The organism is Gluconacetobacter sacchari (assembly GCF_014174255.1).
Taxonomy (GTDB): Bacteria; Pseudomonadota; Alphaproteobacteria; order Acetobacterales; family Acetobacteraceae; genus Gluconacetobacter; species Gluconacetobacter sacchari.
Window position 1 is genome coordinate 1 of sequence record NZ_JABEQJ010000037.1, and the last position, 45,686, is coordinate 45,686.

The 45,686-nt window shown below is 66.6% G+C and carries 38 protein-coding genes and 2 pseudogenes; 20 read left to right on the forward strand and 20 right to left on the reverse strand.

Annotated features, from left to right (window positions below; all coding sequences use genetic code 11):
- From HLH48_RS19780 to HLH48_RS19825, 10 genes and pseudogenes are all read left to right on the forward strand, one after another.
- Positions 1-505, forward strand: a pseudogene (locus HLH48_RS19780) (CheR family methyltransferase); the annotation flags it as partial.
- 59 nt (positions 506-564) lie between these two features.
- On the forward strand, positions 565-1,050 hold the full coding sequence (locus HLH48_RS19785; protein ID WP_182999202.1) for a chemotaxis protein CheW: 486 nt from the start codon (positions 565-567) through the stop codon (positions 1,048-1,050).
- 6 nt (positions 1,051-1,056) lie between these two features.
- Positions 1,057-2,739 carry a methyl-accepting chemotaxis protein gene (locus HLH48_RS19790; RefSeq protein ID WP_182999203.1) on the forward strand — a complete coding sequence of 561 codons (1,683 nt, stop codon included), beginning with the start codon at positions 1,057-1,059 and terminating at the stop codon, positions 2,737-2,739.
- A gap of 10 nt (positions 2,740-2,749) precedes the next feature.
- Positions 2,750-4,855 (forward strand): hybrid sensor histidine kinase/response regulator, encoded by a 2,106-nt coding sequence (locus HLH48_RS19795; protein WP_182999204.1) that lies wholly within the window; start codon positions 2,750-2,752, stop codon positions 4,853-4,855.
- A complete protein-coding gene (gene cheB / locus HLH48_RS19800; protein ID WP_182999205.1) occupies positions 4,852-5,940 on the forward strand; it encodes a chemotaxis-specific protein-glutamate methyltransferase CheB in 1,089 nt (362 codons plus the stop codon). The genes HLH48_RS19795 and cheB overlap by 4 nt, the downstream gene beginning before the upstream one ends.
- Positions 5,937-7,805 carry a response regulator gene (locus HLH48_RS19805; RefSeq protein ID WP_182999206.1) on the forward strand — a complete coding sequence of 623 codons (1,869 nt, stop codon included), beginning with the start codon at positions 5,937-5,939 and terminating at the stop codon, positions 7,803-7,805. Before cheB ends, HLH48_RS19805 begins: the two co-directional genes overlap by 4 nt.
- On the forward strand, positions 7,802-9,727 hold the full coding sequence (locus tag HLH48_RS19810) for a response regulator (RefSeq protein WP_182999207.1): 1,926 nt from the start codon (positions 7,802-7,804) through the stop codon (positions 9,725-9,727). The genes HLH48_RS19805 and HLH48_RS19810 overlap by 4 nt, the downstream gene beginning before the upstream one ends.
- A 59-nt stretch (positions 9,728-9,786) precedes the next feature.
- Complete coding sequence (hslV, locus tag HLH48_RS19815) at positions 9,787-10,377, forward strand: ATP-dependent protease subunit HslV (RefSeq protein WP_182999208.1); 591 nt, start codon at positions 9,787-9,789, stop codon at positions 10,375-10,377.
- A complete protein-coding gene (hslU, locus tag HLH48_RS19820) occupies positions 10,377-11,693 on the forward strand; it encodes an ATP-dependent protease ATPase subunit HslU (RefSeq protein ID WP_182999209.1) in 1,317 nt (438 codons plus the stop codon). Before hslV ends, hslU begins: the two co-directional genes overlap by 1 nt.
- A gap of 85 nt (positions 11,694-11,778) precedes the next feature.
- Positions 11,779-12,222 (forward strand): SufE family protein, encoded by a 444-nt coding sequence (locus HLH48_RS19825; RefSeq protein WP_182999210.1) that lies wholly within the window; start codon positions 11,779-11,781, stop codon positions 12,220-12,222.
- A 19-nt stretch (positions 12,223-12,241) separates the two neighbouring features.
- Here HLH48_RS19825 and HLH48_RS19830 read toward each other — a convergent pair whose 3' ends face one another.
- Complete coding sequence (locus HLH48_RS19830) at positions 12,242-13,159, reverse strand: DUF2272 domain-containing protein (RefSeq protein WP_182999211.1); 918 nt, start codon at positions 13,157-13,159, stop codon at positions 12,242-12,244.
- Positions 13,160-13,465: 306 nt separating this feature from the next.
- Here HLH48_RS19830 and HLH48_RS19835 point away from each other — a divergent pair, with 306 nt between their 5' ends.
- Entirely contained in the window at positions 13,466-14,449 is a 984-nt protein-coding gene (locus HLH48_RS19835) for an aldo/keto reductase (RefSeq protein WP_182999212.1), read from the forward strand.
- A gap of 52 nt (positions 14,450-14,501) precedes the next feature.
- On the opposite strand, the gene HLH48_RS19840 is transcribed toward HLH48_RS19835, so the two are convergent.
- The 3 genes from HLH48_RS19840 to HLH48_RS19850 are packed head-to-tail and all read right to left on the reverse strand — an operon-like array spanning position 14,502 to position 19,666.
- On the reverse strand, positions 14,502-14,993 hold the full coding sequence (locus HLH48_RS19840) for a hypothetical protein (protein ID WP_182999213.1): 492 nt from the start codon (positions 14,991-14,993) through the stop codon (positions 14,502-14,504).
- An 11-nt stretch (positions 14,994-15,004) separates the two neighbouring features.
- Complete coding sequence (locus tag HLH48_RS19845; protein ID WP_220795218.1) at positions 15,005-17,125, reverse strand: penicillin acylase family protein; 2,121 nt, start codon at positions 17,123-17,125, stop codon at positions 15,005-15,007.
- A gap of 60 nt (positions 17,126-17,185) precedes the next feature.
- Positions 17,186-19,666, reverse strand: coding sequence for a TonB-dependent receptor plug domain-containing protein (locus tag HLH48_RS19850; RefSeq protein WP_182999214.1), 2,481 nt, complete (start codon positions 19,664-19,666; stop codon positions 17,186-17,188).
- 406 nt (positions 19,667-20,072) lie between these two features.
- On the opposite strand from HLH48_RS19850, the gene HLH48_RS19855 reads away from it, so the two are divergent.
- The gene (locus tag HLH48_RS19855; protein WP_182999215.1) at positions 20,073-21,407 is read left to right on the forward strand and encodes an aminotransferase-like domain-containing protein; all 1,335 of its coding nucleotides are present in this window, start codon (positions 20,073-20,075) and stop codon (positions 21,405-21,407) included.
- Between the two features lie 21 nt (positions 21,408-21,428).
- Here HLH48_RS19855 and HLH48_RS19860 read toward each other — a convergent pair whose 3' ends face one another.
- From HLH48_RS19860 to HLH48_RS19880, 5 genes are all read right to left on the reverse strand, one after another.
- Complete coding sequence (locus HLH48_RS19860) at positions 21,429-22,826, reverse strand: MFS transporter (RefSeq protein ID WP_182999216.1); 1,398 nt, start codon at positions 22,824-22,826, stop codon at positions 21,429-21,431.
- Positions 22,827-22,940: 114 nt separating this feature from the next.
- The gene (locus tag HLH48_RS19865) at positions 22,941-23,621 is read right to left on the reverse strand and encodes a DUF2848 domain-containing protein (RefSeq protein ID WP_182999217.1); all 681 of its coding nucleotides are present in this window, start codon (positions 23,619-23,621) and stop codon (positions 22,941-22,943) included.
- Between the two features lie 32 nt (positions 23,622-23,653).
- On the reverse strand, positions 23,654-24,034 hold the full coding sequence (locus HLH48_RS19870; RefSeq protein WP_182999218.1) for a cupin domain-containing protein: 381 nt from the start codon (positions 24,032-24,034) through the stop codon (positions 23,654-23,656).
- 27 nt (positions 24,035-24,061) lie between these two features.
- Entirely contained in the window at positions 24,062-25,495 is a 1,434-nt protein-coding gene (locus HLH48_RS19875) for a 4-hydroxyphenylacetate 3-hydroxylase family protein (protein WP_220795219.1), read from the reverse strand.
- 99 nt (positions 25,496-25,594) lie between these two features.
- Entirely contained in the window at positions 25,595-26,047 is a 453-nt protein-coding gene (locus tag HLH48_RS19880; protein ID WP_182999219.1) for a flavin reductase family protein, read from the reverse strand.
- 80 nt (positions 26,048-26,127) lie between these two features.
- Here HLH48_RS19880 and HLH48_RS19885 point away from each other — a divergent pair, with 80 nt between their 5' ends.
- Both HLH48_RS19885 and HLH48_RS19890 read left to right on the forward strand, forming a co-directional pair.
- A complete protein-coding gene (locus HLH48_RS19885; protein WP_182999220.1) occupies positions 26,128-26,670 on the forward strand; it encodes a hypothetical protein in 543 nt (180 codons plus the stop codon).
- Between the two features lie 55 nt (positions 26,671-26,725).
- Positions 26,726-29,191, forward strand: a complete 2,466-nt coding sequence (locus tag HLH48_RS19890) for a TonB-dependent receptor (protein WP_182999221.1) — start codon at positions 26,726-26,728, stop codon at positions 29,189-29,191.
- Between the two features lie 164 nt (positions 29,192-29,355).
- Here HLH48_RS19890 and HLH48_RS23385 read toward each other — a convergent pair whose 3' ends face one another.
- Positions 29,356-29,529: a hypothetical protein gene (locus HLH48_RS23385; protein ID WP_246387586.1), complete on the reverse strand. Its 174-nt coding sequence runs from the start codon at positions 29,527-29,529 to the stop codon at positions 29,356-29,358.
- Between HLH48_RS23385 and HLH48_RS19895 the strand changes: the two genes are divergently transcribed.
- Positions 29,468-31,030 carry a tannase/feruloyl esterase family alpha/beta hydrolase gene (locus tag HLH48_RS19895; RefSeq protein ID WP_246387584.1) on the forward strand — a complete coding sequence of 521 codons (1,563 nt, stop codon included), beginning with the start codon at positions 29,468-29,470 and terminating at the stop codon, positions 31,028-31,030. The two genes, HLH48_RS23385 and HLH48_RS19895, sit on opposite strands and share 62 nt — an antisense overlap.
- A 165-nt stretch (positions 31,031-31,195) precedes the next feature.
- Complete coding sequence (locus HLH48_RS19900) at positions 31,196-32,551, forward strand: amidase (RefSeq protein ID WP_182999236.1); 1,356 nt, start codon at positions 31,196-31,198, stop codon at positions 32,549-32,551.
- A 63-nt stretch (positions 32,552-32,614) separates the two neighbouring features.
- Here the strand turns inward: HLH48_RS19900 and HLH48_RS19905 are convergent, their stop codons facing one another.
- The 6 genes and pseudogenes from HLH48_RS19905 to HLH48_RS19930 all read right to left on the reverse strand — a co-directional run bounded on the left by HLH48_RS19905 (position 32,615) and on the right by HLH48_RS19930 (position 38,140).
- A complete protein-coding gene (locus HLH48_RS19905; RefSeq protein ID WP_182999223.1) occupies positions 32,615-33,190 on the reverse strand; it encodes a MarR family winged helix-turn-helix transcriptional regulator in 576 nt (191 codons plus the stop codon).
- Positions 33,191-33,384: 194 nt separating this feature from the next.
- A pseudogene (locus HLH48_RS19910) lies at positions 33,385-33,648 on the reverse strand (DDE-type integrase/transposase/recombinase); the annotation flags it as partial.
- Between the two features lie 1,229 nt (positions 33,649-34,877).
- A complete protein-coding gene (locus tag HLH48_RS19915) occupies positions 34,878-35,498 on the reverse strand; it encodes a LutC/YkgG family protein (RefSeq protein ID WP_182999224.1) in 621 nt (206 codons plus the stop codon).
- A gap of 4 nt (positions 35,499-35,502) precedes the next feature.
- A complete protein-coding gene (locus HLH48_RS19920; protein ID WP_182999225.1) occupies positions 35,503-36,915 on the reverse strand; it encodes a lactate utilization protein B in 1,413 nt (470 codons plus the stop codon).
- Positions 36,912-37,655, reverse strand: a complete 744-nt coding sequence (locus HLH48_RS19925) for a (Fe-S)-binding protein (protein ID WP_182999237.1) — start codon at positions 37,653-37,655, stop codon at positions 36,912-36,914. Before HLH48_RS19925 ends, HLH48_RS19920 begins: the two co-directional genes overlap by 4 nt.
- 119 nt (positions 37,656-37,774) lie before the next feature.
- Complete coding sequence (locus tag HLH48_RS19930) at positions 37,775-38,140, reverse strand: hypothetical protein (protein ID WP_182999226.1); 366 nt, start codon at positions 38,138-38,140, stop codon at positions 37,775-37,777.
- Positions 38,141-38,307: 167 nt separating this feature from the next.
- On the opposite strand from HLH48_RS19930, the gene HLH48_RS19935 reads away from it, so the two are divergent.
- Together HLH48_RS19935 and HLH48_RS19940 are read left to right on the forward strand one after the other, a co-directional pair.
- Positions 38,308-39,225, forward strand: coding sequence for a DnaJ C-terminal domain-containing protein (locus HLH48_RS19935; protein WP_182999227.1), 918 nt, complete (start codon positions 38,308-38,310; stop codon positions 39,223-39,225).
- Positions 39,222-39,560 (forward strand): chaperone modulator CbpM, encoded by a 339-nt coding sequence (locus HLH48_RS19940; RefSeq protein ID WP_182999228.1) that lies wholly within the window; start codon positions 39,222-39,224, stop codon positions 39,558-39,560. The genes HLH48_RS19935 and HLH48_RS19940 overlap by 4 nt, the downstream gene beginning before the upstream one ends.
- Before the next feature lie 27 nt (positions 39,561-39,587).
- Here the strand turns inward: HLH48_RS19940 and HLH48_RS19945 are convergent, their stop codons facing one another.
- Genes HLH48_RS19945 through HLH48_RS19960 form a run of 4 tightly spaced genes read right to left on the reverse strand, consistent with a single transcriptional unit; the run spans position 39,588 to position 43,247 of the window.
- Positions 39,588-39,932 (reverse strand): hypothetical protein, encoded by a 345-nt coding sequence (locus HLH48_RS19945; RefSeq protein ID WP_182999229.1) that lies wholly within the window; start codon positions 39,930-39,932, stop codon positions 39,588-39,590.
- A 40-nt stretch (positions 39,933-39,972) separates the two neighbouring features.
- A complete protein-coding gene (locus HLH48_RS19950) occupies positions 39,973-40,977 on the reverse strand; it encodes an efflux RND transporter periplasmic adaptor subunit (RefSeq protein ID WP_182999230.1) in 1,005 nt (334 codons plus the stop codon).
- Positions 40,978-40,989: 12 nt separating this feature from the next.
- On the reverse strand, positions 40,990-41,184 hold the full coding sequence (locus HLH48_RS19955; protein ID WP_182999231.1) for a DUF1656 domain-containing protein: 195 nt from the start codon (positions 41,182-41,184) through the stop codon (positions 40,990-40,992).
- The gene (locus HLH48_RS19960; RefSeq protein ID WP_182999232.1) at positions 41,181-43,247 is read right to left on the reverse strand and encodes an FUSC family protein; all 2,067 of its coding nucleotides are present in this window, start codon (positions 43,245-43,247) and stop codon (positions 41,181-41,183) included. Before HLH48_RS19960 ends, HLH48_RS19955 begins: the two co-directional genes overlap by 4 nt.
- A 255-nt stretch (positions 43,248-43,502) precedes the next feature.
- On the opposite strand from HLH48_RS19960, the gene HLH48_RS19965 reads away from it, so the two are divergent.
- Entirely contained in the window at positions 43,503-44,639 is a 1,137-nt protein-coding gene (locus tag HLH48_RS19965) for a metallophosphoesterase family protein (protein ID WP_182999233.1), read from the forward strand.
- Positions 44,636-45,686 (forward strand): AAA family ATPase (locus HLH48_RS19970; protein ID WP_456305415.1); only part of this gene is annotated, 1,051 nt, incomplete at its 3' end. The genes HLH48_RS19965 and HLH48_RS19970, both read left to right, overlap by 4 nt.

The following is a 45,686-nucleotide window of genomic DNA, read 5'->3' on the forward strand; positions in this document are numbered from 1 at the left end:
CGTGCGGGCGCGGGCAGGGGCAGGGGCAGGGGCACGGGCACGGGCGCCGGATATCGTCGCCGGCGCGGATGCCGGGCTGGCGCGGGCCGAGGTGCGGGCGCTGGCCGATCGTGGCGCGCTGGCGGACGCGCGGGCCTGCTGCCGCGCGGCGCTGGCCGTGCATCCGCTGGATGCCGGGCTGCATTTCCTCTCGGCCGTGCTGGCGGAGGATATCGGCACCGCCGAGGATGAATTCCGGCGCACCCTCTATCTGGATCGCGACCATGTCATGGCGCATGTCCATCTGGCCCGGCTGCTGCGCGACGGCGGCGCGGCGGAGGATGCCGGGCGGATGCTGCGGCAGGCCCGCGCCCTGCTGTGCCGCCTGCCGCCGGACGCGCCGGTGGCCGACGGGAACGGGCTGACCGTCGCCGGGCTGTCGCGGCTGGTCGGCGGGGACGGGGTGGCGGAGGATGGCGGCGTGCCGGGCGACCGGCTGCCGACGCTGGCGCGGGGCGTGTCCTGAGCGGCCGGGAGGGCGGGCCGGACCCGGAGGGGCGCGCCGCGCTCTATGCCCGGCGGGTGATGGCGGAGCGCGCGCGGCTGCTGGCCGGGCGGGGGCGGGCGCCCGCCCCCGAGGCCGGACGGCGGGCGGCGGTGATCCTGGAGGTCGGCGGGCAGGTCCATGCCATCGACCTGCATCACGTGCTGCGCATGGCCGAGCCGGCCTGGAGCGCCATGCCGCGGCGGCCCGACTGCCCGGCGTCGGTGCGGGGGGTCTATGGCTATGTCGGCCTTCTCTATACAGTGATCGACCTGTCGGTTCTGCTGGGCGGGGCGCCGATGGAGCATGCCGGGGCCATGGCGCTGATGCGCCCGGTGGCCGGCCTGCCGGTGGCGCGGATCGCGCTGCTGGCCGGGCGGACGCTGGGGGTGGAGGATGTCGTGGATGCGCCGGCCGCCGCGCCCGCCCACCCGGTGGCGACCCACCCGGTGGCCGCCCTGGGGGACGGGCGGCTGGTCACGGTGCTGGATCCCGCCCGCCTGTTCGCGCGTCCTTTCGGAGTCTGACCTGTCGTGACAATTGCCAATCGTCTTCTGTTCGGGTTCGGGGTCGGCGTTCTGCTGATGGTCTCGATCGGGGTCTACGCGCTGGGGCAGATCCGCAATGTCCGCGACGAGATGACGGTGATCGTGACCCGCGACCTGCTGGTCTATCGCCATCTGAACCATCTGCGGGTGCTGGAGAACGACCAGGTGGCGCGGCGGCTGTCGATGCTGTCGCACTATTATGCGCGCGACTACCAGAAGGACCCGGCGATGCTGGATGCCGCGATCGCCGACTGGACCGGAATCGACCGGCAGGCGGAGGATACGCTGGTGCAGGCGATGGCCGCCGCCGGCCAGGCCGACGACGAGGCGCGGATCGACGCGCGGCGCGCCATGTTCGCCACCATCTCGGCCCGGCTGCATGAGGCGCTGGACCAGGCGCGGCGGAACGCCGAGGCGTCGGCGGACCTGTTCGCGGCGTTTCGCCAGAACGACGACGCGGCGGTGCGCCAGCAATCGGCGCGGCTGGATACGCGCGACCAGGCGATCGACCGGCTGATCTCGGATGCCGGGACCACGCTGGATGGCGGGGTGCAGGCCGGGGAGACCCAGAGCAGCGCGCTGTACGAATTCAGCCGCCGGTCGCTGATCCTGGGGCTGGGGGTGGCGGTGATCGTCGCGCTGATCGTCACCTTCTGGACCCGGCGATCGATCCTGGCGCCGCTGGCCGCGCTGATGCGGGTGATGGAGCTGGTGGGGCAGGGCGACCTGTCGACCCGCGTGAGCGTCGGCGGGTCGCGCGGCGGACGCGACGAGTTCGAGCGCCTGGCCGCCGGGCTGAACCGGATGATGGACGGGTTGCGCGAGATCGCGCAGCAGAGCCGCGAGGCCACGCGCAACCTGGATGCGGCGGTGGCCGATATCCGGGCCTCCGCCCAGCAGCAGGCGGCGAGCGTGGAGGAGCAGTTCGCCGCCGTGCAGGAGACGGCGGCGACGGTGGACCAGATCACCCATTCCGGCGCCCAGATCAGCAAGCGCGCGCGGGAGGTGATCTCCTCGGCCGAGACCATCGTGCATAGTTCGGCCAGCGGGCTGGAGGCGGTGGAGGAGACCGCGCGGGCCATGGAGCGCACCCAGGAGGGCGCCGAGGCCGTGGCCTCGAACATCGTGGCGCTTTCGGAACGCACGGATGCGATCAGCGAGATCATCACCGCCGTCAACGACCTGTCGGAGCGCTCGCACCTGCTGGCGCTGAATGCCGCCATCGAGGCCGCCGCCGCCGGCGAGCACGGGCGGTCGTTCGCCGTGGTCGCGGCCGAGATGAAGATCCTGGCCGACCAGTCGCGCGACGCCACCCAGCATGTGCGCGCGATCCTGGGCGACATCCAGCGCGGCATCAACACCTCGGTCATGCTGACCGAGGAGGCGGTCAAGCGGGTGTCGGCCGGCAAGGAACGGACCGATATCGCCTATCGCACCATCGAGCGCATGACCGGCGGGATCGAGGAGGGGGTGCATGCCTTCCAGCAGATCGTCGCCTCGACCAACCAGCAGCAGATCGGCATCGAGCAGGTGATGACCGCGTTGCAGAGCATCCGCCAGGCCAGCCAGCAGACGGCGGCGGGGACGCGCAACCTGGAGGCGTCCGCCAGCAACCTGGGCAGCCTGTCGCACCAGCTCCTGGCCATTTCCGCGCGCTACCGGACCTGACGGCCAGCCCGTGGAGGCCCTGCGACAGGAACTTCTGGCGGTCTTCGATGCCGAATATCGCGACCATCTGCGGGTCGTGCGCGATATCCTGGCCGGCGGGGCGGTCGAGGGGCGTGCGGTCAGCGAGATCTTCCGGCGGGTCCATTCGCTGAAGGGGGCCGCGCGCGTGGTCGAGCGCGCCGATATCGAGACCATCGCCCACGCGCTGGAGGGGCGGCTGTTCCGCCTGCTGGAGGAGCACCGGCCGGCGGGGGCGGACGATCTTGCGGCGATCGGCGCCGCGATGGACCAGATCGACGCCCGGATGCAGGACGCGCCGGAGGCGGCGGAGCCCGGCGGGGCCGCGCGCGACGAGGGGGGCGCGGGAGCCGTGGCCGATGGCTCCGGGGCCGACAGCTACGTGCAGGTGCCGGCGTCGCGGCTGGATGCGCTGGTCGGCGTGGTGCAGGACATGATGGGCATCGCCGAGCGGCAGGACCGGCTGTGGGCGGACCTGGAGGACCTGGCCGCCGCTGCCCGGCGGACCGGGCCGGCCGGCGACCCGGCGGCGGAGCTGGCGCGGCTGACCCGCGCGCTGTCGGCCCTGTCGCACGAGCGGGGGCGGATCGCGGGGCAGGCCGACCGCGCCATGATGCGCCTGGACGAGGAGGTGCGGGCGGTGACGCTGGTGCCCGCCGGTACCGTCTTCGGCTCGCTGTCCGGCATGGTCCGGCAGATCGCGCGCGAGCATGGCGGCGGCGAGGTGACGGTGCGGCTGCTGGGCATGGATGTGCGGGCCGACCGGCGGGTGATGCAGGCGCTGCGCGACCCGGTGATCCATCTGCTGCGCAATGCCATCGTGCATGGGCTGGAAAGTGCCGATCGGCGCGAAGCGGAGGGCAAGCCGGCGCGGCCGGTCCTGACCCTGTCGGTGCGGATGCTGGGCGTGCGGCTGCTGGTGTCGGTCTGCGACGACGGGCGGGGGCCGGACCTGGAGGCGATCGCCGCGCGCGCCATCCGGCAGGGGCTGATGCAGCCGGACGATCCGCGCCTGCCCGAGACGCTGCTGGCCCTGGTGTTCGCGCCCGGTTTTTCCACCCGGGCGGCGGCGGACCGGCTGGCCGGGCGGGGCATGGGGCTGTCGGTGGTGGCCGAGGCGGCGCGGGCGCTGCACGGGACGGCGCGCATGGAGGCCGGCCAGCCCTGGGGGACGGTGGTGACGATGGCCGTCCCGGTCTCGCGCCGGCAGCGCACGACGCTGGTGGTCGAGGCCGGCGGCATGACCATCGGGCTGCCGGGGCGGGTGATCGAGCGGCTGGCGCGGGTGCGGCAGGCCGATATCCGCATGGCCGACGGCCGCGCCTATTTCACCCTCGACCGGCGGCGCGCCCCGGCGGGGGAGGCCGGGGGCGACGCGGCGCTGGTGCCGGTGGTACCGCTGGCGGCCTTTCTGGGCCGGCCGGAGGCGGCGCTGCCGGTGCATGGCGGGGCGCTGTCGGTCGTGGTGCTGGGCATGGCGGATGGCGGGTGCTGCGCGTTCGCCGTCGACCGGATGCTCGAGGTGCGGATCCTGCATGTGTCCGACGCCGGGGCGGTGGGGCTGGACAGCGCGCTGATCCCCGGGGTCGGCTGGCCGCGCGGCGACCGGCCGGTCTTCGTCCTCAACCCCGACACGCTGCTGGAGCGGTGGCGGAAGGCGGGGGCCACCGGCGGGCATTTCGACGGTGCGGCGGACGCGGCGCGGGAGGCGCGCGCGCCGGCCCGGCGGGTGGCCACCGTCCTGGTCGTTGACGATTCGATTACCACACGGACTCTCCAGAAGACGATCCTGCAGACCCACGGTTATGATGTCCTGCTGGCGACGGACGGGGTGGAAGCCCTGTCGCTGCTGCATCGGTCGCCGCGCCGGATCGATGTGATCGTGACGGATGTGGAGATGCCGCGCATGGATGGGTTCGCATTGCTCGACGCGGTCAGGTCGGACCCCGGACTGTCGCGGATTCCGGTGGTGCTGATGACCTCGCGCAACGAGGAGGCCGATATCCGGCGCGGGCTCGATGGCGGGGCGCGGGCCTACGTCACCAAGCAGGGATTCGAGCAGGGCGAATTGCTGGACATCATCCGGGGCGTGCTGTGACCGGCCGGGCCGGGCCGGGGGTGCGGGTGCTGGTGGTCGAGGATTCGGCGGTGGTCCGGCATGTGCTGGCCCGGCTGATCCGCGACGATCCGCGGCTGGAGCTGGTGGAGGCGGTGGAAACCGCCGAGGAGGCGCTGCGCCTGGTGCCGCTGCTGCGGCCCGACGTGATCTCGATGGATGTGCGGCTGCCGGGCATGGACGGGCTGGAAGCCACGCGGCGGATCATGGCCGAGTGCCCGACGCCGATCGTGATCGTCAGCGATTCCTCGACCGATCCGGCGCTGCGGATCTCGATGAACGCGCTGCGGTCCGGCGCGCTGTCGGTGGTGCAGAAGCCGGCCGGGTGGCCGGTGGATGCCGCCGGGGGGCGCGCGATCGCGACCCAGCTTTACATCATGAGCCAGGTGCCGGTGATCCGCCATCGGCTGCACTATGGCGCGGTGGGGCCGGCGGTCGAGGCGCCGCCGCCGCCGCGCCTGCGTCCGCGCCTGATCGGCATGGCGGCGTCGACCGGCGGGCCGCAGGCTTTCTCGCACGTCATGGGGGCGCTGCCGGCCGGCTTTCCGTGGCCGATCCTGCTGGTGCAGCATATGGGCGCCGGCTTCATGGAAGGATTCGCCGCCTGGCTGGACACCCAGACCCGGCTGTCGGTCGGGCTGGCCCGGCAGGGGGATGTCATGCGGCCGGGCCATGTCTATGTCGCGCCGGCCGAGGCGCATCTGACGCTGGGGGCGGGCGACGAGATCCGGCTGAACCATGCCCCGCCCGTGGGGGGGCAGCGGCCGTCGGCCAATGCGCTGTTCGCGTCGATGGCGCGGGTGGGGGCGGGGGCGATCGGCGTGCTGCTGACCGGCATGGGCGAGGACGGGGCCGTGGGGCTGCGCGACATGCGCCGGGCGGGCGGATATACGATCGCCGAGGACCGGAGCACCGCCATCGTGCATGGGATGCCCGGCGCCGCCGAGCGGATCGGCGCCGTGTCGATCAGCCTGCCGCTGGAGCAGATCGCGCCGCATCTGGTGGCCATCGCCTCGGCCGTGCCGCGGCTGCCGCTGGCCGCGGGGATGGAGGGGAGGCGGCCGTGACCCATGCGCTGTCCGACGCGGCGCCGCCGACGCTGCTGCTGGTCGAGGATTCCGATACCCAGGCCTTGCGGATCCGCCGGATGCTGGAGGGCCATGGTTTCGCGGTGACGCGGGTGGCCAGCGGCGAGGCCGCGCTGGATACGCTGGATGCGCGCATCCCCGACCTGGTGGTCGCCGACTACCATCTGCCGGGGATGAATGGCGGGCAGATGGCCCGCCAGCTCCGCATGAGCGCCGCCACCCGCATGATCCCGGTGCTGATGCTGACCGAGGGGGGGGAGCCGGGCCTGGAGCGCGAGGGGCTGGAAAGCGGCGCCGACGCCTATGTGCCCAAATCCGCCGAGCCGGACCTGATCGTCTTTCGCATCCGCGCGCTGCTGCGCGAGGGCGCGGGAACGGGGGGCGGGCAACGGGATGCCAGCCCGCTGTTTCGCCGCGCGCGGATTCTGATCGTCGGCGGGGAGGGCGCGCGCGAGCGCACGGTGGCGGGCCTGGCCGCCCTGATGCGCAGCGACGGCCACGAGGTCACGGTGATCGGCCATCCGGGCGCGATGGAGCGGGGCGACTGGTTCGACGCGGCGCGCGCGCCCGACTGCGTGGTGGTGGACCTGGTTTCCGACCGGTTCGACGGCATCGCCTTCTGCCAGGAACTGGACGACCTGCGGCAGGATGTGGTGGTGGCCGGCGGCGGGGCGCCGCGGATCCTGGGGCTGAGCGGCGCGCGCGCGGCGCGGGGCGTCTTTCCCGCCCGGGCGTTCGAGGCCGGGGTGGACGACATGGTGTCGGACGAGATCGAGCCCGACGTGCTGGCGCTGCGCATCCGCGCCCTGGTGCGGCGCAAGCTGCTCCAGGACGATGCGCGGCGCATCGACCTGGACCGCCAGGCGCGCGAGATCGCGGTCGAGGCGGCGCGGGCCGAGGCGGCGGCGATCGCGTCCAAGGCCTCGCTGGCCGAGGCGCTGGAGCAGGCGAACGCCGAACTGGCCGATGCCAACCGGCGGCTGATCGAGACCCAGGGCAAGCTGGTCCAGACCGCCAAGATGGCGTCGCTGGGCGAGCTGGTGGCCGGCATCGCCCACGAGATCAACAACCCGCTCGCCTTTATCCTGGCCCACAAGGAGACGGTGGCCCGCCTGCTGGCGCAGGTGATCGCCGGGGAGGACCCGCATGACGGCGGGCCGCGGCATGCCGCGCTGATGAAATGCCGCGATCGGGTCGAATCGATGAGCCTGGGGCTGCGGCGGATCCAGAACCTGGTGCTGAACCTGCGGAAATTCTCGCGCCTGGACGAGGGGCTGTTCCAGTTGATCGACGTGCCCGAGGCGCTGGAGACGGTGCTGGCGCTGCTGACGCAGAAATTCGGCAACCTGATCGTGGTGGAGCGGGATTATCGCGCGCCCGAGCGGCTGTACTGCCAGTCCGCCCTGCTGAACCAGGTGATGATGAACATCATCAGCAATGCCGCCGATGCCATCCAGTCCATGCTGGAGGAGGCGGGGCACGAGGACGGGCCGGCGGGCCCGGCGCGCGGGCTGATCCGGATCGGCACCGCGCTGAGGGTCACCCCGGCGACGGGCGAGCAATGCTATGTCTTTACCGTGACGGATAACGGGCCGGGGATTCCGCCGGAGGTGAAGGAGCGGATCTTCGAGCCGTTCTTTACCACCAAGCCGGTCGGGGCGGGGACCGGGCTGGGGCTGGCGATCGCCTATAGTGTCGTGCAGGCGCATCATGGCACCATCACGATCGCCGACCCGGTGCCGGGCGGCGAGGGAGGACGGGGAAGCGTGTTTACCGTTTCGGTGCCCTGGCAGCCGCATCTCGAAGCGATGGCCGAGCCCGCGAGCCTGGAGGCGCGGGCATGAGCGGCCGGCCCGTCGTGCTGCTGGTCGATGACGAGCCCGAGATCCTGGTCGCGCTGAGCGACCTGCTGGAGGACGGCTTTACCATCCTGTCCACCACCTCGCCGGTCGAGGCGCTGGAGATCCTGGCGCGGCGCCGCGATGTCGACGTCATCGTCTCGGACCAGCGCATGCCCGAGATGGGCGGCGACGTGATGCTGGCCCGCGCGCGGGGCATGAGCGACGCGCAGGCGATCCTGCTGACCGGCTATGCCGATATCGGCGCGGTGGCGGCGGCGCTGAACCAGGGGCGGATCTCGTTCTATTCGCACAAGCCATGGGATGGCGATGCGCTGCGCGCGATGGTGCTTCAGGCGGCGCATCGGCACATGCTGGAAGGCGAATTGCAGACCGAGCGGATGCTGCTGCGCGGGTTGCTGGCGAATCTGCGTGCCGGGCTGGCCTTCAAGGACCCGGAGGGGCGGTTCATCCGGATCAACGGCAATGCCGCCGCCTTCTATGGCCGCGACGAGGCCGATTGCCTGGGCCGGCGGGAGGAGGATCTGTGCGACCCCGCCCTGTTGCCGGCGCTGCGCGCGGCCGAGGGCCGGCTGGATGCCGAGGGCCGGGACGAGGAGGTGATCCCCGTGCCCGGCCCCGGCGGCAGCGTGGCGTGGCGGGAGTTCACCCGCGTGCGCCTGGGCCTGAATGCGCGGGGCGAGGCCTATTCGGTGCTGATCAATCGCGACATCACCCGCCAGCGCGAGATGGAGGCCCGCCTGCGCCAGGCGGAAAAGATGCAGGCGCTGGGCACCATGGCCGGCGGGATCGCGCATGATTTCAACAATCTGCTGACGGCGGTGATGGGGTCTCTGGAACTGGCCGTCGATATGGGCGACGGGCTGGACGAGCGCACCACGCATCTGCTGGGCAATGCGATGGGGGCCGCGCGACGGGGGGCCGACCTGACGCGCCGGTTGCTGAATTTCAGCCGGCCACGGGACCTGAGCCTGAATCCGGTCGATGTGAATGCCCTGTTGCTTGGCATGCGCGACCTGCTGGTCCAGGGCGTGACCGCGCGGCGGCGCGAGGGTGGGGCGTCGCGGCCGCCGGTCGAGATCGTGATCGCGGAGGTGGACCCCGCCGGCGAGGTGCCGATGGTGCGGACCGATGCCGGGCAACTGGAACTGGCGCTGCTGAATCTGTGCCTGAATGCCAGCGACGCCATGCCGGATGGCGGCATGATCGGGCTGTCGACGCGTGTGGCGCGGCTGGAGGCGCCGGCGGCCGAGGACGGGGACCTGCCGCAGGGCGAGTATGTGGTGGTGTCGGTGGCCGACCAGGGCACCGGCATGGCGCCGGAGACGCTGGCGCGGATCTTCGAGCCGTTCTTCACCACCAAGGATGTGGGGCGGGGGACGGGGCTGGGCCTGTCGATGATCTATGGTTTCGTGCGGCATGCGGGCGGGGACGTGCGGGTGGCCAGCGCGCCGGGGGAGGGAACGCGGGTGGATCTGTACCTGCCGGTGCATCGCTGCCCGGCGGCCGACTTCGATCGGCCCGAGGCGGCGGGGCCGCCGCCCGTCCGCCGGGGGCTGCGCGTCATGGTGGTGGATGACGAGGACACGGTCAGGACCGTGACGGCCGGTTTCCTGCGCGGCATGGGGCACGAGACGATCGAGGCGGACGGCGGCGAGGAGGCCCTGGCGCGGATCGCCGCGCTGGCGCCCGGCCAGCCCGACCTGGTGGTGCTGGACGTCATGATGCCGAAAATGGGCGGCGAGGAGGTGGCGCGACGGATCGGCGCGCTGCGCCCGGGCACCCGGATCCTGTTCCTGACCGGCTATGCCGACAATGCCGTGCTGCCCGAGGATGCGCTGGTGCTGCGCAAGCCGTTCACCCAGGCCGAATTGTCGGGGCATGTCGCCCGCGCCATGGGGGCGTGAAGGGCGGGGCTGCCGCCCGGGCCTTGTCCTGCGGCGCGAACGGCCTATTTCTGTCAGCTATGCAGAACGTACACACAACCCCCCATGATCCCGTCGGCTGGCACGGAACGACGATCCTGTGCGTGCGCCGTGGCGCGCAGGTGGCGATGGCCGGCGACGGACAGGTGACGCTGGGCGCCACCGTCATCAAGGGCAATGCCCGCAAGGTGCGGCGGATCGGCCCGGCCGGGACCATCCTGGCCGGTTTCGCCGGTGCCACGGCCGACGCCTTTACCCTGCTGGAACGGCTGGAGGCCAAGCTGGAACGCTTTCCCGACCAGCTCGAGCGCGCCTGCGTCGAACTGGCCAAGGACTGGCGCACCGACCGCTACCTGCGCCGGCTGGAGGCGATGATGGCGGTGGCCGACCTGGACCGCTCCTTCACCCTGACCGGCAACGGCGACGTGCTGGAGCCGGAGGATGGCATCATCGCCATCGGCTCGGGCGGCAATTATGCCCTGTCGGCCGCCCGCGCGCTGGCGGAGGTCGACGGGCTGTCGGCCGCCGAGATCGCGCGGCGGGCGATGCGGATCGCCGGCGAGATCTGCGTCTATACCAACCATTCGGTGATCCTCGAGACGCTGGGCGAGCGGGGCGGGGAGGAATCGTGATGGATATTCCCAACCATTCCCCGCGCGAGATCGTCTCGGAACTCGATCGCTTCATCATCGGCCAGGGCGACGCGAAGCGGGCGGTGGCCATCGCGCTGCGCAATCGCTGGCGGCGGGCGCAACTGGCCGAGGGCATGCGCGACGAGGTGGTGCCCAAGAACATCCTGATGATCGGGCCGACCGGCTGCGGCAAGACCGAGATCGCCCGCCGGCTGGCGCGGCTGGCGCAGGCGCCGTTCCTGAAGGTCGAGGCCACGAAATTCACCGAGGTCGGCTATGTGGGCCGCGATGTCGAGAGCATCGTGCGCGATCTGGTCGAGGTGTCGCTGAACATGCTGCGCGACCTGCGCCGCCGCGACGTGCAGGCGCGCGCCGAGCAGGAAGCCGAGAACCGGCTGGTCGACGCGCTGGTGGGCGAGGGGGCCTCGGCCGATACCAAGGGCAAGTTCCGCCGCATGCTGCGGGCCGGCGAACTGGAGCAGAAGGAGGTCGAGATTTCGGTCGCCGATGCCCAGGGCGCCCCGGGCATGGGCGAGATGCCCAACATGCAGCCCGGCACCGTCATCAATTTCACCGACATGATGAAGGGGCTGATGAACCGCGTGCCCCAGCGCCGTCGCATGACCGTGGCGGCGGCGCGCGAGGCGCTGACCCGCGAGGAAGCGGACAAGATGCTGGACAACGACGCCCTGGTCGGCGAGGCCGTGGCGCATGCCCAGGATCATGGCATCGTGTTCCTCGACGAGATCGACAAGGTCTGCGCGCGGTCGTCGGAAAGCGGGTTCCGGGGCGGCGACGTGTCGCGCGAGGGCGTGCAGCGCGACCTGCTGCCGCTGATCGAGGGGACCACGGTTTCGACCAAATATGGGCCGGTGAAGACGGACCATATCCTGTTCATCGCCTCGGGCGCGTTCCATATCGCCAAGCCGTCGGACCTGCTGCCGGAATTGCAGGGGCGGCTGCCGATCCGCGTGGAACTGTCGCCGCTGACGCGCGAGGACCTGCGCCGCATCCTGACCGAGCCGGAACATTCGCTGCTGAAGCAATATACCGCGTTGCTGGGGACCGAGGGGCTGGACCTGGGATTCTCGGACGACGCGGTGGATGCGCTGGCGGAACTGGCGGCCGACATCAACGAACGGGTCGAGAATATCGGCGCCCGGCGGCTGGCGACGGTGCTGGAGAAGCTGCTGGAGGACGTGTCCTTCACCGCGGCGGACCGTTCGGGCCAGGAGGTGCGGATCACCGCCGCCGACGTGCGCGAGCGGGTGGCGCCGCTGGCCAGGAAGGGCGACCTGAGCCGCTTCATCCTCTGAAAATGCGCGGCCGGGTGGGCTTCAAGCCGGCGGGGATGTGGCTTAGTCTCCGCCGGATGTTTGTCTGTTGCGTCAGGTAGCCTTGATGACCGATCCCTTCGTCACGCCCCGGGACGATACCGCCGCCGCCGCCATCGCCGCCATCGGCGAGGAGCTGGACCTGTTCGATGACTGGATGCAGCGCTACCAGTACATCATCGAGATGGGCCGCGCGATGCCGCCCTTTCCCGACGCATGGCGGGACGACGGCCATCGCGTGCCCGGCTGCCAGAGCCAGGTGTGGCTGGAGATGACCGAGCGGGACGGCGTGCTGTTCTTTGCCGGCGCGTCGGACGCCGCCATCGTGTCGGGCCTGGTGGCGCTGCTGCTGCGGGTCTATTCGGGGCGGCCGGCCGAGGAGATCCTGGCGACCGATCCGGGATTCCTGCGCGAGCTGGGGCTGGTGCAGGCCCTGTCGACCAATCGCGGCAACGGGGTGGAGGCGATGGCGCGCGCCATCCGGCACGCCGCCGCGCAGGTCGGGGCGTAGGCGCGCGCCGGCTTCCGCCTTATTGGTCGGTCGCGGGTTCGGCGTCGGCGTCGTACAGCACCTGCAGGACCACGCACCAGGGATAGCGCGGATCGTAGCTGTGGCCGGCGGCATCGGCCAGCCGGCCGTCCGGCCCGACCGGCACGTGGGTCAGCGCCACCGCGTCGTCGACATTGCCGCCGATGATGCTGATCTGGCGGCCGAAGGGCTGGCCGTTCTGGCCGGTGGCGACCACGATGCCGCAATGGGCCGGAAAGCCGTAGCGGGTCGGCAGGTCGGCGAAGCGGACCGATTTGCTGGCGGCGCGCCCGACGCAGATCAGGTCGCCCAGCGCCGGGGCGTAGGTGGCCGGGTCGTGGGCGCGGACGCCGCTTTCGGTGCCGGAGGCGGCGGCGTTGATATAGGTCGAATGGTTGGGTGAGTAGGCGAACCGATCGTTCGCGCCGGCCACCCGCATGACGTAGGAAATGAAGGCCGCCGACCAGGCGAAGGTCGCGTCATGGACGTAGTCGGTGACCGCGCCGGTGGTGTCGTGCTTGCCTGTCCAGGCGACCTCGCTCTCGCCCGGGTCCTGGCCGATCCACCAATATTCGCCGATCCGCTGCCACAGGCCGGGCATGCGTTCCGGCTTGACGGATGCGCTCTGGGCCTCGGGGCGCAGTTCGGGGTCGTCGTCATCGACCGGCTGGCCGAACAGCCGCCATTCCCGCATCGCGATCGCCGCCGCGTCCTGGCGGTTGAAGGGCTCGAAATTGCGGCTGGCGAAGTCGGGAACATGCTCGTCCACCACCAGGCCGCCCTGGCCGGCCGCGTATTGCGCCGACGGCGTGCGGGCCGCGTGGGGGGACGGATAGCGGGGGGCGCAGGCGACGAGGAACGCCAGGGGCGCCATCATGGTCAGGGTGCGTGAGGCCGTCAGGGCAACCTTGCGCGACATTGCTTCGCTTCTCCATCCAGCGCTGGCCGGCGGGTGTCACGCGCGTGGCGCCGGCTGTCCCATCCATAGGACGCGACGGGCGGCGGGAAAAGAGCCGCCGGTGGAGGGCGGGGCCGCGCGGGAGCCCTCGCTCACGGGAACGGCACCAAATATGAAATGCTTTTTCATTGTCGCGCGGTGGGTTCGGGCGCCCCATGTCGCATGACGGCTCGTCCGTCGCTTGCATACGAGGGAAAACTTGGCCGGGGCGGCTTGCCGCTCCGGTCCTTTTTTGCGTCTTGTCCCGATCGCAGGAAGGAGCATGTCATGCCGATGGAAACCATTGCCGTTGCGGGTATTCCTTTTCCAGTCTCGCGCATTGCGCTGGGCACATGGGCGATCGGCGGCTGGATGTGGGGCGGTGCCGACGACCGCCAGGCCATCGCCACGATCCACGAGGCGCTGGAACTGGGCATCAGCCTGATCGATACCGCGCCGGTCTATGGCTTCGGCCATTCCGAGGAGGTGGTGGGCCAGGCGCTGGCGGGGCGGCGCGACAAGGTGGCCATCGCCACCAAGGTCGGGCTGGACTGGAAGGACGGCAAGCCGTTCCGCAACAGTTCCGCCGCGCGCATCCGCCGGGAAATCGAGGATTCGCTGCGCCGGCTGCGCACCGACCGGATCGACCTCTACCAGGTTCACTGGCCCGACCCGGCCGTGCCGCTGGACGAGACGGCGCGGGTGCTGGAGGACCTGCACCGCGAGGGCAAGGTGCTGGCGCTGGGGGTGAGCAATTTCTCCGTCGCGCAGATGGAGCAGTTCGGTGCCGTGGCGCCGCTGGCCGCCGTGCAGCCGCCCTATAACCTGTTCGAGCGCGCGATCGAGGCCGATATCCTGCCCTGGTCGGCCGCGCATGGCCTGGCCGTGCTGGCCTACGGGCCGCTGTGCCGGGGGCTGCTGTCGGGCAGGATGAACGCCGCCAGCCAGTTCGGGCGGGACGACCTGCGGAGTGCCGACCCGAAATTCCAGCCGCCGCGCTTTGCCCAGTATCTGGCGGCGGTGGCGGCGCTGGAGGCCTTCGCGACGGAACGGTTCGGGCGGTCGGTGCTGGCGCTGGCGATCCGCTGGGTGCTGGACCAGGGGCCGACCGTCGCGCTGTGGGGCGCGCGCAAGCCAGAGCAGATCGCGGGGATCGACCAGGCATGCGGCTGGACGCTGTCGAAGGCGGACAAGGCGGAGATCGACCGCATCCTGGCGGCCCATGTCACCGACCCGGTGGGGCCGGAATTCATGGCACCGCCGGGCGGCTGAGGGGCCTTGCGGGCGGCAGACGTTCAGGCGGTTCCGCCTGACCGGGTGCCGCCTAGCCCCGCGAGAAAAACTCCTGATAGGATTTGGACTTTCCTTCGGGCGACTTGCCGATGCCCCAGCGCATCAGCGTCTTGCCGTTATCCTTCAACTGCCAGATCGCGCCGACGATGACGTCGCCGCCCTTCAGTTCCAGCAGTTCGATCTGGTCGTCGCCCAGCCGCCGGACCCGCACCGTGTCGTAGCGCGCGCTGCCCGTCAGCGGATACGGCTTGCCATCCATCACGGCATCGAAATCGATGACCATCGGTGGCTTGCCCTTCGCCGTGTCGTTCACCGAATGATAGATCATGTGATCCTGACTGAACGTTACCTGAATGCGCAGGCTCATCTTCCCCGTGGGGAAATTGCCGTCGCTCCATGACGAGCGGATATTGTCGTTCACCCAGCTACCCGCGAAGCCGCCGGGAGGTGCCGCAAGCGCATGCGACGCCATGCCGAGCAAGCCGATGGCGCATAATGTCCTGATGGCCTTCATTGTCGTCATCTTTCCGTGCATCAATGGAGTTGGTCGATATATTCGACGTGCTTTTCCACCTCGTGGCGCGTCAGCCACAAATCGCGCAGGGTCTTGCTGCTGAGGTAGGAAAGCTGGTCGCTGCGGTGGGGCGATCCCGGCTGGCTGGAATTGCCGTAGCTCAACAGGCCCTTTGCCTTCATAGGGGTCGAGAAGCTGACCAGCGAAACCCAGGTTTCGCCATGGAACGGTGTCCGCTCGCCGTCTTTCATCGGCCCCCAGGTGATGGTCCGGAAAATGCCGGTATTGCCGAAGCCGCCATTGCCGGGCAGGTTCACGTCGTTCAGGTGAAAGCGTGACACCTCGCCGAAGGGCCGATCGATCGCGCCATAGAGCCGCCTGGTCTCCACGGCGGCCCGTGCCAGCAGGTCGACCGCCTGTGCCGGCGACTTCAGGCCCGCCGGGGTATGAATCGGGTCGTCGAGAGACCAGGGCGTGGCGAAATTGCCGAAATCGGCGAATTTCGGCCCCATGAACAGCCGGGCCCAGGTCTCGAACAGCAGGGCGCCCCGGCTGTCGGCGTTGTCCGCCCCGTCCCACGCACGCAGTACCCGCACCGCGTCCTTCACGTCGCGGCGCTGGTCGGACGCGGCGGCGGCCAGCAGATCGGGCAGCACGCGCTGCGCCAGCAGGGCATGCGTATTGAGCTTCCTGGACACGATCTCGTCGAACGACATCCTGTCCGTGCCCGCCAGCATCGTCGTCGACATCTGGGCGCGGAACGACATCGGCCCGGTCACGGCGACATAGGCCGGATATGCCTCGGGGTACAGGACGCGCGGATAGGTCGACACCCATGGCGGGTCGTTGGCGTTCTGCACGAAACCGCTGGGCGGATCGATGACCTTCGGAAGGTCCTCGTAGGCGACGATGTTCCGGGGGATGGTGCTGGATCGGTCTCCGGGAACGAAGCCGTTCCAGTAAGTGAAGTCGCCTTCGTCATGTTTCGGCAGGATGCCGTTGTCGAGATACATGATGTGGCCGTCATGGTCGGCATAGACGATGTTGAACATCGGAATCTGCAGCCTTTTCAGCGCCGCCTGGAACTGGTCGAAATTATGCGCCAGCGCCATGTCCCAATATTGCCGGATCATGCCCGGGCGATCCAGCCCCGCGACATACAGGGCGAACGGACGCCCGTCGGCCTGCCTGAAGACCGGCCCCTGGACGGCATATTCCTGCACGAAGCTCTTCGTCGCCATCGTGCCGTCCGGCTGCCGGACCTTGTAGGACAGGGTCTTCGTCGTGAAGGCGTGTTTCCGGCCGTCGAGCCGGTAGCCGTCGCCGTCGGGCGTCAGCGTATAGCGGACCGCGCCCAGGATCGTGTTGACGGTGTTGGTAAAGGCGACATCCCTGGTGAAGGCGAAGCGCAGGACGGGCAGCCCGACCTGCGTCGCGCCGTAAATGCTGAATCCCGGCCCGTTGAGCTGGGCTTCGTAATAGGTGAAGAAGGCCGTGCCCCACGGCAGGTGCGGGTTGGCCAGCAGGACGGCGTGGCCGTCGGTCGTCCGCGAGGGGGCGATCGCCCAGGCATTCGACCCGCCGGCCTTGCGCGCGGGCGGGTCGCCCAGCATCTTCTGCTCGGCGGCGATATAGACATAGTTCATCAGCCGCAGGGCATGCGCGATGACATCGACGCCGCTGACCGGCAGAACGGGCTTGACGTCGCTGGCGATCTCGTCCGGATGGCGCGCGGCGTAATCGTTGATTCCCCGCGCGAATTCATCCATGTCCTTGCGGAAATCGGGCGTCTGCCACGCATACCATTGCCTGGCGCGGTCATAGACGCCGTTGGCCAGAAGCCAGCGGTCGGAATCTTCCTCCTTCGCGCCCCAATATTCCGCCGCGCGTCCCCGGGCGGTTCCATACAGGCGCAGCACGATGTTGGCGTGGCTATGTGCCTGCGCCCATCCGAAACCATAGAACGCGCCGGCTTCGGTCCTGGCATAGACATGCGGCACGCCGAACGTGTCCCACAGGATCTCGCCCTGGTCCGCCCTTTCGGTCGCCGGGGCGGCCCATCCCTGGCTGCCGACAGCCAGGGAGGACAGGGCGGCGCCCAGATAGAGGGCGATTTTCAGTCTTCTGGGAAAGCAACGCACGCATATTCTCCTGAACGCTCACTCTGCTCATTCTGTTCACGGTGCCCCGTGCCTGGCACGTCAGAAATTCACGCCGACGCGGCCGTAGTAATATCCGCCGGTAAAGCCGAAGGGCGATGTGCCGGGATACTGACCCTGGCCCAGCGACGCATTGTAGAGTCCGTTGGCGGTCGGATACTGGTTGAACAGGTTGTTCGCGCCGAACCCGACATTGACGAATCTGTTGATGTTCCAGGTAATGTCCATGTCCACGATCAGCCGCGGCCCGAAACGGCGGTCCTGCGACGCGCTGTTCTGCAAGATCGTATAGCCGCCATAGCGCGTCACCCGCGTGTTGAGCACCACGGGCCCCCACGTCCACACATTCATCAGCGACAGTTTCGTCCGGGGGATGGCCTTGGTCAGGTAGCCCTGCGACAGGCGGTCGAACAGCACGTAGCCCGAACCGAGGGAGGCAAGCTGCGCGGGATTGGCCTTGATGTTGGAAATGACCGTCTGGTTGTAGTTCCAGCCCAGATTCCACTGCATCTGGCCGGCCGGCCCCACATCGTGGTGATAGGTCGCGACGACATCGATGCCGCGTGTGCGGGTATTGATCGCGTTGGTGTAATATTGCGCGCTGATATCCGAAGCCAGGCCGTTCGCCACCAGGATCCGCGAGACCGCCGGCCCGGTCAGCGTGCTGGTCAGGGCGATGCGGTTGTTGACCTCGATCTGGTAGGCATCGAGGGTGATCGCCAGCGGGCGGAAGGGCTGGAGCACGAAGCCGGCGCTCATGTTCTTCGAGGTTTCGGGGTGCAGGGGCGTGGCGCCCAGCGCCCGGGCGGCGGGCGAATTCACGGGGAGCGTCTTGATCTGCAACAGGGTCAGGTCTTCATTGACCAGACGGAACTGGCCCGTCGTCGAGGCATAGAGCTGCTGCGCCAGCGACGGGGCGCGAAAACCGTTGCTGAGCGTCCCGCGGATCGCGAGCCATTTGGTGACGGCGTAGCGCATGGTGGCCTTGCCGATTCCCGAATTGCCGCTGGCATCGTCATAATGTTCGAACCGCCCGGCCAGGCCGATCGTCAGGGATTTCACCGGGTCCCACGCCAGGTCGGTATAGGCGGCCATGTTGTTGCGCTGCATGAAGCCCGCGTCGGACGGCGTGAAGCCGGGGGCGCCGTTCGCGCCGGGGGCGACCAGCGCGCCGTGATTGCGATACGTACCGGCGGCATAGCTGGCCGGATCGCCCGCCTCCACCCGGTAGGTTTCCAGACGGTGCATGATGCCGAGCGAGGTTTGCAGGTTGCCCAGGATCTTCCACCCCCGCGTCACGTCGAACGTATTGACCCATTCGGTGGATTGCAGCGTGCCGACATAGAAGGACAGGGGCGATGCCGGGCCCAGGCTGGCATTCAGGGTCTGGTCGGCCGTCTGCCGGGCGCGGTCTTCGCCGAAGCTGGAACTGAGGTCCCAGTTCCAGCCCAGTTGCCTGCCCCTGAGCCCGGCCGCGAACTGGTAATCCTGTTCATGGACGACGACGCGGGGACGGAAGCCGTCGGGGAAGAATTGCGGCAGGGAATTGACGTTGTTGGGCGCGCGATAGCTGTAATTCAGGTCGGAATCGCGCAGCCCGTAGCTGCCGAACGTATAGAACGTCACCGGGCCGAAATCATATTCGCTGTTATAGCCGACCAGCACGCCGCGCTGCGGCATCAGGCCGTAATTGGTGGTCACCAGGCGGTCGGCCGTTGCCTCGCGCGGGTCGGGCTGGCCGTTGATCTTGTTGTAGAGCTGGACGGATTTCGCGATCGGGTTCGCCCGGTTCGACGCGAGCTGCTTCTTGAGATCGATGGAAACGTTGAGAAAGCCCTGCGAACCCAGCTTGATCCCGCCATTGGTCAGCCATTGATATTGCTGCCCGTCTCCACGGTCCATATTGGCGCCGGTGGTGAAGCTCGACGAGCCGCCATTGGCCTTCTTCTTCAGGATGATGTTGATGACGCCCGCAATGGCGTCCGACCCGTACTGCGCGGCCGCGCCGTCGCGCAGAACCTCGATATGGTCGATTTCCGACGGCGGAATCATGTCGAGGTCGGTGGGCACCGAACCGTTATAGAGCGATGAGACCGCGTTGATCAGCGACGTCTTGTGCCGGCGCTTGCCGTTGACCAGAACCAGCATCTGGTCGGGGTTGAGCCCGCGCAGGCCGCCGGTCGCGATGATGGTCGACGTGCCGCCACCGGCGCGATTGGGCGAATTGAACGACGGGACCAGCGTGTTGAGCTGGGAAATGACGCTGGCCTTGCCGGTTTCCAGAAGCTCCTTGCTCCGGATCACGTCGATCGGGGTCGAAGAGTGCAGGGCCGTTCGCTGCACGCCACGATTGCCGGTTACGACGACGGCTTCTCCGCCATCGGCGGGGGCGGACGGCCCGGGGCGGGCTTTCGCCGAACGGATTGCCGCCGTGGCGCCGCTTTTTTTGTCCATCGTGAGCGTGGGGGAGGGCACGGACTGGCCGTATGCCGCACCATCGAGCCCCATGAGAGCCACTGCCATCGTGAGTCCCAGAGACAGGGGCGCGCGCAAGGTGGGTTCGGTATTCGACACGATGATTATCTTTCCCATTTTGTTATGCAAACGCGGAGTGATCTATTTTTTATAAGAAGATATTATTTCTTTATTTCCGGGACGTTTTCAATTTCTCGTATCATGTTCCTGGTTATTGTTTCCATTATTCTGAAGGAACAGCCAGCAGCATGTATCGGCTGTCACATATTATTATAATATCGAAACAAGTTGGCGGGCGTCAGTGCGGGCATGGATCGGAATCCTGGCGGGATGGCGACTGGGACGGGGGACGGGGGCGGTGATCGTGTGGTGTGTAACAGGATTAAGGCAATGCTCGACGCCGATGACAAATGATATTACGTTATTGTACATTAATTATGGAGTTTAACGAATCTTGGAGTGGAATACGGAGTGGTTCGTGCAGCGGCTGCACGACCGGTCGGTTCGCGGGCTGGTACGGCAGCTCGCCGCGCTCGTTCAGTCGGGCGCGCTGCCGGTCGGCACGCGGCTGCCCGCGATCCGCGATCTGGCCTATGCGCTGGAGATCAGTCCGGCGACGGTGTCCATCGCGTGGGGGCAGTTGCGCCGGCGCAGCATGATCGACGGGCGCGGCCGCTCGGGCATGTTCGTGATCGGGACCTCCATCGCGCCCCGGCCGGTCCGGCGTACGGCGAGTGTCGGGCTGGCGCACATGCCGTTCGACCTGACCTCGTACACGCCCGACGTAACGCTGCTGCCGTCCCTTGCATCGGCTTTCGCCGCGCCCGACCGCACCCCCAACCTGAACGTCAACGACGACGAGGCCATCGTGGAGAGCCTGCGCGCCGTCTCCGCGGACTCCTGGCCGTATGACGCCGAGGATTTCATGGGGTGCGACGGTGGATATAGCGGCCTGTACGACACGCTGCATGCGCTGGTGCCGCCGGGATCCATTGTGGCCGTCGAAGACCCCACGCCGATGCGCGTTCTCGATATCCTCGACCATCTCGGCGCCTCCATTCTGCCGGTGCGCAGTGACCTCCATGGTCCCATGCCCGACTCCCTGGAGCGCGTGGTGGCGCGGGGGGCCGTGGCGGTCTATCTGCATCCCGGACTGAACGCGGTGACGGGCCGGACCGTGCCGCGATCGCGGCTGGAAAGCCTGGCCGCGATCATGACCGCCGCGCCGTCGGCCTGGATCATCGAGGACGATCCGCTGTCGCGCTTCAATCCCTTTCCGTCGGGCAGCCTCGGGGCGTGGTGCCCCGATCGCGTCGTGCATATCCGATCGCTGTCGGCCTTTTTCGGGCCGGACCTGCGTGTCGGGATCATTTCGGCGACGGCCCGGATCATTCGCGAGATCTGCGCGTTCCGCAGTTTCGGCCCCGGTTGCCCCAGCCGCCTGTTGCAGTCCGCCGCTGCCTGGATGGCCGGCGATGCGGAAACCACCCGTATCGTCGCGCATGCGCGGCAGGTCTATGCCCAACGCCGCGCCTGTCTGGCCGAGGCGCTGGCGCGACTGGGCCATGATGCTGGTCCCGGCTGCGGTTTCAGCCTGTGGCTGCCGGTCCGCGAGCAGAAGGCGGCGCTCGCCTGCCTGGCCCATAACGGCATCCGGGTGACGGAAGGCAGCAAATGCTCGCCCTCCGGCCAGCCGCATATCCGCCTGTCCTTTTCGCATCTGGTTTCGGACCAGGAGTGGCTGGCCGGCCATCTGGTCGCCGCCGGCCTGCTGACGAAGGAAGCGTGAGGCGGGGGTGGCGGCTTTCGCCTACAGGTCGTCCAGCAACGGCTTCTGTCCTTCCCGGCCCGCAATCAGGCAGAACCCCGCGCCCAGAAGCCCGAGCGCGCAGGGCACGGCAAGGGCCGCGCCCCAGCTCGCGCCATGGCCGAGCATGCGCGAAATGAGGATCGGCATGCTGCCGGCCGCGACATTGCCCCAGAACCCGGTCCAGCCCACGACGACGCCGCTGAAACGGCGCGTCAGTCCCTGGGCGAGCGACCAGATCGCGACCTGGCACATGCCCAGGGCCGCAAGCGCCACGCACAGCAGGGTGATGGCGGCCAGGTTGCTGTCGCAATAGGCGGCGGCCTCCAGCGACAGGGCGCTGAGCGCCGCCCCCGCCGCCCCGAAGACGGCGCGTGCCTTGAAGGGCGAGCCGCTGCGGCGCAGGATCGCATCGCTGGCGAAGCCGCTGGCCACGACCGACAGGTAGAGACAGAGCCATGGCAACGCGAAGACCCATCCCATGGCGTTGTAGGAAAGATGGCGCGCCGACATCAGATAATGCGGCAGGTTGACATGGTAGAAGGACTGCATGGACAGCGCGCAGAAATAGAAGGCGCCGATCGCCCACAGGCGCGGCGAGCACAGGAGCGTGGCGAACGCGCGGCGTGACAGGCGTGGCGGATCGTCGCGCGGGCCGCGATAGGGGCCGTCGCGATAGACCAGCAGCCAGAGCGTGCTCAAGACAAGGCCGACCACGCCGAACATGTGCAGGCAATGCCGCCAGCCGATCAGCGTGACGGCCTGGGTTGTCAGCGGGCCGGAGAGCGTGGAGCCGAAATACAGACAGCCCAGCAGCACGGCGTTGCCGCGCGAGCGTTTCGCCGGGGCGAACCAGTCATGCACCGCCGTGACGCTGGCGCTCCAGTCCGCGGCCTGGAACGTGCCCATGGCGATGCGAAAGACGAGAAAGCTGACGAAGCCGGAGGCCCACGGCATGCCGATCGTGACCGCCGACCACGCCATGCAGGCCCACCCCAGGGTCCGGTGCGGCCCCAGGTGGCTGACCAGCCAGCCACTGGGCAACTGCATGATCGCGTAGCTCCAGGTCAGCGCGGCGATCACGGTCGAAACCTGGACGTAGTCCAGCTTCAGGGCATTGCCGATCATGGGCGCGGCCAGCGCGAAGCTGTTCTTGTCGAGCGCCATCATGATGTTGATGGGAACGACCAGTCCCGCCATCACCAGCCACGGGCGCGTGGCGGCGCCGGCCGGATCGCCCCCCGCCATCCTGCCGCGCGCGGCGGCGCCGGGGTCCGCGGGGCAGTCCTCGGCCATCGTCATCGCATCGATATCCCTCTTCAGCCGGCCCCGTTGCAGCCCCGTTCCATTCTTGCCGGTCGAGAGCGGTTTGAAAATGGGCTTCGGTGCTGTCGGCTGCATTCCGCTCACCGCGCGCAGGCGCCGAGGCGGCCGGCCGGTTCCGGCATGGAGGGCTCTGCCGGGCGATATGCGGCGCGCGCCTGATATCGACGCGCGGGCGGGTCAGGCCACGTGTCAGGCCACGACGGGAAGCGCGCGGACGGTATAGGAATGGGAGATCGTGCGGCCCAGGACCGGGTCGTGCAGTTCCATCGCGAAATATCCCGACGGCCGGATGCCGCCGCGGACGGGGACCGTGCCGCAGAGCATGGCGGAGCCCGGAGCGAAATCCAGCGTCGCGGGCAGGCCGGACAGGAGGTCCGTCGGCCGCTTCAGCAGGGCGACGCTGCCTTCCTGATACAGGACGCGCTGCCCACCCTCGTCAATCCACGCGCGCAGTACGAGCTTGTCCCAATGGTCTCGCACATCCTCCCAATGCCACAAGCACGTGGCCAACGGCTTGGCGCAAAGCTGCTTCGACAGCGCGATGCCCACGGTTTCGGCCTTTCGGTCGGTATGGTCGGATGCCAGGCCAATCCATAACCCGTCCGCCATCGCCACCAGAAGCGGTTCCACTTCGCCCGACGTGTCCGGCCCGAGGACGTCGACATGGTCGTCCTGACTCAGCAATGCGTTCGCCACCCGATAATAGACGGGCACCGACGACGGGCGCGGAACGCCGATCGCCTCGAGCTCCTGGATATGGTGCTCGATGGCGGCGGCGTCGCGCCCCGCCCAGCCGGCGACCACAAGGCGTTCGATATCCATCCCGACCACGTCCGATCGGCCGTTCCGCGCGCGCGTGAATTTCAACATGCCATATTCCTGATTACTGTATGGAAATATTTCTATGCCGGGTCGTAATAGTGAATTTCCAGAAGAAGGCACCCTCGTTCCGACTTGAAGGGACCATGGACGGCGCCGGGCGGGCGGCAGGCATATGTGTTTGGCGGGAAAGGTTCGCCCCCGTGCCCGTTTTCGTCGTTGCCGACCGTCAGGTCCCCGGAGATCAGATAGACTTCCTCCCAATAATCATGCACGAACGGCCGCTTGGTATAGACGCCCGGGGCGAAACGCAGCAGCCTTGTCCGGCTGCCCGTCCTGGCGACTTCGTCCAAGCTGCCGGACAGGATCTTTTCCTGTACATCTTCCTTGTACGCCGCCGGCTGTACCCAGCCTGCGTCCATATCCAGCGTATGGAATTCCTTGTGTTCCTTGGTGACGGCCATAGCGTATCGTCCTTTCTTGATAGGGGGTCAGTAGGAGGCCAGCATGCGATCGACGACGCCGGTCGCCCGATCCCAGTCGAACGTCCTGAACGAGTGGTTTTTGGGAACGAAGCTGGCGCCGGCGTAGAACATCTCGTACTGGGTGTGGCGCGACGCGAATTCCGATCCGATGCAGTCCCATGCCAGTTTGAAGAATTTGACGCGATCGGCGGCGTCCATGACGGGCGATGCCTGACTTCTGGAAATCCATTTCATTATTTCAGGATTTTCCATATCCTCCACCGACGACGGCAGCATGATGACGCCGCCGCCGGACAGCGTGCGCAACTGTTCGATGAAGCGCGGGTACAGCGTCTGCGTAATGGCCTGCGCGGCGTAGAGGCTGTGTCGATCCGGGATGAAATAGGGCCCGTAATGGCTGCCCTTCACCTCCATTCCCGCGACCATGGCATCCAACATGCCGACATCAGCCGCGAGCTGACCGAGAATTTCCCGGACCTGCGGGAAGCGCTCGGTCCCGTTAACCTGCGCGATCTTGCGTCCGAGGCCGACGAGGAAGGTCAGCTTCGTCTTGAGGCGGATCATCGCCTGATAATTCTGATAAACATGGGCCGGCGTCGCAAAGAACTGCTTCGCACAGAGCGCCCTGTCATTGTGAACGAATACGCGCTCCCACGGCACGGTCACGTTTTCAAAAACCAGGACGGCGTCGTTCTCGTCGAACCGGCTGGCCATCGGGCTGTCGAACACGCAACCGGCATGCTCCTCGTAGGACTTCCGCGACAGGATACGCAATCCGGTCGCGTTCATCGGCAGAACCGCGGAGAACGCCAGCGCTTCCTCGCCCGGTGCCAGCGGCTGGATACAGGTCACCAGGACCTCGTTGGCCATGACGCCTCCGCTGGCCAGCATCTTCGCGCCGTCGATGACGATGCCGGACGGACCCTGATCGACCACCGACGCCGCGATCCGCCGGGGCGACGGGCTGTCCGGATCGGCCAGCTCGCCCTGCGGATTGATGATGACATAGGTCAGGAACAGATCCGCCTCGCTGGCGTGGCGATAGTAATCGGCCAACGCCCCGGCGCGGGCCGTATCGGCCTCGGCGAAGACATCCAGCCCCATATACATGCCGGCAATGCACGACGCCACATGATCCGGCGAGCGGCCGAAAAAGCCGGCATGCTGCATACCCCAGAATTCGAGCGCCTTGCGTCGCTCGACCAGGTCCGCATGGCTGCGCGGCAACTGCCAGATGCGATTGATCGGTACGCCGCCCTCGTTCAGGCATGTCATCAGGTCGCGGTTCCGCTCGTCCCACGCGGTATCGTACAGGGTACAAACCGTATCGATCGAGCGGCGGAACGCCTGATGTTCCGTCACGTCGGAGACGAGGCCACCGTTGATATAGACCGAACGCCCATCGCGGAGGCTCTCCCTATGTTGCCGGCCAGTCTTCATGATTTCCCTCTCCCCTGGTACAGACCGCGACCGGGCGGAGCCCGATCGGCTATGCATAACGTGCTGAAAAACAGATTGCAGTGAAACGCGGGCAGGATTCTATTCGAGAAGTTTCCTGTATTCGCTTGAAAAAAATAGAAGAGGCTTTCGTCCCTCATTGAAGGCCGCATCGGTGACGCGCACGACGAACAGGGCATGGTCACCCACTTCCTGCGTCATGAAGGGTTCGCAATGCAGAGCGGCCAGCGCGCCGGCCAGGCGCGCGACGCCGCTCTCCATCATGGAGTCCAGGGCGGCCTGCCGCACCGAGGCGTCGGACGGACGCCCGAACAGGTCGGACAGTTCCCGATGATCCTCGGCCAGGACGTTGATCACGAACACGCGGCATTCACGAAATTTGACTCCTGCATAACCATTTTTTTTCACGCTGAAGACAACGAGGGGTGGATCGAGCGACACGGTGTTGAACGATGTGGCCGTGAGCGCGGTCCGCTCTCCCTGATCGTCGGTCCCGACAATGACGGTGACTCCCGTCGCGAACTGCCCGAACACCTTCCTGAAATGCTTCGAATCCATGGCCGTGTCGCGTGTCCATTATGTTGATAGCTTTCTTTAAAAGCTAAATTGGCGACGTGTCAACGAAAATGTGGCGGTACTGGAACGAATGGACTGAAGCCGGTTTCCTTGAATCATATTGTACAAAAACATTATTTTTTTCATTCCTTATCCGTATTATTTCAGTTGACAAACGCACGGCGCTGCGCCTCATAATGCCGACCATGGTAGCTTTCTTTGAAAGGTATTTTATGGGCGCCCAGGGCTTGTCCATCAGCCGTCTTGCAGGGCGGAGGCTCGTGCTTTCCACGGCTTTCGTCATCGATGGCGGTCGCCCGGCCCGCATTCGTATCGATGTCGCGACCGCGCGGGCATGGACGTCCGTCAGAGGCGGTATCTTGAACGATTGCCGCCACCGCCAAGCCGAATACGCTTCGATCAAGGCCCCGCGAGCAATTCGAAACCTCTCCATGCGCCATCGGCGCGCGGGAGGGAGATTCCGGCCCTTCGGAAAAACGATGCGGACAGAAAAATTATTACAAACAAAAGAGAAAACTACGTCACGTAATCATACGAATAAAACGACCAAATATGTAATATATGAAAAATCGAACGAGTGATTCGGCCGAGAATATCATCGACCATTTAGAATGATCCGAGTTGATTCAATAATGAATGCCAGGCGCGATCCTCTCGACACCGGAAGGGCCCACAATAATGTCCTACTACTCTCGACGTATCAGCAAGCTGTGTCTTCTCTCGACGTCGGCACTTTTCCTGCTGAATCCTTATGCGGGGAATGCGCGTCCCGTCGACAAGGCCGTGGCGTCCGGTCACAAGGTCGGACAGAAGACCGTACCGTCATCCACGCGCAGGAACCCGGTGCCGGACGCGGAGGAAGTGACCGTCTCCGGATTTTCCCGCACCGTCAAGGGCGGGGGTGGTGTGCTCATTACGAATGCGCCCAAGAATATCGAGGGCGTATCCCGGGACTATATTTCCCGACAAAGCGGGGCGTCCACCGCGGTTGATCTGATCAAGTACCAGCCCAGCCTCAACAGTTCGACGACCGATTCATCGGGCATGATTGGCGGGCAGTTGATCAGCCGGGGGCTTTCGGACGCCGACATGGCCATCACGGTCGATGGGGTCGCACCCAATTCCGGGGCCGGGCATGCCACGCAGAATTTCGAAACCGAGGATACACAGAGCGTTCAATACACGCCCGGTCCCGTCGACCTGGCCCTGCCGATTACCAGCGCGGCGATCGGCGGCCTGGAGCAGTCGCCGATCATGCCGGCGTCGAAAGCCGGCGGTTTTACGGACTTTTCATATGGGACGAACAATTTGAGCCGCGAGTATATCCGGCTCGAATCCGGGGAGATCGGCAACTCCGGCATCAAGGCCTTCTATTCCATGTCGCATTCCCACGCGCGCAACTGGCAGGGCGCCGGCACGGGGAATCGCATCCATATGGATTTCGGCGCCTATATCCCCGTTGGGCGTTCTTCATTCCTGCGTCCCCTGGTGTCATGGAACTACCAGAGCCCGGTGGCCGTTCCAAAGCAGCCCACCGCAACCCAGTTCCATGACGACAAGAACGGCAGGGCGGGCGGCGACAGCTACCATCTTACGTCGTTCTACGATCCGTCCAACCCGGGCCTGTATTATGCCACCAATCAATATCGGTATAATCAGATCCAGGCCGATATGCCCGTTCATCTGAACATCACGTCGCTGCTTGATATCGATATCAAACCCTATCTGGCGTATCAGAGCGGGCATTGGAACATGGGCGGGGGGGCGTTCATCGGACCGACCGGCACGGTCGGCGGCCAGTCCGTTCCGCTGAGTGTCGGACCGGCCGGGCCGATCCTGACCTCGCCCGTTCCTGGAAGCAGTACCTGGAATAACAGCGGCCCCAAGGGCGGCGTCGTTGCCGAGACGACCTGGCATGTCGCGCGCAATGCACATGTCAATGTCGGGTACTGGTATGAGCAGTACCACGATAATCAGCGCTGGGTGGATTCCGTGCTCAACGCGGACGGCTCGGTCCCCAATCCCGACAATCTGGCGCGGGCCCTGTTTGTACGGACCGGCGACGTATCCTATAAATATACATTCAATATCACGCATGCGGCGAGCGTCATCAATGCGTTCTTCGTGCAGGGCCGATGGTCCGGCCTGGAAAACAGGCTGAACATCGAAGGCGGCGTGAAGGTCGTCCATGAAACACTCGGCAACGACCAGGTTTCGAACGGAACGTCCACGACGCAAAGCATCACGTCGCCGATCCCGCAGATTCTCATGTCCTACAAGATCGATCGGAACGATCAGGTCTATGTGAATGGTTCTGGAAACTTTCGACTTCCGGACCCCGGCAGCCTGGCGAAATTCTATGACGCCAGTACGGGCACCTATGTCGGGACGCAGTCCAATCTGAAACCGGAATATGTTATCTCCGAGGCGGTCGGATTCAGGCATAACGGGAAATATATCTATGCGAACGTTGAATTTTTCAATTACTCCATAACGAATCGTTTGATTTCCACCAATGTGAGCATTGGCGGGACGGCTGTGCCCGCGACCATCAACGGCGGCAACCAGACATCTCGCGGCGTGGATGTGACCCTGTCCGGGCGACGGGTATATGGCTTTACGCCCTATGTGAGTTTCGAATATCTGCATGCTACGGAGGATTCAAACATCCAGACGACCGCCATTGACGGTTCCCCGGACTATCTGCGGACCAAGGGCAAGCGTGCTGTTCAGGCGCCGCGTTATACGGCCAATTTCGGCTTGAACTATGACGATGGCGTCTTCTTTGGCGATCTCGGGCTTCATTATAACAGCTCCCAGTATGCCTCGTTCATGAATGACGAGAAAATGCCGGGTTACTTTACCGACTCGCTGGGAATTGGCGTCAGGTTCAAGAATTTTCAATATTTCAAGGCGCCCGTGTTTAAGTTGAACCTGAATAATATCACCGGATCTTTTCTGAGGACCGGCGTTGCCAGTGTCATTAACAATGCCCGCCAGACGGTGGGGGTGAATGGAAATTTGATAGCGTCGTCCGGTGCCGCGACTTACTATCTTTACCCGAGATTCAATATTACGGGCACCATCTCGACCGCTTTCTGAAAAACTTCTGGAGAGGCATCGATAATGCTGAGGTATTTTTTCATACTGTCTCTGACCGTTTCGGTATCGGGGTATGCGTTCGCGGGTGAGACCGCAGGAAAAACCCCGTCGTTCCAAGGCAGGTGCTCGGCATTCGTTGGCCGGCATGCGGCGGGTGGTTTCGATTACACCGTCACAAAGGCGTATTTCGGCGGCAGGAACGCGGCAATCAATGTGCGTCCCGCCACGGATGTCGGCGCGACCGGAACGGCCGCGGCGATTCCGGTCACGCGCGATATGTGCCTGCTTAAAATAACGATCGGTCCCGGCGCGAACAATGGTCCGAACGAGCCGTCCACCTCTCGGGGAATCGGCCTGGAGGTGTGGGTGCCGTCGCCGGCCGACTGGAACCAGCGTTACCTTGGGGTGGGGGAAGGTGGCTATGCCGGCCTGCCGGACGTTCAGGATACGAACGCTCTGAGTGTCATCGGTCAATCGGCGCTGCGCGCCGGCGAAGACGGCTTCCTGACCGTCAACTCGGATGACGGGCACTCGGCCGGCGGTGGCAGTGACGGGAGTTTCGCGTTTCGCCCGAACGGAAAGCTGAACTGGCCGCTTCTCGAGGACTGGGCGTATCGCAGCCTCCATATGATGGTGCTGGCCGCGCACGATATCGCGCGGAACTTTTACGGACGTGAACCGAAATTTTCCTACTGGAGCGGAGGGTCGACCGGTGGCCGCGAGGGCCTTATGCTCGCGCAACGTTATCCCCATGACTATAACGGTATCATTAGCGCCTATCCGGCGATAAACTGGCCCAGCTTCGTGCCGTCCATTATGTGGCCACAGGTGGTCATGAACCGTGATCTCGGGCATCCGATATCGCCGGGGAAGCTCGAACTGGTAACACAGCGCGCGATTGCGGCGTGCGATACCTTCATTGCCGGCAGGCATGATGGTTACATCAGTGATTTGGCGTCCTGCCACTATGATCCGGTAGGCGACACCGGACTTCTCTGCCCGGAATCGAAGGGTGGCAGCGATTCATGTCTGACGAAGGGCGAGGCCGTCGCCGTCGACAAGATCTGGTATGGACCGACGATCGACGGGAAGGCGATTTCTCCCGGGTCGGATAACGGGTTCGAGCCTTCGCTCAGTCTCGGTCATCTATGGTACGGATATAACCGGGGCGTGGTCCTGTATAATTCGCCGCTGACCTATGGAGTCGGACCCGCCGGCGTCACGCCCTTCACCATCGGCGCGCATTGGCTGGCGATTGCCGCCGGCGATCCGGCATTGGCCGACAGATCGCTGAAAAGCGGCTCCGTCCTGGCGCGCGATGGCTGGAAGACTCTGGGCTATTCGGGCGATAAATCGTTTTCGAGCGTCTTTATCCGGTCGTTGCAGCAATTCGGGTCGATGAACGGAACGGATAGCGTCGACCTGAGGGAGTTCTACAAGGCGGGTGGCAAGATCATTCATTGGCACGGCCTGGCCGACAATCAGATTCCGGTGGGCGGATCGGTTAATTATTACGAGCGTGTCGCGGACGCCTTTGGCGGATTCGACAATATCCAAGGCTGGTATCGCTTTTTCCTGGCGCCGGGCCTGGGGCATGGGCGCACCGGGGCTGCCGGGCTGCATCCTCCGGTGCCGGGCGGGAATGCGAATGACGGGTTTGGCATCAACTATGCCATTCTTCCGGCTCTTGAGCGGTGGACCGAGGCTGGTGTCGCGCCTGCCGTGATCCATGTCTCGAGAAAAGACGATGCCGAAGGGGAACGTTTCTGGTGTCCTTACCCCGCGCAACTGACGGTTGGCGGCGCGAAAACGGCCTTCACCTGCTCAGTCGGCCGGTGAGACACCATATCGTCTGCCATGACGGCAATCATGACGGCGATCGTTGCCCCGCCGCGGCGCGGCGGGCAGGGGAGATCGGATGAAATCGTGCCTGGGGCAGCCCTGGGGCGCTCCTGGCGCATCCGAAGCGGAAACAGGATGGAGGACAATCGAGCCGTGACGCAAATGCCCCCGCAGACGATTCATTCCGCTGCCCAGGCGCTGGCGGAAGGGCGGACGACCAGCCGCGCACTGGTCGAGGACGCGCTGGCCCGTATTGCCGATCCGGACGGCGAAGGCGCGCGAACGTTCATGGGCGTGCATGCGCGCACCGCGCGCGCCCGGGCCGATCATATGGATGCCTTGCGGAAAAACGGCCATGCGCCGTCCGCGTTCGCCGGGCTGCCGATGTCGGTCAAGGACCTGTTCGACGAGGCTGGAGCCGTCACGCGCGCGGGTTCGCGCGTGCTGGATGGCGCGGCGCCCGCCGTCAGCGACGCACCCGCTCTCGCGCGGCTGAATGCGGCGGGCATGATCTCCATCGGCCGGACCACGATGACGGAGTTCGCGTTTTCCGGCGTGGGGATCAACCCCCATTATGGGACCCCCGCCAATCCTTGGCGACGGTCCGAGAGGCGCGTGCCCGGTGGTTCCTCATCCGGGGCGGCCATATCGGTCACCGATGGAATGGCCTTCGTCGGTATCGGCACCGATACGGGAGGATCGTGTCGTATTCCCGCCGCCCTGACCGGGCTGGTCGGCTTCAAGCCGACCGCATCGCGTATTCCCCGCACCGGCATGGTCCCGCTGTCGTCAACGCTCGATTCGGTCGGCAGCATAGCGCGCAGCGTCGCCTGTTGCTGGACGGTCGACAGCCTGATGGCCGGTGGCGGCGCGCGTCTCCAGGATGCGCCGAGTGGTATGCTCGGGGCGTCGCCGAGGCTGGGTGTGCTGAGTACGTACGTTCTGGATGGGATGGACGAGACGGTCGGGCGTACATGGGAGGCATGTCTGAGCCGTCTCGCGGCTGGAGGGGTGTCTCTTGCCGATGTCGCCTGCCCTGCGTTGAACGATCTCGCGGAGGCCAACAGCAAGGGCGGCTTTCCTGCGCCCGAGGCGCTGGCCTGGCATTCGCCACTCTTACGGACCCGTCACGCTGAATACGATCCGTTCGTCCTGCGTCGAATATTGCGCGGCCAGGAACAGAGTGCCGTCGACTACATCACTCTCATGGAGACGCGGGCGCGTATCATGCGGCGGGCCGGGGACTGCCTGGATCAGTATGATGCAGTCATCATGCCGACGGTTCCGATCGTGGCGCCTCGCCAGGACGCATTGACCGATGACGGTGTCTATGCGGCGACCAATTTGAAGTTGCTGCGCAATTCGACGGTTGTCAATTTCCTCGACCGCTGCGCCATCACGATTCCGTGTCATAGCCCGGGCGAAGCGCCCGTCGGCCTCATGCTGATGGGGCGCCATCATGAAGACGCGGCCCTTCTGCAGATCGCAGCGCAAGTCGAACGTGCCCTTGCATCCTGAACCTTGTCGCGGCGGGGGCAGCGCCCGCCGTCTTATGACGGGCTGGTGCCCGCGCCATGCCCTTTATTCGCTCAAAAAATCCATGAGCGTCAGTGATGCCTGTGCCCCCGATATCAACTGCGACATGGTACGGGCCAGTTCGATCATCTGGTCGCGGGAGATATCGCGGAATATCGTATCGTTTACCGGCACCTGTACCTCCGCCAGGCGGGCGAGCAATTCCCTGGCCTTGGGAGTCACCGACAGGATCACGCGCCGACGGTCCTTTGCGTTGGGGACCTTCATGACCAGACCCGATGCGGTCAACTTGTTGACCGCGATCGTTACAAACGCGCCGCTGAGGTTGAGATGCTCGGCGAGTTGCGCGATGCCGATGCCATCACTTTCCATGTGAGCGATCGAGATCAGTGCCGTGTATTGCGTGCCGCTCAGGCCGATATGACGGCCCAGTCGCTCCCGGTTCGCCTGAATCAGGGTTGAAAATGCCAGCAATCGATGCAGCATCTCACGAAAAAGGCGATCGGAGCCGTTCACCGTGAGTTCAGAACGCGACACCGTCAGCGGCGATGTGGGACGATCGGACTTCATCTCGATAATATCGCTGACAGCATTCAGTGTTTGATTTCTGATTTTCTTCATCGCCCTGCTTCAAAACTCATGGTCTACACCGCGCACAATTCGGAATAAATTTCTTGACGCCCTTATGGATTACGCTTTTGATTTTCATAATCATGCCGTATCCTGAAGCTCGCCTTATGTTGATCTGTCCACGATGACTGGCCTGTTGTAGTAGTTGATTCGTGCCTCCGATGCCAGCCTGAGCAAGACGAGAGTTCCTCATCCATCGTGCGCGCCAGGCGCCACGACAGCGCCCTGCGCGTCGCCCAGTCCATGATCGCCACGAGGTAGAGAAAGCCCCGCCTCGTGGGAAGATGCGCGATGTCGGCACACCAGACCTGGTTGGGCCGGTCGATGACCAGATCCCGCAGCAGATACAGATATTGCCGATGCTTCGGACGGGGCGCACTCTTGCACGGCTTCTGGTAGATCGCCCGCAGCCCCATCATCGCCATGAGTCGGTGAACCCGCTTGCGGCCAGGCACAGTTCGCCATTCTCTTCGGTGACCGCTTCGCACGCACCACCGTCTGATCAACAACGTGAGCAACGCATCGCACACGAAATTCCTGACAGTCCCCTGCTCCGTGCTATTGAGCACGCATGTGAGATTTGGACCTGACCCGCAGATCACCATATCGGCTGGCGGCTTCCGGAAAGCGCCGCGTTCAAAGGCCTGACAGAAGACCGCATTCGATCACACGCTCAACGGGTCAGAAACTTCTTGCACTACGGACGGCAACCACAGAAGCAGCTACGATCCTTATTCCCTTTTTGATTCGAACATTCGATGGGTCCGGTCTCCGCATGGTGTATTTGGATATTTTTCTTTTTCTCTTATTGATTTTTTATCCAACGGCATGGCTGAGACGTACTTTGGCGTCGAGTGGAATGGTATTTCCTTTTGCAAAACGATTTATTTTTGTTTCTATTGCCATGTTAATTATTTCCGGAAGGTCGGAGGGCTATTTCCAGAAAATTATCGTTGATTATGATGATAGTTTAATTTTTTTATATTACTGTATGGTTGGCTTTGTGGAAGAACTCGCGAAGACGGCTGGGGCTATTTTTTTATTGCGTAGCGTAAATTTTAGAGAAATCTGTTCCCAACAGTTTCAATGTTTCCTGGGGGTCGGGTATTTTTTTTGGATTATTCGAAGGAGTTATACGCATTGTGGCAGTGGCGAGTATGTCTGGTAGTGGCAAAGCATTTATCCTATCGCAAAGCATACCTTTTGGCATAGACATTCATATGTCCTTAATCATTCAGGATGCTCTTGGTGTCTATATTGCCTTCTGTAAACCTCATATGTGGAAATATGCCGTATCAATCATCATTAAGGCATGCCTTGAGCATGCGGGGTTCGATTCTTTTTATTGCGAGGACCCGCTAAAAATATATGATACTATTTTTTATTATATTCCTGTTCTGTTAATTTTTACCGTGTCCTCATCTATATTTTATTTTGCATGCGGTTAAATCTTCCTTTTTGATGGCGTCCATCGGGTCTTTTATATCAATATCTTGTATTGTTATATCTATTATTTTCGCGGGGCATATAAATTTGCCGCGGATCGGCAAGAGACTGGGAGCAGATGAACGGGAATGCATGCACGTTCCTCGGCTGGGCCTCAGTCAGGGCTGATGATACCAAAGCTCCGTCAGATCACACCATGATCGTGGATGGACTCCTCAGAAAGGCAGGTCTTTCACGTAGGGGCAGAGCCACCCCGATCTTCCTGCTGGGGTACGAAGCAGACGGCCAGGCTTCTGACGCCCTGGGCGCCGCGGATCAGGACGCCCTGGATGTCGGCGGTGGCGGAGGGGCCGCTCATCAGCACGCCGTAGCGGGCGGTGTGGAATTCGGGGCGCAGATAGGCCGTGTGCATGTTGGCCGTGATCTGCGTCGGGTCGAGCAGGACCACCATGTGCTGGGTCAGGTGGGCGAGGGCGTTGAGGCGGAGTTGGGCCTCGCTGAGGAAGATCGAGCCGGTTTCGGCGATGCCGAAGGCGGCGCGGACGATGGTGAGGTCGACCGGCTCGGCGGAGCGGGGGGTGGGCAGGTCTTCGATCCGCACCGTGCCGGTGGCTTCGGGCACCAGCGAGCAGATCATCAGGCCGGGTTGGGGGAAGCGGCGGGCGATGGCCTGGTCCAGCGTCTCGCCGGGCTGGCGGTCGAGCAGGGTGCCGCCCATCTGGGCCAGGCTGGCGGCGAAACGTTCCGGGCTGGCGTCGGCGTCGCCCAGTCGGGCCGGGTCCGGCAGGGGGTGCGCGGACGGGTCGGGGCCGTTGCGGCGCAGGGTGGCCAGGATGGTGTCGCGGGCGCTCATCGTCTCATGTTTCCGCGTTGTCGAAGGGGGCGGGTTTTGCCGCCGGGCGGTTGCGGCGGTACCAGGTGTGGAAAGTTTCCTTGACCGGCTGAGGAAGTTCGCGATTCCTTCCCCAGGGGTTGAGCCAATTGTACAGCGCGAAGCGGGGCAGGGTGGACAGCGCGCTCTCGGCGCCGGCGATGGCGGCGCGGTAGAGCCCGGGCTGGCCCATCAGCTTGCCGGCCATGTGCATGATCTCGCGTTTCACGAACGGCATCTGGTGGTGGTCGACCAGGACCTGGCGCCATTTGAAAAGCTGTTCGTGGATGTTGATCTTGACCGGGCAGACATTGGTGCAACTGCCGTTGAGCGTCGAGGCGTAGGGCAGGGTGCTGTATTTCCGTTCGTTGAAGGTAGGGTCGATGATCGCGCCGATCGGGCCGGAATAGACCGCGCCATAGGACAGGCCGCCCGAGCGGCGATAGACCGGGCAGGTGTTCATGCACGCGCCGCAGCGGATGCATTTCAGCGAGGTCCAGAAATCCGCCATGCCCAGCCGGGCGGAGCGGCCGTTGTCGACCAGGATCACATGCATCTCGCCGCCATCCTGCGGGCCGCGGAAATGGCTGGTATATTGGGTGATGGGCGAGCCCAGCGCGCTGCGCGACAGCAGGCGGATGAACACGCCGAGGTCGGCCATGCGGGGGACCACGCGCTCGATGCCGATGGTGGCGATATGCACGCGGGGGACGGTGGCGCTGAGGTCGGCATTGCCCTCGTTGGTGCAGACGACGAAGGTGCCGGTTTCGGCGACGAAGAAATTGCCGCCGGTCATGCCCGCGTCGGCATGCAGGATCACCGGCCGGGCGGCCAGGCGCTGGGCCTCGGCAAGCTGGTGCGGGTCGTCGGCGTCGGGGTCGGTGCCGTAGGCGCGGGCGAAGATGCGCGCCACGTCGCCGGTCAGTTTATGCACCGACGGCACGACGATGTGGCTGGGCATCTGGTCGTCGAGCTGCTGGATGCGTTCGCCGAGGTCGGTCTCGGTGACGGTGACGCCGCGGGCCGCCAGATAGGGGCGCAGGTCGCATTCCTCGGTCACCATCGACTTGCTCTTGATGAGCGTCGTGGCACCGCGCGCGTCCAGGATTTCGGCGACGATGCGGTTATGCTCGGCGCCGTCGGCGGCCCAGTGTACGTGGATGCCGTTGCGACGGGCGTTGCGCTCGAATTGTTCGAGATAATCGGCGAGGTTCGCCAGCACGTGTTCCTTGATGGCCGAGGCGCGGGCCCGCAGGTCCTGCCATTCGGGCAGCAGGCGCATCTGGGCGTCGCGCTTCTGGCGCATGTCCCACAGCCGGGCATCGTGGAAGTCCAGATGCGGCGCGTCGGCGATGAAGGCGGTGGCGGCGGCGGCGTGGTCGACGGGCTTCCGCTTCATTGCCGGGCTCCGTTCAGGATCTCGGCGATGTGAATGAAGCGGATGTCCACCCGGTTGCGCTCGGCGCAGCCCTGCTGGTGCATCATGCACGAGGAATCGGCCGAGACGATGTAGTCGGCGCCCGCCTGCCGGTGGTCGCGGACCTTGTCCAGGCCCATGCGGGCCGACACCGCTTCCTCGGACACCGAGAAGGTGCCGCCGAAGCCGCAGCATTCGTCGGGCCGCGCCGGGGTGGCGAAACGGATGCCCCTGATGCCGGACAGCAGGGCCATCGGCTTGGAAAAGGCGGGCTCGCCCAGTTCGGACATGCTGGCGGTGCGCAGCGCGCGCAGGGTCGAGCAACTATTGTGCAGCCCGACCGTGTGCGGAAATTCCGCCCACGGGAAATCGCGCACCTTCAGCACGTCGTGCAGGAATTCGACCAGTTCGTAGGTGTTGGCGCGGACATGGCGTACGGCGTCGGTCTGCGCGATGGCGTCGAAATGCGCGCGGACGTGATGGGCGCAGCTTCCGGACGGCATCACGATCGCGTCGAAGCCGGCGAAAAGCCGCACGAACAGGGCCTCGGCCGCCGCGGAGTCCGAGACGCAGCCGGCATTGGTCATCGGCTGTCCGCAGCAGGTCTGCTCCTGCGGGTAGGTGACGTCCTGGCCCAGCCGTTCCAGCAGTTCGAGCGTCGCGATGCCGACGGCGGGATAGAAGGCGTCGATATAACACGGCACGAACAGGCCAATCTTCATTCGCATCGGTCTCTCCCCCTTCGGCGCCGGCCGTCATGATGGACCGTTTCCCGGTCCGCGGACAGGGGAGTGTTATAACAAGATGCGGCGCCCGCTCAACCGGCGGGTCCGACCGGGTGTCACTCGCTGTCGGGGCGGTCGCCGGGCTTGTTGCCGGTGATCTGGATCCAGGCCCCCCTGACGACCATGCAGTTGGCGTACGCGCTCTTCATGCGTCGGAACTGGTTGCCGCCGCCGCCGCTGTTCGTCATCGCCGGCGAGGTGTTTATCGCCATGTTGGCCGAGGCGTCGGTCTGGCAGAACGCGTCGGCCGAGCGGTATTCGTCGCTCTCGCGGTCCATGATCGCCTGGTACCCGGAAATGGAGCCGTAGATCGAATGTTCCCTGTGGGTACGGGCATGGCCGGTGCCGGCGATGGCCAGCGCCCCGGCCAGCGCCCCGGCCAACGGCGGAAGCAGGCGGCTTGTGTCGATGCGGATGCTCATGGTCGTGGTCCCTGTCTGGTGCCGCATCCTATCGCGCCGCGTGCGGGATGGCAGCCCCGCGCGCCGGCTTACATTGACCGTCCGGCGGTGGCTCCCCATTATTTCAGGCAAGAGCGTTTGCCCGATCGGGTATATGTCGCGTCCAGCCAGGGAGAAGACGCAGAACCGTGAGTACCGACCCGTACGAGATCCTGGGGCTGTCGCGCAGCGCCAGCCAGGACGACATCCGCAAGGCTTATCGCAAGCTGGCCAAGAAATTTCATCCGGACCTCAATCCGGGCGACAAGGTGGCCGAGGAGAAATTCAAGGCGATCGGCTCGGCCCACGCGCTGTTGTCGGATGCCGAGCAGCGGGCGCGATTCGACCGGGGAGAGATCGACGCGGCGGGCCAGGAGCGCGGTTTCGCGCCCGGGGGCGGCGGCTATCGCGACCATGCGGAGGGGCCGCAGGGGTTCCGCTATTCCGCCGGCGGGTTTTCCGAGGACGATCTGGGCGACATGTTCGGCTCGATGTTCGGCCAGCAGCGCGGGTTCCGCCGCCGGCCGCAGGGGCCGGCGCGCGGCGATGACCGGAATTTTTCGCTGACCGTCAGTTTCGAGGATGCGGTCAATGGCGGCACGTCGCGCGTCACCCTGCCGGGCGGCGGCACGCTGGATGTGAAGATCCCGCCCGGGATCGAGGACGGGCAGGTGATGCGCCTGCGCGGCAAGGGCGGCGAAGGGCATCAGGGCGGACCCGCCGGCGATGCGCTGATTACCATCAGCATCGCCCCCAGCGCGCTCTTTACCCGGGATGGCGACGACCTGCGCATGACCCTGCCCGTGGGCTTGAAGACCGCCGTGACGGGCGGCCCGATCAAGGTGCCGACGCCGGGCGGATCGGTGTCGATGAACGTTCCGGCCCGGTCCGATACCGGCAGCGTGCTGCGCCTGCGCGGCAAGGGCGTGAAGGCCCATGGCGGACGGGAGGCGGGCAGCCTCTACGTGACCTTGCAGGTGAAAATCGGCCCGGTGGACGCGGCGCTGGAGACTTTCCTGAAATCCTGGACCCCACCGGGCGAGGCGTCGGGGGGAGGGGCCGCATGATCACGATCGAAGCCCTGTGCGTGCGGGTGGGCAATGTCAGCACCGTCGAGATCCAGCACTGGATCGACAGCGCGTGGCTGCGGCCCGCGGGCGAGCCGGGGGCCTATGTCTTCGATGACATCGACGTGGCGCGGGCGCGGCTGATCGCCGAGCTGACGGGCGAGCTGGGGATCGGGGAGGACGGCATGCCGGTGGTGCTGTCCCTGCTGGACCAGCTCTACGATGCGCGGCGGCAGATGCTGCGCCTGCGCGCGGCGCTGGACCGGCCCCAGGCCGCCGACCTGCGCGCGCGCCTGTCCATGCTGCTGGGCGTGTCGGACGACGCGCGGGGGTAGAGGGGCCGGCGGTGTTGGGCGCGGCGCTCAGTCGTCGCGGCTGAGGGGGAGCGTGACGGTCTGGCCGGGTCTGGTGCCCTTGATCGTCAGGTCGGCGCTGTTGGCCGAGACCAGGTGCAGCGTGACCAGCGGGTCGTGGCCCGGGGATTGCAGCGCGTCCTTGCCGTGCGGGGCGAGCGTGACCTGGTGGGGGGCGTAGCTGCGCAGTTCGTCGGGCAGGGTGACCGGCACCTGGCCGTGCGCGTCGGGGGCGCCGACCACCACCGGCGAGAGGCCCATGGCCGCCCATTGGCCGGTAAAGGGGCTGGCGGCATGAGCCCGCGTGGCGGACAGGGCCAGCAGGGCCGCGGCAAGGGCATAGAAGCGTGGCATGAATGGACTCTCCGGGTCGGTCGCGTTCCTGGGCGGGACCTTACTGCGTCCGGCCCGTGTCCGACAGGGGGGCGGCCGGGATGCCGTGCCGCGCGGCGTTGGGCGGCCTGGGGCGGGGCAGGAACGGGTTCAGCCCGTCGAACAGCGCGTGCCATGACAGTGGCGGGCGGTGGCCGTCGGGCAGCACCATCGACACGCCGGCCGTCATGCCGGCGGCCAGGGTCAGCCCGGCGGGCATGGTGTCGATATGGATGCGCACCGGAATGCGCTGGGCCAGCCTGACCCAGGTATAGACCGGGTTGACCGACGGCAGGCCCTGGGTCGCGCGTTCGGCGTTGGTCGAGGAAATTCCGCGCGTGATGCTTTCCACATGGCCCCACAAGGGGGTCGGCGCGCCCATCAGGTCGATGCGCATCAGGGCGCCGCGATAGAGGCCGCGCAGCCGCGTTTCCTCGAAATAGCCGTCGACCCAGTAGGAATCGGCATCGATCACCTGGATGTCGGACACGCCGGCGGTCGCATAGTCGCCGACCCGCATCGTCAGGTTGGTGACATAGCCGTTGACGGTGCTGCGGATGCGGGTGCGGTCCAGGTTGATGCGGGCCTGCGACAGGGCGGCCAGGGCCTCGGCATACTGGGCCTTGGCCTGTTCGGCCACGGCTTCGAACTGCTGCTTTTCCTCGGCCGAGGCCGAGGCGGAGGAGAGTTGCTGCCGGCGCTGGTGCTGGGCCAGGCGCAGGGTCATGTCGGCCCGGCGCTCGTTGACGCGGGCCGTGGCCTGGGCCACCGCGACGCGGAAATCGAACGGATCGATGCTGTACAGCACGTCGCCGCGACGGACGTACTGGTTGTCGGCGACCTGGATCTCCATGATCTGGCCCGATACGCGGGGGGCGATATTGGCTACCTGCACGCGCACCTGGCCGTTCCGGGTCCAGGGGGCGGCGGTGTAATAGTGCCAGAGTGCCAGCAGGACGACCGTGGCGAGGGCGAGGATGGCCAGGGTGGTGGCTATCCGCATGACCGTGCGGGCGCGCTGGAACACCGTCAGACCCTTCTACAGCAGGAAGACATAGAGCCCGACCAGGCAGATCAGGATGCCGAATTCGGCCAGCGGCACGTTCCACAGCCGCTTCTGCACCATCCGGCTGGCCAGCAGCGGGCGCAGCGCCATCAGGGTGAGGACCGCCAGCACGGCATCGACCAGGAAGGAGGCGATCTCGACCCCCGCGATCGTGACGGTCGGCGTCATGGCGCGGCCTCCGGCGGGGGCAGGATGCCGTAATGGCGCAGCGCCCGCGCGTTGCGGTCCAGCAGCCGCGCCGCGCCGAACAGGCCCGAGACGGCACCGAGCAGCGTTTCGCGATCGGCGGGAGGCAGGTGGCCGGCCGCCGCCAGCAGGTGGGCGGCCTGGTCCAGCAGGCGGCCGGCGGCATCGGGGCCATGCAGCGCGCGCAGCATGGCCTGGGTGCGGGCCACCTGTCCGGCCACCGCCGGGATGGCGGCGGCGCGCGCCAGGTGCCGGCGGGCCCGCGCGAGCGCGCCGTTGAGGTCGCCGAGCGACACGATGCGGTCGAACACGCGCAGCGTGGCGGGTTTCCGCGGCAGGTGGCCCGTCCAGGTGCGGGCCTGGAGCAGGCGGTCATATTGCCGGCTGATCAGCGCCGGACTGGCGATGTCGCCCCGGCCGATGAATTGCCGCCGCAGGGTCGTCGCGACCGCCGACGCGATCCGGAACCGCCGCCGCCGGGCGGAGGGCGGCGCCAGCGTCAGCGCGAAGAACAGGATGACCGCCGAGAGCATGTAATGGAGGTTGCGGTCGACGAACTGCGTCGGGTCGTAATTATGGACATTGTCCAGCCCCAGCACGATGAAGAAGAAGACGCCGAAATTCAGTCCGACCGGCATCAGGCGCGGGTGGATCAGCAGCAGGCAACCGGCGAAGATGACGGGCGCCAGCATCAGCGCGAGGAACGGCAGGCCCGAGCCGTAGGGCAGGATGCGCGTGTCGAGCACCATGGCGCAGACCGTGGAGAGCGGAACGCCGACCAGCGCCCCGATGCCGAAGGCGCGGGTGTCGAACGTGGTGATCGACAGGGTGAGGATGGTGGCGACCTGCAACAGCGTGGTCGTCGTCCCCGGCAGGCCGCCGAGCACGCAGATAAGCGCGGCGGCGGCGAAGCCCGTCATGACCGGTGCGCCGTTCAGCAGCGCCAGCACCGGGTCCTGCTGCCGGGCGATGCGCACGTCCCGCGCGACGCGGGGCGCCGCGCGGCCTTCCTCCAGCGTGCGGATGCCGTCGCGGACCCAGCGCCCGTAGGACAGCAGCGCCATCGTGCGTTCGATCAGATAGGCCTCGGCCGGCGTCGGCGGGGCGTCGGCGGGCGCGGCGTGCAGCAGGTCGTTCAGGGCCTGGCGGGCCGCGTCCTCGTCGGCGAAGGGCGTGCCGTCGCCGAAGCGGCGGCGCACGGCGGCCAGGATGGCGGGCCGGACCGCGCCGGCCGGCAGCACCCCGCCGATCGCGCGGCTGCACGAGATCATGTCCAGCATCGCGACCATCGCCGAGCGCGCGCCCGTCATCCGCAGGGCGCTGTCGGCCAGTTCGGTGCGGGCGAAGGACACCTGGCTGGTCAGCGCCATGATCCGGGCCGCCAGGTCCAGCCAGGCGCCGTCGTCGGGCGTGGCCCGCCCGTTGACGGCGTCGTGGGCGATCTGCCCGACCTCGGCCGCGCCGCGGCGCAGTCCGGCGGCCAGCCGGTGCCAGGCGGTGGGCGAGCCGGTCACGTCATTGACGATCGCGATCGAGACGATGCCGATCATGATGGCGGAGACGCGAAAGATCGCGACGGTGAAGACGTCTTCCGGCCGGTCGATGCAGCCGATGCCGATGATCGCGACCGTGTATCCCGCCAGCAGCGCGCCATAGGCGCGGAAATCGCGCGCCAGCGTGCCGAGGACCACGCACAGCCCCAGCCACAGCGCCACGCCGCCCAGGAACATGATCCGATCCTGCCCGAAGGCGGCGACCAGCCCGATGGCCACCACCGCCCCCGCCAGGGTGCCCGCCATGCGGTACAGCGCCTTGGAGAGGATCTGCCCGCGCAGGGGCTGGCTCAGGATCATGACCGTGACGCCGGCGCTGGCGGGGGAGTCGATCTGCAACCAGAAGGCCGCGCCCAGGGCGAGCATGACGGCGGCCCAACTGCGCAGGCAGAAGGCGATGCTGCCCGGCGGCAGCCATGTCGGCCGGGCCGCCGGTTGCCGGAGCCGGCGCGCGCCCGCCATGCCCGTGCCACCCTGTTCCATCGCCGTCATGGGTCTCCGTCCCGTTTGCGGATGGCGGACTATGGCGGGTGGCGGCGCGCCGGATATGTCCCGGCCGCGACAAACCGTATCAGGCGGCATGGGGCCGGAGGCGCGGAAACGGCGAGGTCGCGGAAGATGCCGGCTGGAAAAGGAAAGTTCTTTCCGGCGCGTGCCGGCCGGCCGCCGCCGGGCGGCGACGATGGCTGATATGCGCCTGCCTCATGTCCCTCTGGCCGCCCGGGCCGGATCGGGCGATAAGGGGGCATGCGCCTGCTTCACACCTCCGACTGGCAGATCGGCAAGGTCTTCCGCTTCGCCGACGACGAGATCCTGCCCGTTCTGCAACAGGAGCGGCTGGAGGCGATCGGCCGGATCGGCCGGCTGGCCCGTGCCCAGGGGGCGGAATGCGTCCTGGTGGCGGGCGACCTCTACGACCATCTGCGCCCGTCGGAACGCACCTTGCGCCAGCCGGTGGAGCGGATGCGGCAATTTCCCGACCTGCGCTGGCATCTGATCCCCGGCAATCACGATTTCAACGAACGGGACGGGGTGTGGGACCGGCTGGTCCGCACCGGCCTGCCGGACCATATCGTGCCGCACCTGGCCCATGCGCCGGCCCCGCTGGACGCGGCGGGCACGGCATGGGTGCTGCCGGCCGGGCTGGGGCATCGGCATGTCATCGGCGATCCGACCGGCTGGATGGACGGGGCGGCCACGCCGGAGGGCGCGATTCGCGTGGGGCTGGCGCACGGGTCGGTGCGCAGTTTCGGCGAGGAGGCGCCGGGCCATAACCTGCTGGCCATCGATCGGGCGCGGCGGGCCGGCCTGTCCTACCTGGCGCTGGGCGACTGGCATGGCGCCATGCGGATCGATGCCCGCACCTGGTATTCCGGCACGCCGGAAGTGGACGGGTTCGATGTGGGCGGGGCGGGCGGCGGCCAGGCGCTGCTGGTGACGCTGGACGGGCCGCGCGCCGAGCCGGTGGTCGAGGCCCATGCGGTCGGGCGGTTTCGCTGGGCGCGGGAGCAGGCAACGCTGACCTGTGCCGAGGATATCGCGGCGCTGGAGGGGCGGCTGCGCGCGATCGATCCCGACGATCCCAGCCGGGTGCTGGTCTGGCTGGCCGTGAGCGGGGCGCTGGGGCTGGCGGACCTGGAGGCCTGGCAGGCGCGGATCGTGGACGGGCTGGGTTCGGCGCTGCGGCTGCTGCGGGTCGACGGCGCGCCGGGACTGGCGCCGTCATCGGACGATCTGGAGGCGTTCGGGCCGGGCGGCGCGGTGCGGGCCGCCGCCGAGACCCTGGCGCGCCAGGCCGGCGAGGGAGAGGAGCCCGCGCGGGCGATCGCGGCGGCCGCGCTGCAACGGCTGTATCTGCTGGCGCGCGACGGAGGGGCGGCATGATCCTGCGGGGGCTGGAAGTCGAGCAGGTCCGCCGGTTCGGCGATGCGGTGCGGCTGACGGGCCTGGGGCCCGGGATCAATCTGCTGGGGGCGCCGAACGAATTCGGCAAATCGACCCTGCTGGCGGCGCTGCGCGCGGTGTTCCTGCTGCCGCACGGCTCCAGGGCGGGGCCGGTTGCCGCCCTGCAACCCTATGGCGGAGGGGCGCCGCGGATCGCGGTCGATTTCACGCTCGACGGGTGTGACTGGCGGCTGGAAAAGCGCTTCCTGCACCGGGCGTTCGCCCGGATGGAGGGCGGGGGCGCGCGCCTGGACGGCGACGCCGCGGAGGCCCGGCTGCACGCGCTGCTGGGGGTGGAGGGCAGGCGTGGCGCCGAGGCGGTCGGCCTGCTGAATGCGCTGTGGGTGACGCAGGGGCACAGCCTGGTGCAGCCCGATCTGTCGGACCCGGCGCGGGCCACCATCCGGTCCTGTCTGGAGGCCGATCTCGAGGCCATGACCGGCGGGGATGCCGCCGGCCGCGTGCTGTCGCGCGTGTCGGCCGACCTGGCGGTGCTGCTGGATGGGCGCGGCAACCCGCGCGGCCGCTTTCGCGCGGCGATCGAGGCTGGGCAGGCGGCGGCGGCCGAACTGGCGCGGCTGGACGGCCGCCGGCAGGCGCTGGAGGACGATCTGGGCGCGATGGCCGACCTGCGGCGCCGTCTGGCGCATGAGGACGATGCCGACCGGCGGGAGAAGGAGCGCGCCGACCTGGCCGAGGCGGGCCGGGTGCGCGACCGGCTGCGCGATTACGATGCCCGCGACCGGGCCGCGCGGGCGGAGCGCGACCATGCCGTCGCCCGGCTGGGGGTCGCGCGGCAGGATGTGGGCCGCCGCGCGGCGTGGGAGCGCGATCTGGCGGCCGGAACGGCGCGGGCGTCGGCCCTGGAATCCGCGTTCGGGGAAGCGCGGGAGGCGCATGCGGTGGCCGGCGCGGCGCATGCCGCGCGGCTGGAGGCGGTGCGGGCGGCGGACGAGGCACGCCAGGCGGCGCGCCGGGCGCTGGACC

Bases quoted from the DNA above. Each gene is read 5' to 3' on its own strand.
- HLH48_RS19945 (WP_182999229.1), bottom strand. From the start codon at position 39,932: ATGCCACGCTTCTATGCCCTTGCCGCGGCCCTGCTGGCCCTGTCCGCC.
- HLH48_RS19830 (WP_182999211.1), bottom strand. From the start codon at position 13,159: ATGTCGCGCAAGGTTGCCCTGACGGCCTCACGCACCCTGACCATGATG.
- HLH48_RS19850 (WP_182999214.1), bottom strand. From the start codon at position 19,666: ATGGCAGTGGCTCTCATGGGGCTCGATGGTGCGGCATACGGCCAGTCC.
- HLH48_RS19900 (WP_182999236.1), top strand. From the start codon at position 31,196: ATGCCCCCGCAGACGATTCATTCCGCTGCCCAGGCGCTGGCGGAAGGG.
- HLH48_RS19895 (WP_246387584.1), top strand. From the start codon at position 29,468: ATGTGCCTGCTTAAAATAACGATCGGTCCCGGCGCGAACAATGGTCCG.
- HLH48_RS19865 (WP_182999217.1), bottom strand. From the start codon at position 23,621: ATGTTGAAATTCACGCGCGCGCGGAACGGCCGATCGGACGTGGTCGGG.
- HLH48_RS19840 (WP_182999213.1), bottom strand. From the start codon at position 14,993: ATGACGACAATGAAGGCCATCAGGACATTATGCGCCATCGGCTTGCTC.
- HLH48_RS19875 (WP_220795219.1), bottom strand. From the start codon at position 25,495: ATGAAGACTGGCCGGCAACATAGGGAGAGCCTCCGCGATGGGCGTTCG.
- HLH48_RS19920 (WP_182999225.1), bottom strand. From the start codon at position 36,915: ATGAAGCGGAAGCCCGTCGACCACGCCGCCGCCGCCACCGCCTTCATC.
- HLH48_RS19930 (WP_182999226.1), bottom strand. From the start codon at position 38,140: ATGAGCATCCGCATCGACACAAGCCGCCTGCTTCCGCCGTTGGCCGGG.
- hslU (WP_182999209.1), top strand. From the start codon at position 10,377: ATGGATATTCCCAACCATTCCCCGCGCGAGATCGTCTCGGAACTCGAT.
- HLH48_RS19905 (WP_182999223.1), bottom strand. From the start codon at position 33,190: ATGAAGAAAATCAGAAATCAAACACTGAATGCTGTCAGCGATATTATC.
- HLH48_RS19965 (WP_182999233.1), top strand. From the start codon at position 43,503: ATGCGCCTGCTTCACACCTCCGACTGGCAGATCGGCAAGGTCTTCCGC.
- HLH48_RS19810 (WP_182999207.1), top strand. From the start codon at position 7,802: ATGAGCGGCCGGCCCGTCGTGCTGCTGGTCGATGACGAGCCCGAGATC.
- HLH48_RS19870 (WP_182999218.1), bottom strand. From the start codon at position 24,034: ATGGCCGTCACCAAGGAACACAAGGAATTCCATACGCTGGATATGGAC.
- HLH48_RS19915 (WP_182999224.1), bottom strand. From the start codon at position 35,498: ATGAGCGCCCGCGACACCATCCTGGCCACCCTGCGCCGCAACGGCCCC.
- HLH48_RS19860 (WP_182999216.1), bottom strand. From the start codon at position 22,826: ATGCAGCCGACAGCACCGAAGCCCATTTTCAAACCGCTCTCGACCGGC.
- HLH48_RS19785 (WP_182999202.1), top strand. From the start codon at position 565: ATGGCGGAGCGCGCGCGGCTGCTGGCCGGGCGGGGGCGGGCGCCCGCC.
- HLH48_RS19890 (WP_182999221.1), top strand. From the start codon at position 26,726: ATGCCAGGCGCGATCCTCTCGACACCGGAAGGGCCCACAATAATGTCC.
- HLH48_RS19825 (WP_182999210.1), top strand. From the start codon at position 11,779: ATGACCGATCCCTTCGTCACGCCCCGGGACGATACCGCCGCCGCCGCC.
- HLH48_RS19940 (WP_182999228.1), top strand. From the start codon at position 39,222: ATGATCACGATCGAAGCCCTGTGCGTGCGGGTGGGCAATGTCAGCACC.
- HLH48_RS19955 (WP_182999231.1), bottom strand. From the start codon at position 41,184: ATGACGCCGACCGTCACGATCGCGGGGGTCGAGATCGCCTCCTTCCTG.
- hslV (WP_182999208.1), top strand. From the start codon at position 9,787: ATGCAGAACGTACACACAACCCCCCATGATCCCGTCGGCTGGCACGGA.
- HLH48_RS19960 (WP_182999232.1), bottom strand. From the start codon at position 43,247: ATGACGGCGATGGAACAGGGTGGCACGGGCATGGCGGGCGCGCGCCGG.
- HLH48_RS19925 (WP_182999237.1), bottom strand. From the start codon at position 37,655: ATGAAGATTGGCCTGTTCGTGCCGTGTTATATCGACGCCTTCTATCCC.
- HLH48_RS19835 (WP_182999212.1), top strand. From the start codon at position 13,466: ATGCCGATGGAAACCATTGCCGTTGCGGGTATTCCTTTTCCAGTCTCG.